This is a genomic window from Paenibacillus sp. OV219 (genome assembly GCF_900110075.1).
In the GTDB taxonomy this organism is placed as follows: Bacteria; Bacillota; Bacilli; order Paenibacillales; family Paenibacillaceae; genus Paenibacillus_Z.
Genome location: NZ_FOCJ01000011.1, coordinates 114,221 through 171,891, shown reverse-complemented (window position 1 = coordinate 171,891; position 57,671 = coordinate 114,221). Strand labels below are relative to the sequence as shown.

Annotated in this window: 47 protein-coding genes, 2 pseudogenes and 1 riboswitch (2 of these 50 running past the window's edge); of the genes and pseudogenes, 22 read left to right on the top strand and 27 right to left on the bottom strand. The window is 54.0% G+C overall.

The annotated features are described in order from the left end of the window. Positions 1-1,375 carry the 5' portion of a CTP synthase gene (locus BMY11_RS23710; RefSeq protein WP_090582027.1) on the bottom strand. Its footprint begins 230 nt before the window's first position, so the window shows 1,375 of its 1,605 coding nt (coding positions 1-1,375); the start codon lies at positions 1,373-1,375; its stop codon lies beyond the left edge, outside the window. A 216-nt stretch (positions 1,376-1,591) separates the two neighbouring features. Further along, positions 1,592-2,167 carry a DNA-directed RNA polymerase subunit delta gene (gene rpoE, locus BMY11_RS23705; protein ID WP_090582025.1) on the bottom strand — a complete coding sequence of 192 codons (576 nt, stop codon included), beginning with the start codon at positions 2,165-2,167 and terminating at the stop codon, positions 1,592-1,594. A gap of 420 nt (positions 2,168-2,587) precedes the next feature. Here rpoE and BMY11_RS23700 point away from each other — a divergent pair, with 420 nt between their 5' ends. Continuing rightward, positions 2,588-3,712, top strand: a complete 1,125-nt coding sequence (locus tag BMY11_RS23700) for a S8 family peptidase (RefSeq protein WP_256217740.1) — start codon at positions 2,588-2,590, stop codon at positions 3,710-3,712. A gap of 118 nt (positions 3,713-3,830) precedes the next feature. On the opposite strand, the gene argS (BMY11_RS23695) is transcribed toward BMY11_RS23700, so the two are convergent. The 7 genes from argS (BMY11_RS23695) to speE all read right to left on the bottom strand — a co-directional run bounded on the left by argS (BMY11_RS23695) (position 3,831) and on the right by speE (position 11,257). Continuing rightward, a complete protein-coding gene (gene argS / locus BMY11_RS23695; RefSeq protein ID WP_090582021.1) occupies positions 3,831-5,510 on the bottom strand; it encodes an arginine--tRNA ligase in 1,680 nt (559 codons plus the stop codon). A 49-nt stretch (positions 5,511-5,559) separates the two neighbouring features. Further along, positions 5,560-6,048, bottom strand: a complete 489-nt coding sequence (locus BMY11_RS23690; protein WP_090582019.1) for a YwiB family protein — start codon at positions 6,046-6,048, stop codon at positions 5,560-5,562. A gap of 100 nt (positions 6,049-6,148) precedes the next feature. After that, complete coding sequence (argS, locus tag BMY11_RS23685) at positions 6,149-7,873, bottom strand: arginine--tRNA ligase (RefSeq protein WP_371262928.1); 1,725 nt, start codon at positions 7,871-7,873, stop codon at positions 6,149-6,151. A 405-nt stretch (positions 7,874-8,278) separates the two neighbouring features. Further along, positions 8,279-8,782: a DNA-deoxyinosine glycosylase gene (locus BMY11_RS23680; protein WP_090582015.1), complete on the bottom strand. Its 504-nt coding sequence runs from the start codon at positions 8,780-8,782 to the stop codon at positions 8,279-8,281. Positions 8,783-8,853: 71 nt separating this feature from the next. Continuing rightward, positions 8,854-9,105, bottom strand: a complete 252-nt coding sequence (locus tag BMY11_RS23675; RefSeq protein ID WP_177182795.1) for a DUF7667 family protein — start codon at positions 9,103-9,105, stop codon at positions 8,854-8,856. Between the two features lie 435 nt (positions 9,106-9,540). After that, entirely contained in the window at positions 9,541-10,410 is an 870-nt protein-coding gene (gene speB, locus BMY11_RS23670) for an agmatinase (RefSeq protein ID WP_090582013.1), read from the bottom strand. Between the two features lie 19 nt (positions 10,411-10,429). Next, complete coding sequence (speE, locus tag BMY11_RS23665; RefSeq protein WP_090582011.1) at positions 10,430-11,257, bottom strand: polyamine aminopropyltransferase; 828 nt, start codon at positions 11,255-11,257, stop codon at positions 10,430-10,432. 256 nt (positions 11,258-11,513) lie between these two features. Here speE and BMY11_RS23660 point away from each other — a divergent pair, with 256 nt between their 5' ends. After that, entirely contained in the window at positions 11,514-13,628 is a 2,115-nt protein-coding gene (locus tag BMY11_RS23660; protein ID WP_090582009.1) for a transglycosylase domain-containing protein, read from the top strand. A 377-nt stretch (positions 13,629-14,005) separates the two neighbouring features. On the opposite strand, the gene BMY11_RS23655 is transcribed toward BMY11_RS23660, so the two are convergent. After that, a complete protein-coding gene (locus BMY11_RS23655) occupies positions 14,006-14,839 on the bottom strand; it encodes a sugar phosphate isomerase/epimerase family protein (protein WP_090582007.1) in 834 nt (277 codons plus the stop codon). Positions 14,840-14,965: 126 nt separating this feature from the next. On the opposite strand from BMY11_RS23655, the gene BMY11_RS23650 reads away from it, so the two are divergent. The 3 genes from BMY11_RS23650 to BMY11_RS23640 are packed head-to-tail and all read left to right on the top strand — an operon-like array spanning position 14,966 to position 16,460. Then, positions 14,966-15,256, top strand: coding sequence for an AraC family ligand binding domain-containing protein (locus BMY11_RS23650; protein ID WP_143069335.1), 291 nt, complete (start codon positions 14,966-14,968; stop codon positions 15,254-15,256). A gap of 34 nt (positions 15,257-15,290) precedes the next feature. Continuing rightward, on the top strand, positions 15,291-15,743 hold the full coding sequence (locus BMY11_RS23645) for a VOC family protein (protein ID WP_090582005.1): 453 nt from the start codon (positions 15,291-15,293) through the stop codon (positions 15,741-15,743). Positions 15,744-15,758: 15 nt separating this feature from the next. Beyond that, positions 15,759-16,460: an SDR family oxidoreductase gene (locus BMY11_RS23640; protein ID WP_371262924.1), complete on the top strand. Its 702-nt coding sequence runs from the start codon at positions 15,759-15,761 to the stop codon at positions 16,458-16,460. Between the two features lie 325 nt (positions 16,461-16,785). Here BMY11_RS23640 and BMY11_RS23635 read toward each other — a convergent pair whose 3' ends face one another. From BMY11_RS23635 to BMY11_RS23625, 3 genes are all read right to left on the bottom strand, one after another. After that, positions 16,786-18,582: an ABC transporter ATP-binding protein gene (locus tag BMY11_RS23635; RefSeq protein ID WP_090582002.1), complete on the bottom strand. Its 1,797-nt coding sequence runs from the start codon at positions 18,580-18,582 to the stop codon at positions 16,786-16,788. Continuing rightward, positions 18,579-20,345: an ABC transporter ATP-binding protein gene (locus BMY11_RS23630; protein WP_256217739.1), complete on the bottom strand. Its 1,767-nt coding sequence runs from the start codon at positions 20,343-20,345 to the stop codon at positions 18,579-18,581. Before BMY11_RS23630 ends, BMY11_RS23635 begins: the two co-directional genes overlap by 4 nt. A gap of 84 nt (positions 20,346-20,429) precedes the next feature. Then, positions 20,430-20,954 (bottom strand): YwhD family protein, encoded by a 525-nt coding sequence (locus BMY11_RS23625; protein WP_090582000.1) that lies wholly within the window; start codon positions 20,952-20,954, stop codon positions 20,430-20,432. Positions 20,955-21,127: 173 nt separating this feature from the next. On the opposite strand from BMY11_RS23625, the gene BMY11_RS23620 reads away from it, so the two are divergent. From BMY11_RS23620 to BMY11_RS23610, 3 genes are all read left to right on the top strand, one after another. Further along, on the top strand, positions 21,128-23,128 hold the full coding sequence (locus BMY11_RS23620) for a M1 family metallopeptidase (RefSeq protein WP_090581999.1): 2,001 nt from the start codon (positions 21,128-21,130) through the stop codon (positions 23,126-23,128). A 28-nt stretch (positions 23,129-23,156) separates the two neighbouring features. After that, positions 23,157-23,975: a hypothetical protein gene (locus BMY11_RS23615; RefSeq protein WP_090581997.1), complete on the top strand. Its 819-nt coding sequence runs from the start codon at positions 23,157-23,159 to the stop codon at positions 23,973-23,975. A 306-nt stretch (positions 23,976-24,281) separates the two neighbouring features. Beyond that, positions 24,282-24,447: riboswitch (cyclic di-AMP (ydaO/yuaA leader) on the top strand. A gap of 4 nt (positions 24,448-24,451) precedes the next feature. After that, a complete protein-coding gene (locus BMY11_RS23610; RefSeq protein ID WP_256217738.1) occupies positions 24,452-24,949 on the top strand; it encodes a C40 family peptidase in 498 nt (165 codons plus the stop codon). 198 nt (positions 24,950-25,147) lie between these two features. Here the strand turns inward: BMY11_RS23610 and BMY11_RS23605 are convergent, their stop codons facing one another. Beyond that, on the bottom strand, positions 25,148-25,567 hold the full coding sequence (locus BMY11_RS23605; protein ID WP_090581995.1) for a hypothetical protein: 420 nt from the start codon (positions 25,565-25,567) through the stop codon (positions 25,148-25,150). A gap of 361 nt (positions 25,568-25,928) precedes the next feature. Between BMY11_RS23605 and BMY11_RS23600 the strand changes: the two genes are divergently transcribed. From BMY11_RS23600 to BMY11_RS23585, 4 genes are all read left to right on the top strand, one after another. Beyond that, positions 25,929-30,644: a DEAD/DEAH box helicase gene (locus BMY11_RS23600; protein WP_090581993.1), complete on the top strand. Its 4,716-nt coding sequence runs from the start codon at positions 25,929-25,931 to the stop codon at positions 30,642-30,644. 394 nt (positions 30,645-31,038) lie between these two features. After that, positions 31,039-32,283, top strand: a complete 1,245-nt coding sequence (locus BMY11_RS23595; protein ID WP_090581991.1) for an MFS transporter — start codon at positions 31,039-31,041, stop codon at positions 32,281-32,283. A gap of 22 nt (positions 32,284-32,305) precedes the next feature. Continuing rightward, positions 32,306-33,280, top strand: coding sequence for an acetylxylan esterase (locus BMY11_RS23590; protein ID WP_090581989.1), 975 nt, complete (start codon positions 32,306-32,308; stop codon positions 33,278-33,280). A gap of 189 nt (positions 33,281-33,469) precedes the next feature. Continuing rightward, entirely contained in the window at positions 33,470-33,967 is a 498-nt protein-coding gene (locus BMY11_RS23585; protein ID WP_090581987.1) for a DUF5946 family protein, read from the top strand. Between the two features lie 24 nt (positions 33,968-33,991). Here the strand turns inward: BMY11_RS23585 and BMY11_RS23580 are convergent, their stop codons facing one another. Continuing rightward, entirely contained in the window at positions 33,992-35,143 is a 1,152-nt protein-coding gene (locus BMY11_RS23580) for a cation:proton antiporter (protein ID WP_090581985.1), read from the bottom strand. A gap of 47 nt (positions 35,144-35,190) precedes the next feature. On the opposite strand from BMY11_RS23580, the gene BMY11_RS23575 reads away from it, so the two are divergent. Next, the gene (locus tag BMY11_RS23575; RefSeq protein ID WP_090581983.1) at positions 35,191-36,033 is read left to right on the top strand and encodes a nucleotidyltransferase domain-containing protein; all 843 of its coding nucleotides are present in this window, start codon (positions 35,191-35,193) and stop codon (positions 36,031-36,033) included. An 88-nt stretch (positions 36,034-36,121) separates the two neighbouring features. Then, positions 36,122-37,702 (top strand): methyl-accepting chemotaxis protein, encoded by a 1,581-nt coding sequence (locus tag BMY11_RS23570; protein ID WP_090581981.1) that lies wholly within the window; start codon positions 36,122-36,124, stop codon positions 37,700-37,702. 49 nt (positions 37,703-37,751) lie between these two features. Here the strand turns inward: BMY11_RS23570 and BMY11_RS23565 are convergent, their stop codons facing one another. Continuing rightward, positions 37,752-38,663, bottom strand: coding sequence for a polysaccharide deacetylase family protein (locus BMY11_RS23565; RefSeq protein ID WP_090581979.1), 912 nt, complete (start codon positions 38,661-38,663; stop codon positions 37,752-37,754). A gap of 14 nt (positions 38,664-38,677) precedes the next feature. Then, complete coding sequence (locus BMY11_RS23560; RefSeq protein WP_090581977.1) at positions 38,678-39,661, bottom strand: MBL fold metallo-hydrolase; 984 nt, start codon at positions 39,659-39,661, stop codon at positions 38,678-38,680. 154 nt (positions 39,662-39,815) lie between these two features. Between BMY11_RS23560 and BMY11_RS23555 the strand changes: the two genes are divergently transcribed. Next, positions 39,816-40,589, top strand: coding sequence for an exodeoxyribonuclease III (locus BMY11_RS23555; RefSeq protein WP_090581976.1), 774 nt, complete (start codon positions 39,816-39,818; stop codon positions 40,587-40,589). An 82-nt stretch (positions 40,590-40,671) separates the two neighbouring features. On the opposite strand, the gene BMY11_RS23550 is transcribed toward BMY11_RS23555, so the two are convergent. Beyond that, complete coding sequence (locus BMY11_RS23550) at positions 40,672-41,394, bottom strand: HD domain-containing protein (protein ID WP_090581974.1); 723 nt, start codon at positions 41,392-41,394, stop codon at positions 40,672-40,674. Beyond that, positions 41,394-41,900 (bottom strand): CYTH domain-containing protein, encoded by a 507-nt coding sequence (locus BMY11_RS23545; protein ID WP_090581972.1) that lies wholly within the window; start codon positions 41,898-41,900, stop codon positions 41,394-41,396. The genes BMY11_RS23550 and BMY11_RS23545 overlap by 1 nt, the downstream gene beginning before the upstream one ends. A gap of 133 nt (positions 41,901-42,033) precedes the next feature. On the opposite strand from BMY11_RS23545, the gene BMY11_RS23540 reads away from it, so the two are divergent. Then, complete coding sequence (locus BMY11_RS23540) at positions 42,034-42,729, top strand: metal-dependent hydrolase (RefSeq protein WP_090581970.1); 696 nt, start codon at positions 42,034-42,036, stop codon at positions 42,727-42,729. Between the two features lie 98 nt (positions 42,730-42,827). On the opposite strand, the gene BMY11_RS23535 is transcribed toward BMY11_RS23540, so the two are convergent. The 3 genes from BMY11_RS23535 to BMY11_RS29500 all read right to left on the bottom strand — a co-directional run bounded on the left by BMY11_RS23535 (position 42,828) and on the right by BMY11_RS29500 (position 45,223). After that, positions 42,828-44,402, bottom strand: a complete 1,575-nt coding sequence (locus BMY11_RS23535) for a stalk domain-containing protein (protein WP_090581968.1) — start codon at positions 44,400-44,402, stop codon at positions 42,828-42,830. Positions 44,403-44,579: 177 nt separating this feature from the next. After that, positions 44,580-44,933: a hypothetical protein gene (locus tag BMY11_RS29505; protein WP_256217735.1), complete on the bottom strand. Its 354-nt coding sequence runs from the start codon at positions 44,931-44,933 to the stop codon at positions 44,580-44,582. Continuing rightward, a complete protein-coding gene (locus BMY11_RS29500) occupies positions 44,906-45,223 on the bottom strand; it encodes a hypothetical protein (protein ID WP_256217734.1) in 318 nt (105 codons plus the stop codon). Before BMY11_RS29500 ends, BMY11_RS29505 begins: the two co-directional genes overlap by 28 nt. A 110-nt stretch (positions 45,224-45,333) precedes the next feature. Between BMY11_RS29500 and BMY11_RS29495 the strand changes: the two genes are divergently transcribed. Both BMY11_RS29495 and BMY11_RS23525 read left to right on the top strand, forming a co-directional pair. Then, positions 45,334-46,554 carry a hypothetical protein gene (locus BMY11_RS29495; protein ID WP_256217732.1) on the top strand — a complete coding sequence of 407 codons (1,221 nt, stop codon included), beginning with the start codon at positions 45,334-45,336 and terminating at the stop codon, positions 46,552-46,554. Positions 46,555-46,732: 178 nt separating this feature from the next. Then, positions 46,733-48,178, top strand: coding sequence for a Calx-beta domain-containing protein (locus BMY11_RS23525; RefSeq protein ID WP_090581966.1), 1,446 nt, complete (start codon positions 46,733-46,735; stop codon positions 48,176-48,178). Between the two features lie 70 nt (positions 48,179-48,248). Here the strand turns inward: BMY11_RS23525 and BMY11_RS23520 are convergent, their stop codons facing one another. After that, positions 48,249-49,373 carry a tyrosine-protein phosphatase gene (locus tag BMY11_RS23520; RefSeq protein ID WP_256217731.1) on the bottom strand — a complete coding sequence of 375 codons (1,125 nt, stop codon included), beginning with the start codon at positions 49,371-49,373 and terminating at the stop codon, positions 48,249-48,251. Between the two features lie 188 nt (positions 49,374-49,561). Beyond that, entirely contained in the window at positions 49,562-50,518 is a 957-nt protein-coding gene (locus tag BMY11_RS23515) for a DMT family transporter (protein WP_090581962.1), read from the bottom strand. 175 nt (positions 50,519-50,693) lie between these two features. On the opposite strand from BMY11_RS23515, the gene BMY11_RS23510 reads away from it, so the two are divergent. Together BMY11_RS23510 and BMY11_RS23505 are read left to right on the top strand one after the other, a co-directional pair. After that, entirely contained in the window at positions 50,694-51,191 is a 498-nt protein-coding gene (locus BMY11_RS23510) for a HugZ family pyridoxamine 5'-phosphate oxidase (protein WP_090581960.1), read from the top strand. Positions 51,192-51,261: 70 nt separating this feature from the next. Next, positions 51,262-51,702: pseudogene (locus BMY11_RS23505) on the top strand (DinB family protein); the annotation flags it as partial. A 76-nt stretch (positions 51,703-51,778) separates the two neighbouring features. Here BMY11_RS23505 and BMY11_RS23500 read toward each other — a convergent pair. The 3 genes from BMY11_RS23500 to BMY11_RS23490 form a co-directional block, all read right to left on the bottom strand. Then, on the bottom strand, positions 51,779-52,672 hold the full coding sequence (locus BMY11_RS23500; protein ID WP_143069334.1) for a peptidoglycan-binding domain-containing protein: 894 nt from the start codon (positions 52,670-52,672) through the stop codon (positions 51,779-51,781). A gap of 422 nt (positions 52,673-53,094) precedes the next feature. Further along, a complete protein-coding gene (locus BMY11_RS23495) occupies positions 53,095-53,883 on the bottom strand; it encodes an alpha/beta fold hydrolase (protein WP_090581956.1) in 789 nt (262 codons plus the stop codon). Between the two features lie 60 nt (positions 53,884-53,943). Next, positions 53,944-56,145 carry a trypsin-like peptidase domain-containing protein gene (locus tag BMY11_RS23490; RefSeq protein WP_090581954.1) on the bottom strand — a complete coding sequence of 734 codons (2,202 nt, stop codon included), beginning with the start codon at positions 56,143-56,145 and terminating at the stop codon, positions 53,944-53,946. A 205-nt stretch (positions 56,146-56,350) separates the two neighbouring features. Between BMY11_RS23490 and BMY11_RS23485 the strand changes: the two are divergent. Both BMY11_RS23485 and BMY11_RS23480 read left to right on the top strand, forming a co-directional pair. Further along, a pseudogene (locus BMY11_RS23485) lies at positions 56,351-57,082 on the top strand (suppressor of fused domain protein). Between the two features lie 93 nt (positions 57,083-57,175). Then, positions 57,176-57,671, top strand: partial view of a siderophore-interacting protein gene (locus BMY11_RS23480; RefSeq protein WP_090581952.1) — the 5' portion only. It continues 35 nt past the right edge of the window; only the first 496 of its 531 coding nucleotides appear in the window; it begins with the start codon at positions 57,176-57,178; its stop codon lies beyond the right edge, outside the window.

The following is a 57,671-nucleotide window of genomic DNA, read 5'->3' as shown; positions in this document are numbered from 1 at the left end:
GACGCTCATATACGAGCTCATCGTTGTACATACGTTCAGCAAGCGAGCCTGACTTCAGCTTGCAAGGGTACAGACCAAGACGCATCGTGCCGCCCATGTCCTCAATATCCTTCTGGTCTGGCAGCAGGTCGATAACCGGATACGGTGTAAGCGGGTTAATCTCCGAGCTGTTCGCATCTTTAAGGCCCGTTACGTGACGAGCATATTCGATAACTGCTACTTGCATACCGAGGCAAATACCGAAGAACGGAACGTTGTTCTCACGCGCATAGCGAATCGCCTGTACTTTTCCTTCAATACCGCGATCGCCGAAGCCGCCCGGTACGAGAATACCATTAACGCCTTGCAGAATATCCGCAACGTTATCATGTGTCAGGTCCTCTGCATTAACCCAGCGCAGCTTCACATCAGCGTCAGCATCAAAGCCAGCGTGGCTGAGCGATTCAACAATACTGAGGTAAGCATCGTGCAGAGCAACGTATTTACCAACGATCGCGATCTCTGTCGTACGGCTAAGCTGCTGCACGCGGCGAACAAGATCTTCCCACTCCGTCATGTCCGGAGGGCCAACTGTCAGCTTCAGGTGGTTGACGACGATTTCGTCCAAGCCTTGCTCACGCAGGTTCAGAGGAACTTCATACAATGTCGATGCATCACGGCATTCGACAACTGCGCTTGCATCAATGTCGCAGAACAGCGCCATCTTGCGCTTCAGATCATCAGCGAGCTCGTACTCCGTACGGCACACGATGACATTCGGCTGGATGCCAATGCTTCTTAGTTCTTTCACACTGTGCTGCGTCGGTTTCGTCTTCACTTCGCCAGCCGCTTTAATATAAGGAATGAGCGTAACATGAATGTACATGACATTGTCACGGCCGATATCACTCTTAATTTGACGGATCGCCTCAAGGAATGGAAGACTCTCGATGTCGCCGACCGTGCCGCCGATTTCTGTAATAACGACGTCTGCACCCGTTTCTTTGCCTGCGCGGAATACGCGGTCCTTAATTTCATTCGTAATGTGGGGGATAACTTGAACCGTACCGCCCAAATACTCACCGCGGCGCTCTTTGGAAATAACGGTCGAATAGATCTTGCCCGTTGTCACATTGCTGTTCTTCGACAGGTTGATGTCAATGAAACGCTCGTAGTGGCCAAGGTCAAGGTCCGTCTCAGCGCCATCGTCCGTGACGAATACTTCGCCGTGCTGATACGGGCTCATCGTTCCTGGGTCAACGTTAATATAGGGATCGAATTTCTGGATTGTCACTTTCAATCCGCGATTCTTGAGCAAACGCCCGAGCGATGCTGCCGTGATACCTTTACCGAGCGACGATACGACACCGCCTGTTACAAAAATGTACTTAGTCACTGATGATACCCTCCACAGAATGTATGGTTAAAGAATAGTTTCCCCCATTTTCCGAAGAAAAATGGTTAAAAAAAAGAAAAAAGTGACACCCGTATAAACGGGGCACTTTCTGAATTTGTCTATTGCTTACATTGTCCGTACTTGAAGCCCAAACAATAGTTTACTCGCACGGTATCCCCATGTCAAGCGGACACAGGGATACCAGCACAAGCGATTTTATTTGTCGTCTTCTTCGTCTTCTTCGTCGAAGTCTTCCTCAGCATCCTCTTCGTCGTCAGCATCTTCTACACCGACGCCTTCGACTTCAATGCCCTCTTCTTCGATCTCTTCGTCGTCGATAACCACTTCTTCATCGGCTTCGGCGTCTTCCTCGGTTTCTTCGAAGTTCTCTTGATCCTCATCGTAAGAATCGAAATCGTCCTCGGTTGCGTAAGTATCCTCTTCCTCGTCGGCGTAAAGATCTTCGTCTTCCTCTTCATCGTTGATAATGCGTGAACGCTTCGCATTTCCAACCGGATCTTCATTACGCTCAACTGGGTACCAGCGCTTCAGTCCCCACATGTTGCTGCCGACGCACGCGAAACGACCGTCGATATTAATTTCTGTATATACTTGCGCAATGACATTGTTGATTTGATCTTGGGACAAGCCCCGAACTTTTGCAATTTCCATCATTAGATCGCGATAGTAGAACGGCTGGTTCGCCGCTTTCAGCAATTCAAATGCGAGGTCGACCATGGGCATTTCTTTCACGCGCTCTGGATCGATCTTCAAGACAATCTCGCTGCTCATTTCGGACACTTCCTCTCATGTACAACTGCCGGGACTGGCACAAACCATTTCACCTGAAATCCAAGCAATCCATTATCAACCTATAGTAAAACCTATTTCTTTCGAAAAAGCAAGCTCCCCTATATATGGCTAATGCCCAAAAGAAAAAGCGAAGGAGAACCCTTCGCTTTGACTGTATCCTTCCGGATAAAGCGCTGCCGCCTATTCCGGTAATAAGAGCCCGTAAATGACTCTTGGTTTATACTATGTGCCCGTACGGCGAATGACACGGTTTGCAGCCTAATTATGTGAAAAAAGGCAAGTTGCTCATACAGCTTGTTACGCTCGTTCATACAATACTGCAGCAAACGTTGTAACTGCTCACTTCCGATTCATTGCAGCTCAGTTAACAACAACGTCGCCATGGAGGGGAAGCCAAATTTGGACAAAACGACAATTCTCCGCCTGTTATACAGCGCGTTATCACTTGGGGCCACTAACGTTAAGCGGCGGATCGTCCGTTTCCGGCAGTTTGCCGATTACGAGCAGTTCCACAGCGAATGGTCGAAATTCGACAACAGCGCGAAGCTGGTCCGCCATCTCCCATCCATTCATGGCTTCTCCCTGCCGATCGCTCAAGATCTGCTCTCTTCCGCTGCCTGCTCCGACATCCGGGTCGAGAACGACCCCCTTCTGACGGTTCATTCTACCGCATTCAAATCCGTATCCCGCGAAAAAGGAATTCCGTGGGGCGTACAAGAGATTAAAGCGCCACTCGCCTGGAGCATGACGACAGGCCACCGCGTCAAAGTCGGCGTCATTGACACCGGCGTTGACTTCAGCCATCCCGACTTGAAGCATTCGCTCGGTCGGGGCATCAATCTGCTTAGCCGCGGCACGCTACCGCATGATGATAATGGACACGGCACCCACATCGCCGGTACGATCGCCGCCGCTAACCAGCTGCACGGCATGATCGGCGTAGCGCCACGCGCCACCGTCTATCCTGTGAAAGCATTCGATCAGAACGGGAGCGCCTTCGTCTCTGATATTGTACTCGGCATTGACTGGTGCGTGCGCAACAAGATGGACATTGTCAACATGAGCTTTGGTATGAAAACGCGAAGTAAATCGCTGCTGACCGCTGTCACGAATGCGTACAACGCCGGCGTTATTATTGTCGCTTCGTCCGGCAACGACGGCAAACGCAAAGCGATTGACTACCCAGCCCGTTATCCGCAGACCATTGCCGTCGGCGCGACGAACAGGCTGCGCCGCATTGCGCCGTTCAGCAATCGCGGCACTTATATTGATGTTTACGCGCCAGGTGACAAAATTCTGTCCTCATGGCTGCGCGGCAAATATCACGAAATGAGCGGCACCTCGATGGCCACCTCGCATGTCAGCGGCGCCATCGCTCTACTGCTTGCTCATCGACCGGGACTGTCGCCAGCTGATATTAAAACGGTCGTGAAACGATCAATGTTGCCTCTAAGAGGCACAAAAGCCCCCCGAATAGCCGGGGAGCTTGATGTGATGCGTATGCTGCAGACCGGGGACCGATGAACAGCGTCCGCGGTTTGTTTTGCTTTTGGGTTGGTGCAGGGGCGCTAGGCGCTAAGTGCGCGAAGGCCGCTAGTGCTAGGCTCGAGGCGCTAAGCGCGAAGGCCGTTAGCCGCGGATGTTACATGCGCTCGGGCGCCGATACGCCGACGAGGCGCAGCACGTTCGCGATCGCCGTACGCGTCGCGCCAAGCAGCGCGAAGCGCGCCTGGGTTTGAGCCGCGTCTTCGGTAATGACGCGGTCGGCTCTGTAGTAGCTGTGGAACAGCGACGCGAGCTCGTATACATAGCGGATGAGACGATGCGGCGCGTATTGCGATGCAGCTTCCGCGATTTCTTGCGGCAGCTCGCCGATTCTGCGAAGCAGATCGAATTCGTGCTCGGTTGTCAGCTTGCCCAGATCTACATCAGCAAGCGGCAATACCGCAATGCCCTGCTCCTCCGCTTGGCGGAAGATGCTGCAAATCCGCGCGTGCGCGTACTGCACATAGAACACCGGATTCTCATTGGATGTGGAAATCGCCAGATCCATATCGAAATCCAGGTGTGAATCCATGCTGCGCATCGTGAAGAAATAGCGAATGGCATCGATGCCGACCTCGTCCATCAAGTCTACCATCGTGACGGCTTTGCCCGTACGCTTCGACATTTTCACTTTCTCGCCGTTCTGGAACAAGCTCACCATCTGAGCAATCAATACGACCAGTTTCTTCGAATCGTTGCCGAGTGCATCCATCGCGGCTTTCACACGCGGGATATAACCGTGGTGGTCAGCGCCCCAAATGTTAATCATCTGGTCGAATCCGCGCGCATATTTGTCACGGTGGTATGCGATATCCGGCGTCAAATAGGTGTACGAGCCGTCATTTTTCACAAGTACACGGTTCTTGTCGTCACCGTACTCCATCGTGTTCAGCCAAGTCGCGCCTTCTTCTTCGAACACTTGGCCGCGTTCACGAAGCGCTTCAAGCGCCTGCTCCACTTGGCCGGTATTGTACAGCGAAGTCTCGCTGTACCATACATCAAACGCTACGCGGAAATTGCCGAGATCGCGCTTGATCTTGCCCAGCTCGCGCTCAAGTCCGTAGTCGCGGAAGAAAGTGAAGCGCTCCTCATCCGGCAGCGACAGCAGGCGATCTCCTTCATTCGCAGCAAGCTCTTTCGCGAAGCCGCTAATATCTTCGCCGTGGTAGCCGTCCTCTGGCATTTCAGCCTCTTGGCCGAGCTCTTGCTTGTAGCGCGCTTCAATGGAGTAAGCAAGATTCGCAACCTGCTTGCCCGCATCGTTAATATAATACTCTCTCGATACATCATAGCCGGCAAAATCAAGCACGTTGCAAAGCGCATCGCCTACCGCCGCGCCGCGAGCATGGCCAAGGTGTAGGCTGCCCGTCGGGTTCGCGCTGACGAACTCGACTTGTACGCGCTGGCCTCCGCCAGCATCAATGCGGCCATAATCAGCGCCTTGTTCTGACACCTGAGCTACGACTGGATAGAGATAGCTGCGGTCCATGCGGAAGTTAATGAAGCCCGGTCCGGCAATCTCAGCACTCTGGATGGAAGCTTTCTTCGTATCAAGTCCGGCAATAATCGCTTCAGCGATTTGGCGCGGGTTCTTCTTCGCGAGCTTCGTCAGCTGCATCGCTGCGTTCGTTGCCAGGTCGCCGTGCGCCTTATCCTTCGGCACCTCCAACACGAATACAGGCAGCTCTTCACGAGCTGCAAGTCCCGCGTTCACGACTGCATCCGCAATCGCTTCTTTCAGCTGATCGTGCAGTTGTTCAATAACATTCGTTCTCATAAAAAATCCAATCCCCCTGGTTCGTAGATGTGAAAACCTAGTAGCAAGCTTACGAAACTTCTTCTTCGGCCCTCAGCCGAATCCGAAACTCACCGGTTGGCTCGTCGTTAATGACCAGCGTGTAATGCCATTCCAGCAACATCGGCAGCGTCGGCACGATCTGGTCAGCGGCCTCTGCAGCCGTCTGCTGTTCCTGCTCCCCGGAGAAATCACCGAACTGCATCCAGAGCAGCTTCGTCTCTGTTTCCATATGGAAATTAGCATGCGCCGATGTATAATGGCCGGTGCGGCGAACGCCTGCAACAAATACTTGCTGCGATTCCACAGCGCCATGACGCGACAAACTCAGCTCGCCGCCACGATAGCGAATCATCGTGCGCACCTCCGCACTCGCGCCTGAAGCGCCCTCTACCGTCTCTTCATAGCGGATGAACACTGTACTACCCTTGCGAAACCATTCACCACTGAATGTGTTATGCTCGCGCTCCCCATCGACATCGCTTGTAAGCGTAATGGTTACTTTTGCTCTATCCGTCATGTATCACGGTCTCCCGTCGCCTAATACTCCTGTCCTCACTATATACAGGAGCATCGTCAATTTCAATGCCCGCCGCATATGCCGCAGCAGCAGGCGGTGCTTAAATCTGTGTCGGCGTCTTGAGACCGAGCAGTGTTAGCCCGGAGCGCAAGAGACTGGCAACCGCTGCGGCTAGAAGTAGCTTCGCGGAGGTCTCCTCCTCGTTCTCCGTCAGGATACGCTCCTGATGGTAGAAGCGGTTGAAGCGCTTCGCTGCATCGAGCAGGAAGCGCGCGAGCACGGAAGGCTCGTGCTGGCGAATCGCCTCCGCAATCGCTTCCGGGTAAGCCACCAGTGCCTTCAAGCATTCCCATGCAGCCGCTCCGGTCAGATGCTGCCCGTAACGTCCTTCTGTTGCAATAGCACCGGACTGGCTCAGCGTCTCCGCTCCCTCTAGCGATAGGCCACCTTTTTCCAGCAGCTTGAACGCTCTTGCCGCTGTATATTGCACATACGGGCCAGTCTCCCCTTCGAAGCGCAGTGCTTCATCGAGCGAGAAGTCGACCTCCAGCATGCGGTGATGCTTCAGATCACCGAAGACGATCGCACCGATTCCGACCGCTTCCGCTACGTCCTGCGCGCCCTCAAGCTCCGGATTCTTCTCCGTGATGATTGCCGACGCCTTTGCTACCGCTTCATCGAGCACTTCATCGAGGAAGATAACCTGCCCTTTACGCGTGGACATTTTGCGACCGTCGAACTTCATGAGCCCGAATGGTAGATGGAGACAGTCGTCTGCTACCTCTTCCCCCATGCGTTTCAATACCGCGAACACTTGGGTAAAATGCAGCTTCTGCTCCGCGCCGACCACATACAGCAGCAGATCTCCGCCCATCTCTTTCTTGCGGTAGAGCGCCGTAGCCAGGTCACGCGTCGGGTAGATTGTCGTACCATCTGTCTTCAGAATGAGACATGGCGGCAGCCCTTCTTCTTCAAGGCGTACGACCTGCGCGCCATTGCTCTCTTCCAGCAGCTGCAGCTCCGTCAGTCGTTCAACGACAGCGCCCATCTTATCGTTATAGAAGCTCTCCCCGAGCGTATGATCGAACTTCACGCCGAGACGCGCGTAGACGCGGTCGAACTCCTCCATGCTGAAGGAGACAAAATACTGCCAAAGACGATGCGCTTCCTCATCGCCGTTCTCAAGCTTCCAGAACCAGCGGCGGGCTTCGTCTTCCAGCGTCGCATCGTTCTCTACTTCCTCGTGAAAACGAACGTACAAGCTGAGGCTCTCTTTTATCGGCGCTTCCTTCAGCTTCGCTTCATCGCCCCAACGGCGGTACGCCTCCATCAACTTACCGAACTGCGTACCCCAGTCCCCGATATGATTTACCGTGACGACCTCATAACCAGACGCGCGGTACATCTGAGCGAGTGCGTTGCCAATCATCGTTGAGCGCAAATGGCCGACGCCGAACGGCTTCGCTATATTCGGAGAAGACAAATCAATGATGACGCGCTGCCTTGCACCCGCCTGTGACTGGCCGAAATCACTTGCAAGCAGCGGCGCAAGCAGCTTTGGCGCCCATTCCTCGCGCTGCAGGAACAGGTTGAGGTAAGGCCCTGTTGCCTCTGCACGAACGGGCTTTCCATCTCCATTGATGCGCCCCGCAAGCTCTCCCGCGATTACCGCCGGCGCAAGCTTTAACGAACGAGAAAGCGCAAAGCACGGGAACGCGACATCACCAAGATCTGGATTCGGCGGCAGCTCCAGCAGCCGAACGATCTCCTCATGCTCCAAAGTGACATACGACTGCAGCTGTACGGCTGCCCACTGCAATAACAGGCTCATCCAAAGTTTCCTCCCCATTGTGATGTTCAAGAACATAAAAAAACCCCGTCTCAATAAAGAGACGGAGGTTGAAATTCCGCGGTACCACTCTTCTAGCCTTCCTTCCCGGATGCCGTAGCAACGCGAGGAAAGAAGCCTCTCAAGGCACGATAACGGGGTGACCGGATGCGCCTACGGACGCCTCTTGTTCAAGCAGAAATCTGCCGCCAAGTCGCGTTTCGGTTCATCTACTCCTGGGTCCGCTTCCCTTACGTCGCTGCACCGGCTTCCACTGCCCCGGCTCGCTGCTAGCACCGAACTGCAAGGTACTGTCCCAATCATCGTATATAGCTGTTATTTCCCCTATTATATGCAACCTCGCTGAAAATGCAAGCGTCAATTGTTACTCCTACTTTGCTTCTATTTCAAGAACGGTAGAATTACCCGCCATGCTTCAATTCGATCAGCCGTATTACGCATATGCTTGGTTGGAATCGGGCTCGTTGACGGCAGCTTCAGCCTAGCCATGCCATCGAAGATTGGATCGTCGCGAAAATACTTCTTAAACGTATCATGCGATTTCGTTCCGTTAAACGCCAAGCAGCGTAAGCTCGGGTGCATCTTCGCAAGACCGGGCAAGTCATTCGGCACCTCCGCTCGAATGTTGGCATCAAGGCTGCCTTCGCGTTCACATGACGCGATGACATCCCACATGGCAATACCGTGTGAGGCTGCAAAAGCAAGCCTGTCCTCATATCCCTCATCCGGCTCGCGCCCGAACAAGCCATACAGCACCCGCCACATATGATTGCGCGGATTGCCATAGTATTCGTTCATCGCAATCGAAGCTTCACCGGGCATGCTGCCAAGTATAAGCACTGTCGCGCCATCGTTCATAATCGGCGGAAAAGAGTGAACGCGCATCGCCTTCTGCCACCTCCTTCTCCTCCGAGCTTAACCTGATGCGACTAGCTGATGCAAGCGAATGAACAAGCTTATGGCTGCGGCGAACCCGGCGGCTGACCGCTCAGCTTCTCCAGACGCTGACAAATTTCATGCTGCCATTCGACGTCCTGCACCATGGAGGCGGCAAGCGACAAATTGTGCAGATTGGCCAACTGCCTAATATGCATCGCATTGACGGCAAGGCAATGCTCGAAGTCAGCGTGCTCGTCCCCCGACAGCTGACGACGAATACGAATTGTCCACAACTCGGCGAGCCGTTCATGAATCGGTAAAATGTTCACGTGCGCCATCCCTCCTATTGATCACTCAAACTACACTAGTAACCATTATGACCAGAAAAGAGAGAATCCAAGCGTGAAACCCATTCAAAAAATCAGCCTAAATGGCACCCACTTCTCCGTCGAATGTTCTTCCGATCCTGTGCAACTCCGTGATAGGGTTCAACCATTCGGCGGTTTCCCTACTGAAAGAGCATGTTGGTTCCTCAACGTTTGCCACTTGGGGCTGCTGAGAGCCCGGAGAGTCGGAAAACACACTACTTCCCGTCCACAAACAGCAATATTTCTGCTCCGAGAGATGGGAAACCCGACTCTCAGCGCCTAAGCCTCGCCGAAACGATGGGTCTCAACCCTGCATTTTTGGGCGGCGCCGCCCAGCGCCTTGCCCAACAACAAAAAAAAGCTGAGAGTGCTTGTCGCAACTCTCAGCTTCGTTTATTACTTGATGAAACCTAGCAGCATTTCGCGGATGACTTTCGCCGCGACGATCTGTGTTTGTTCCGTTGGGTCATAAGCTGGCGCTACTTCCACGAGATCGCAGCCAACGATGTTGATGCCTGCTTTTGCAATCGCATGAACCGCGTCGATCAGCTCCTTCGATGTGATGCCGCCAGCTTCCGCTGTACCTGTACCAGGCGCTGCGGAAGGGTCGAGCACGTCGATGTCGATCGTCAGGTAAACGGGACGACCAGCAAGCTCAGGCAGCACTTTTTTCAAAGGCTCGAGCACTTCGAACGGGTGGAAATTGATGTTCTCGCGAGCGAACTGCCATTCTTCACGGGAACCGGAACGAATACCGAATTGGTAGATGTTCTTGCCGCCGATGAGGCCAGCTGCTTTGCGAAGCGGCGTGGAGTGCGAAAGCGGTTCGCCTTCATAATTCTCACGCAGGTCGGCATGAGCGTCAAAGTGGATGATCGCCATGTCCGGGTACTTCTTGTACACCTCTTGGAATATCGGCCACGAGCACAGGTGCTCACCGCCAAGACCGACTGGCATTTTGCCGTCTTCAAGTACGCCTGCAACGAATTCGCTGATAATATCGAGCGAGCGAGCCGCATTACCGAAAGGCAGCAACAGGTCACCAGCATCGAAATATTCGATGTCTTCCAGGCTGCGGTCGAGGTACGGGCTGTACTCTTCAAGACCGATCGACACTTCGCGGATGCGCGGAGGGCCGAATCGGGAGCCTGGGCGGAACGATACGGTAAAGTCCATCGGCATGCCGTAGATAACAGCCTTGGACGTATTATAGTCTTCCGAGCTTAGAATAAAGACGTTGCCGGAATATTTTTGATCGAGTTTCATAGGTCGCAGTAGTCTCCTCTTACTTTACCAGATCTTCTACAAACTTCGGCAGAACGAAAGCCGCTTTGTGCAGACGAGGGGAGTAGTATTTTGTATCGATCTCAGGAATGCTGGACTCGTCCACTTCAAGTGGATCGTACTTTTTGCTGCCCATTGTGAATGTCCACAGACCGCTTGGGTACGTCGGAACGTTAGCCCAGAATACGCGCACGATCGGGAACACTTCTTTCACGTCACGGTTAACGTTCGTGATCAGTTCAGGCGTGAACCAAGGGTTGTCCGTTTGAGCAACGAAGATGCCGTCTTCCTTCAGTGCATCGTAGATGCCTTGATAGAAGCCCCGTGTGAACAGGTTTACCGCAGGGCCAACCGGCTCTGTGGAGTCAACCATAACAACGTCATATTCATTCTTGTGGTCATGGATATGCATGAAGCCGTCGTTCACATGCACTTCAACGCGCGGATCGTCCAAACCGCAAGCGATTTGCGGAAGGTATTTCTTCGAGTATTCGATAACTTTGCCGTCGATATCAACAAGGACAGCCTTCTCAACGCTCGGGTGCTTCAGAATCTCGCGGATAACGCCGCCGTCGCCGCCGCCGACTACGAGAACTTTTTTCGGATTCGGGTGCGTGTACAGAACCGGGTGAGCGACCATTTCGTGATATACCCACTCGTCCTTGTCCGTTGTCATAACCATACCGTCGAGCACGAGCATCGTGCCGAATTCTTCCGTCTCGATCATATCAAGCTGTTGGAAGTCCGTTTGCTCGCTAACATAAGTTTCTTTTACTTTCATCGTAATGCCGTACGTTGGCGTTTGCTTCTCGGTGTACCACAATTCCATCGTGTAATCCCTGCTTTCTTGTATGTAATGGTGCAATTGATCATAAGGTCAATGTTTCAATCTGTATTATAAGTTAACGAGGGGAAAAAGCAACCTTTTGCCACTCGTGCACAAAAATTTAACATCCCCATTCCTTTTTACGAATAGTGCGCTCCAATGTTTTCCATACTAGTGGGAATAGCGTAAACAGCTGGAACCGTCCTCTAGCGGCAAAAGCTAACATTAGATTGGACTAACAGGTTAGGAGTTAAAACAGATGAAACGATTCGTGTTCAGGCATGGCGGCAAAAACAGCGGCAGGAAGCTTCGAATACCGATCACCATATTATTAGAACGCTGGCTGCCTCTCTTGAAAAGACTGCAGCGGTGGCTGCTTTATACGGGAGCGGCATTGCTGCTCTTGTTCGTAGCGGCTTTCTGCTTCCTTTATTATTTGCGGGTGCAGGCGCTGCCTGCTTCAGCAATTAGCCAAACGTCGCAGATGTTGGATGCACAGGGCCATGTCATAGACACCTTCCATGCTGGCGAGAACCGGCAGTCGGTTCCATTGAAGGAGATTTCGCCCTATCTCCTTGAGTCGACGCTGGCGATAGAGGATCAGCGCTTTTACGATCATTTGGGCTTCGATTTGAAAGGTATGGCACGGGCCGCCTTTGTGAATGTGGAACATCTATCGCGGAAGCAAGGGGCGAGCACGCTGACGCAGCAGCTTGCCCGCAATCTATACCTGACACATGAGCGTACATGGTCTCGGAAGCTGAAGGAAGCGATGTATACCATTCAATTGGAGATGCACTACTCCAAGGATGAAATTCTGGCGCTGTACTTGAATGAAATCTACTATGGCCACGGCGCCTATGGCGCGGAGGCAGCATCGGAGCTGTACTACGGCAAGCACGCTTCGGAGCTGACTTTGGCTGAGAGTGCAATGCTTGCAGGTATCCCGAAAGGGCCAAAGTATTACTCGCCGTATATGGATATGAAGAACGCGAAGGACCGCCAGCGGACGATCCTTCAGACGATGGCCGATCAGGGCATTATTCAGCAGACGGATGCGAAGACAGCAGGTGCGGAGCTCCTCAAATTCATCCCGCTTGGTACGAGCAAATCGAGCGGATCTGCGCCTTACTTCCGCGATTACGTGCGCTACATCGCTGTCGACAAACTCGGCATTGATGAGCGGAAGCTGAGCGAAGGCGGAATCCGGATCTTCACGACGCTGGATCCTGCCGCGCAGCACGCCGCAGAGGAAGCCGTTGCGAATGGCATTCCCGAGGATTCGCAGCAGCAGGCCGCTCTCGTCTCCGTTGACCCGCGCACCGGCTATATTAAAGCGATGGTCGGCGGACGCGAATACAAGACGAATCAATATAACCGCGTCTTCGCTAAGACGCGGCAGCCGGGCTCGTCTTTTAAGCCGATTCTCTATTTGACCGCCTTGCAGCAAGGCGTGCTGACACCTGTGTCGAAGTTCAAGAGCGCACCGACCATCTTCACCTATGATGAAGGGCGCAAAACCTACTCGCCAAGCAACTACAACAGCAAGTATGTCGGCGATTATATTGATTTGCGGCAGGCGATTGCGAGCTCTGACAACATCTATGCAGTGAACTCGATTATGGCCGTCGGACCGGAAAAGGTGATCGATATGGCGCGGAGGCTCGGCATCGAGAGCCCGATGAAGCCGGTGCCGTCGCTGGCACTCGGCACGTTCCCGATCAGCCCGATGGAGATGGCGTCCGCCTTCGGCACGCTCGCCAATGGCGGCGTTCGGATAGAACCGACGGCGATTCTGCGCATCGAGGACAGCAAAGGCGAAGTGCTCTATGAAGCGAAGCCTGCTTCCTATACAGTCGTCGATGCAGCGCATGCATATGTGCTGACGAGCCTGATGGAGAGCGTGTTCGATACCGGCGGCACAGCAGGCCGCGTATCGGCAATGATTAAGCGGCCGGTCGCCGGCAAGACCGGCACGACCGCGACCGACGCGTGGCTCGTCGGCTACACGCCTGAGCTTGCAACAGCGGTCTGGGTCGGCTACGACAAGGACCGCAAGCTGTCGCAGACGGAAGCGCGGCGGGCGGCGCCGATCTTCGCTTCCTATACGGAAGCGGCGCTTTCGGCGATTCCGCCGAAGATCTTCCCGCTGCCAGACGGCGTCGTGTCCGTCTACATTGACCCAAGCAGCGGCAAGCTCGCCGGCAAGACGTGCCAGAACCGGCGGCTCGAGACGTTCGTTAGCGGCACGCAGCCGACCGAGGTATGCGGCGTTCACGGCGATATCCCGGTATCGCCGGATGGCAGCGCCGACGCGAAGTCGGAGCAGACAAAAGCATGGTGGAAAGTGTTCAAGCGCTGGTGGGCGAACTAATGCACTGACGCGGGAAGGCCCCTATACGGCGGCAGGCTGTGAAGTTGCCGGTATAGGGGCCTTTTTTGTGTCTGTGCGGGAAAGTCGGCGCGGCATGAATGCGCTGGCTGTCGATGGTCGATGCCTGCCGATGACATGCCTACGTGCCTACTCGAGGCTGCTCCGCTCATTTTAACGACCTCAGCTGCGCTTATTCGCCGCGAAATAGATAGCTGTTTTCGGAGCGCTAACGAATCATAGACACGTTATTCCCTCATTTACTTGCCGAGTTGAGCTTTTTGATGCCAAATAACGCCGTTGGGGTTCGTTAGCGCTTGTAAGGAGTGACTTCCGGGCAAATAAGGATGCTGAGATTCGTTAGCCGTTCTCTGCTACTTTTACAACGAAATATGCAATTCCGCTGCAACGCCGCGAATATAATCCGCTGCTTGCTGGTATTCCTCATTGGTGCGCAGATGCTCAATCATGAGCGGGGTATCGGGATGCAGCTTGTGCAGCTCCGTCAAGAAGGCCTTGTAATCAAGCATCCCCTGACCTGGAATAACCTCGTCGAGGTGAACGGTTAAGTGGCTGCGCAGCAGAATGTCCTTGGCGTGACAATTTCGAATATAGGGTCCGAGCTTGCTGAAGAAGTCTCGAATGATATCACCGGTCCGGTAGTACGTCCTCGGGCTGCTGATAATATTCACGGGATCGAAGTGAACGCCGAAGCCTTGGCGGTCGACCGCCTTGATTAACTCAAGATAGGTATCGGCTGAGTCCGGGAAAACCCACGGCATCATCTCGAGCGCAAATACCGTCCGCTGCGGCTTCACCGCATCAATAATGTCCCGCACGGTCTCTACAATTAGCTCAAAGGTATCCTCGTTGAAATTGTCCGGGTGCGGTCCATCCCATTGCTCACCACGCGATCCTGCAATCGTGACGCATACGCCTGCTCCTATGCGCTCCGCGAGCTCCAGCCTCCTTCGGCAATAGGCAATGGCTTCCCGTCTAGTCTGCTCGTTCGGGCTGATCGGATTGCTCCAAGCTCCCACTTCGGAGATGACAATATCCTGCTCTCTTGCTGCCTTCATATAGAGGTCGAGCTCGGACAGTTGGTCTTCTCGATCAATTGGGCACGTCGCCGCTCGGAAGCCAGCCTGCTTATGCGCCTTCGCCCAGCTCTCCGGATTTTTCTCCTGTAGAAAAACTTGTCCGCCTAGCCGCATCGCTCATCCCATCCTTTGAGACCCATAGTTATTAGCGCCAGTATATCATAATGGAGTTGTTGTTATTTCCTTTATTTGGTCCACAAGGATAACTAAACTAGATGACGAATAAGAGCTAGATGACGTATAAGGAGGTGGCCGGAGCTCCGTTATTGGATCCAAGGCCGCTGGCATTATGAAGGCCGCTCGTGGACGGCTGTTCCGGGGGCGTTCATTTTCGAACCACCAGGCGACATCCATACATTGATTTCGGAGGATGAAGAAGTGGTGGCCTTATTTATTCTAAGCGGCTCGCTGCAGTATTTTGACGAGGAGAATCAGATTGTGGGGCAGGACGATGTCTACACGGTATTGGAGAAGTATCAAAAATATTGCCTCCAGCATGGAATTCCAGCTAGAGATGACCTGATCTACTAATAATGAGATGGATTATGAGAGGATGGTTTCCCTAATGGCAGGATTACTCGGCAACAACATCATCACGCAAATCGGCATTCTCGTACATGATATTGAAAAAGTAAGCCAAACTTACGCCGACTTCTTCGGCATCGACAAGCCGCCAATCATCATCACCGACACAGCAGATAAGGCACAGACCCAGTTCAACGGCGAACCAAGCGAAGCGCGTGCGAAGCTGGCATTCTTCAACATGGGCTCGCTCCAATTGGAGCTGATTGAGCCGGATGAGCATCCTAGCACTTGGCGGAATTATTTGAATGAACATGGCGAGGGACCGCATCATATTGCTTTTGTCATTGAGGGGATGAAGGAAAAGGTCGCACTGCTCGAGAGTCGAGGCTTCCCGCTGGAGCAAAAGGGTGAATATACCGGTGGGCGTTACGCGTACATGAACACGATTCCTCAGTTGAAGGTGCTTGTCGAACTGCTCGAAAACGACAAATAAGGAGGTTACTCGTCGATGTCGATGAACGTACTTATTACAGGCGCAAGCCGTGGACTTGGCTACGAAATGGCAGCAGAGGCGCTGAAGCGAGGGCATTCCGTTATCGCAGGTGTGCGAGATGTGGACGTGCCAGGCAAGCTGGCGGAGCTCCGTTTAGAATATGGAAAGCGAATTATGATCGCTCGGTTGGACGTAACTGACGAAGCGAGCATCACTGCTCTTGCGGACCTTTTGAAGCAGGAAGGGCGGACGCTTGGCGCCATCGTCAACAACGCTGCCATTCTGAATGCGCGCGACACGCATATTGAAGAGCTCGATATGAGCGATGTGATTGAGTCCTTCGATGTGAATGTGTACGGGCCGATGCGGGTCGTGAAGCATTTTCTGCCTTTATTGACGGAGGAGAATGCGGCACTCATTAACGTATCGTCGGAAGCAGGCAGCCTGACCAACGCTTATCCCGGCGACTACCCGTACGCGATCTCGAAGACGGCGCTCAACATGTTCACGCTGCAGCTGCACAGCTACTTGAAAGGTCGCGGCGTGCTTGTGCTCAGCATCCACCCCGGCTGGATGTTCACCGACATGGGCGGCAAGCAAGCGCCAACCGACCCGCGCGACAGCGCGCATGGCATCTTCGATCTAATCGAGCGGCGCATCGAAACGGACAGCCAGTGGCAGTTCGTTGATTATAGGGGCCAGACGATGTTGATATGAGAAAAAGCCTCGCAATCCGCTGGTTTCGGCGGAATGCGGGGCTTTTGTTGTTTGGTGGCGGCAGGGGGTGGTTGGTTGTCCCTACGTCAATTTCGAAGTTGAGAGAGCATACATGATCTCTCGGAAACGAAAGCAGGCTGTCGGTCTGTGAGCCAATGTGCCGTTAGACGGTGATTCCGTGGTTCAGCGAGCCAGTTTGCCGTGAATCAGTAGGTCAATGAGCCAGTGAGCCTTGAACCAGTCTGCAGGTTATTCTGTGGTTCAGCGAGCCATGAGCCAGTGTGCCGCGGTTCGGTGAGTCAGTGACCGGGAGCAGCTGTCCAATCTAACCCTTCGCACGCTCATCCCCGCTCCAGAGCTCCTGGAATGTGGCGTTTGAGAGCAGCAGCTGCTCGGCGGTGCCCTCCGCTTCGATACGGCCATCCTTCATGACGATAATATGATCGGCATGCGTCAATGCCGCTCGGCGGTGCGAGACGACGAGGCAGGTCGCGTCGCCCCTGCTCTTGAACAGCCGCTCCCACAGCTTCTGCTCCGTCTCGACATCGAGCGCGCTCGACAGATCGTCGAACACATACAGCTGCGCATCGCGCACGAGCATGCGCGCTGCCGCCGTCCGCTGCATCTGGCCACCGGATAGCTTCACGCCGCGTGGGCCGATCATCGTCTCCAGCCCATGCTGGAGATGCTCGATATCGTACTCCATCACTGCAGCGTGGATCGCTTGCTCAAGAGAGCCATTCTCTTCCCGCTGCCCGAGCAAAATATTGTTGCGCAGCGTGTCGCTATACATCCGCGGAATTTGCGCGGAGTACGCGCTCTGCGCCGGCGTGAAGAACGTAGCCGGGTCTTCGACAACCCGGCCGTTCCACTTGATCGTCCCCTCATCCTTCGGCAGCAGGCCGAGCAGCGTACGGACGAGCGTCGTCTTGCCGGAGCCGATCGTGCCCGTCACAACCGTGAACGAGCCGCCCTTCAGCTGCAGCCGTACATCTTCGATGCCCCGGCCCGTCTCCGGGAACCGGTAAGACAAGCCGGTCACTTCCAAAGCACGAAGCGGCGGAGCATCATTAGCTGCAGGTGCAGCTGCGGAAGCAGACGAGCCACGCCCCACAGAGGACTCCCTCCCTTCGATCAAATACAGCGTATCCTTCAGCGTCAGCAGCTTCGCCGGCGCGCCTTGCAGCAGCGCCATCAGCCGGTCCAGCGCAACACCCATCTGCTTGAAGTGCGTAATAAACGTACCGACATTCGTAATAATGCTCGTAATGAACGTCAAATAGTAGACGAATAGCGAGAAGTCGCCAATCGTAAACGAGCCGGACTGCATCTTCTGGCCTGCGACCAGCAGAATAAGTCCCGTCCCCAAATTGACCGTGTTCGTAAAGATGGCATCGAGCACCTGGCCCATCATCTTATCCTTTAGCATCGTGCGGCGGCGGTCGTCATTGAACTTCCTGAAGCGCTCAATAACACGCTCTTCCGCGCCTGCCACTTGAATCGCCTGCACATTGCTGAACATCTCGCTAATTGCGCCGGTTACACGCGAGGTTGACTCTCGGCTGGCAGCCCGATACTTCTGCAGACGCGAAGTCGACAGCTGCGCAACCGTCACCACAACGACAAGCGGCAGGAACACAAGCAGCGTCATCTGCAAATCAATGCCGACAAGAATATAGCTCGACACTGCCGCGAAGCAGGTTAAGCCGAACACGTCGACAGACCAGCTTGCCGCCTCCTCCGACTGGTCGACATCGTCGCGGAAGTGGCTGATCGCCTCGCCTGGGGAAACAGGAATGGAACGAGCGCCAGGCTGCTTCAGAATATGCTGCAGCAGATTACGGCGCAGCATCATTCCCATACGGAAGCGGAAATTCACGTCGGTAATGAAGCCGACGAAGAGCACCATTACGCGCGCGGCCGATGCGCCTAGCAACAGCGCAATAATGCCCCAAGTGCCAAGTTTCAGCGAATCGCTGCCGGTGAGCGAGTCGAAAAACTCTTTTGTAATAAGACCCGGCACGATCGGCACCAAATAAATAATCGTCCAAGCTAGCGCGTTAAACACATAAAGCGTTGTCCGGTATGTAATAAGCCGGATTAAGTATTGAAAAGTCGTCATACGAGCACCTCCTCAAGCCCTGTCGCTAGCATCGTGCTGAACCGCGACGTAGGATCGGTGGCGAGCGCCGTCCGGCTGCCATATTCGATGACGCGACCATTTTCCAAAATGAGGATCTTATCCGCACGCTGCACGGTTGCGAGGCGGTGCGCGATAATGATGCAGGAACGATTCGCGAGCAGCTTGCTAATGGCTTCTTCAATTCGCTGCTCCGTTAGCGGATCGAGCCGTGATGAAGCTTCATCCATAATAACGAGCCCTGGATCGGTTAAGAACACCCTTGCAAAAGCAAGCAGCTGCGCCTCGCCTGCTGACAAAGAACCGCCGCCCGAAGCGAGCCGCGTTTCAAGCCCTTCAGGCATCGACGCATACCAGCTCGATAGACCAAGCTGCTCGAGTACTTCCACAATCCTCTCATCGCGAATGGATTCATCGTAGAACGTCAAGTTATCCCTTATGGTTCCTTCAATAATCTCGATGTTCTGCGTGACGAGCGTCACTCGCTTGCGCAGCTGACTCAGCTTTAACTTCCGAATGTCCGTATCCCCTAGCGAAATCGCGCCTTCCTGCGGATCATAGAACCGAAGCAGCAGCCGAGCCAGCGTCGACTTCCCGCTGCCCGTCCGCCCGAGCAGCCCGAGCACTTCGCCCGGTTGGAGCTGAAGCGCCAAGCTGTCCAGCGTCGGTTCCCCATCGCCATCCTCATAGCGGAACGTGACATCGTCAAACTTCACGGCAAGAGATCCTGCCGGTAGTGTCGCACCGGGACCGTCCACAATCGCGGAACGTGTCTCGAACAAGGCACGAATACGGGTAATACTCGCATCGGCTTTTTGCAGATCCTCCATTTGAGTTCGGATCTTCTCAATTGGTTTGGCCAGCAGCTCTGTATAATAGAAGATCAAATAAACGGTACCAATTGTAATTGAGCCCTGCCTCCACAAATACGCGCTAATCGCGAACGCCATCGCATTGCCGAATGCAAACACGACAATCGTCGTGCTCCACATGGAGGCAAAGCCGAGGAACGCTTTAATCCGCAGCGGCAGCATGACGCGCAGCATCGCATAGAAACGGCCCATCACATAGCCTGAAGCGCCATTCGCACGGATATCCTCCGTCCCTTCCAGCTGCTCGCCGATAAAGCCGTACAGCTCCGCATTCGCCTGCCGCCACTTCGTCCAGAGCGGCGATGCGAGCCCCCGGATACGCTGAATGACGAATATCGCAGCTATCACGAATAAGGTCATCCCCGTCCCGATCAGCCAGCTTTCCCGAAATAGCAGCACGAGAATGCCGATCATGAGCAGCGCATTCCCGAGAAGGTTAATAATCATGCTTGAGAAGAAATTCGCCAGTGCGTTCACATCACCGTCGACCCGCTCGATAATGGCACCGGATGTTTGGGACTTGTGAAAGGGCATATCCAGAGACAAGCAGTGTGCGGCCAGATCGCCGCGAAGCACATTCGTCGTCTTCCACCCGACATTCTCGCTGAAATACGTCGCAACCACCGACACAATTCCTTGAATCACCGAGAAGCCGATAAACAAGCAAGCGGCCAGGAGCAGCGGCTGGAGGTCAGCCTCCGACTGTGCCTTATCAATGAAGAAGCGAATGATTTGCGGATTGACGAGCTGCAGCGCAGTCGAGAGAATCAGCAGCACGGTAAGTCCAATAAGCGTTCGTTTCTGCGGCAGCAGATAGCGCCTGAGCAGCTCGCCGTAATGCCCCCGCGAGACTGTGCGCTTCTCACTAGTCAATTGAAGCCCTCCTTTTTAATAGAACAAAGGCCGCCCCATCCTTCTCCTTAAAGAGACGATGAAGCGGCCTTATCATCATGACAGCTATACGCCGAGAGCTTCCTTCAGCTTATCCGGCGAGCGGTCCCACCACTCCGGATTGTTCGAGACAAGCAGGTTCTTAAGTGCCTGCTTCTCTTCCACGCCAAGCTCATCGAGTACAAAACGGCGTTTGATCGCATAGTCGAGATTGTTCACATGCTGCGCAAGAATCTTCCATCCTCTGCGCGCCTCGGTATCGATCAGCATCGGACATGCTGTCGCCCCTGCGTAGCTTGCGCCCTCCTCGGTACGATCAACAGCTACCCAAACGATCCAGCACAAGCGGCCGTTCGGCACATCTTCCTTGTTCGCGCTGAACTTGATGCCACGTTCCACTTTGCTTTTGGCATGCATCGCACCTACATCAATGTACGCCTCGCCGTTATCAATAATGACACAGGACACCGCACTCAGGTCGATTGTCCCCGCTCCAAATCCTTTATGTTCCTTGTTGCTCACCACGTTCAAGGCAAGAGATTTCTTCTCTTTCTTCTCCGGCGGCTGCTGCGTATTATCTTGTTCGCTCACGACACTTCTCAACTCCCCTTCAAGCCTGCCCTTACTTACTCACAAGCCCCTTAATTCCACGTCCGGCGCGGCTTCACGCGCCTGTCCGCACATTAATTCCATTTTAGCTAATAATCTCGGAAAAGCAAACATATACATGCCTTAGATGCTTGTCAACGGGAGGGAATGTTTCAATGAATCTGGGTCGCGCCAAACGATTTCTACTCTTTGCCCTCGCCGCCGTGCTGATTGGGTTAACGGTACAGCAAGGGTCCGGGGATGCTTGGGTCTCGCAGTATATATACGCCTCCGCTCCTGCTAAAAAAGAACCGCCACCAAAGCCGGTAGCTCCGCCAGCTGTGCAAGAGCCCGATATTGTGATGCAGCCGAAGCCGGTTGCGCTGAGTAAACGGGTAACGGAATATCACATTGATGTGAATCTCCAGGAAGATGCGCATATGCTCACCGGCGAGCAGACCGTCACTTGGACAAACCCTGGCCGGCTGCAGGTGTCCGAGCTGTACTTCCACTTGTATCCGAATGCCTTCCGCTCCAAAGACACGACGTTCATGCGGGAGTCCGGCGGCCAGCTTCGTAACGATAAAGCGACTGTGGACAGTGTCGGCTACATGAACCTGCTGTCGCTCGAAACAACCGAAGGGTATAGCCTGCTGCCGCGCCTCCACTATATCCAGCCCGATGACGGCAATACGAATGACTTAACACTGGCCAAGCTTCGCTTGCCCGCTGCGGTCGCTCCCGGCAAAAGCGTGACGCTGCGAATGAAGTTCGAGGTGAAGCTGCCTGAAGTGTTCGCACGCATGGGGTATGCGGGCAACTTCGTGATGGCGGGGCAGTGGTTCCCCAAGCTTGCCGTATACGAAACAGCAGGCACACGCGGACGAGCCGCAGATGGATGGAATATTCACCAGTATCACGGAAACTCGGAGTTTTATAGTGATTTTGGTATCTACAGTGTCAAAATCAACGTGCCGAGCAGCTACAAGGTAGCGGCCACCGGCTTCCAGACCAAAGCATCCGTCGTCGCAGACGGACGCAAGACGTACCAGTTCTACGCCGATGACGTGCATGACTTCGGCTGGTCGGCATCGCCGGACTTCGTGTATGCCGAAGAGCCATTCTCGACGGAGGGCGTGCCTGGCGTACGCATTAAGCTATACCTTGATCCGCAGCATGCGAAATTCAAAGACCGCTACATGCACGCGGCGAAGTCCGCGCTCGCCAAGTACGCGCAGTGGTACGGCGCTTACCCGTACTCCACGCTCTCGATCGTCGTACCGCCGAAGGGCGGCAACGGTGCAGGCGGCATGGAATATCCGACGCTGATCACCGCTTTCGCTGCGGAGAACGACAATCCAGGCTATGATTTGGAGCGGACCGTCGTCCACGAGATTGGGCATCAATACTGGTATGGCATGGTCGCCTCCAACGAGTTCGAGGAAGCTTGGCTCGACGAAGGGTTCACGTCCTATGCAGAGGACAAAGTGATGGAGAGCGAGTACGGCGTGGAGCCGAACTTGCCGGTGGAATCGAGCTATATGACTGATCCTGCGCCGCTGAAGCAGCTATCGTGGTCGTATCACAGCAACAATCACTATGCCGAAAATGTGTACATGCGCGCCAAACTCGTCCTCTATGGAATCGAGAAACAGGTTGGTGCTCAGACGATGCGCAAAATCATGCGCACCTACTTCCAGAAATATAAATTCAAGCATCCGTCGACCGCCGACTTCCAGAAGGTCGTCGAGACGGTTACGAAGAAAAAGTGGAACGATTACTTCAGCCACTTCGTCTACGGCAGCGATATGTCCGACTACGCCGTCGCTTCCATTCATGTACGTCCCGTCAAGCAGGATGGCAAGACGCTGTACGAATCGGTTGTACTCATCAAGAAGACAGGCGGCAGCTTTGGCCCTGTGACGGTGGTGTTCCAGTTTGCCGACGGTACCATCATGCCGAAAGTATGGGATGGTCAAGAGGACCACATCCAGTACAAACTGGTTCATTCCGCGAAGCTCGTCTGGGCGGCGGTGGACCCGCAGCATGACAACGTGCTCGACAATAAGCATATCAATAACTTTATGAAAGCCGATCTGACCGAGAAGACCCGCACCCGTTGGAGCGTCGGAATCACCAAGCTGCTCGAGACGATATTCGCCGCACTCGCTTGGTAACGCCTTACTATGAAGGAGGTGAGCAGGAGTGAAAGCACATATAAAGCAAGGCTGGCGCCTAGCAATCAAGCACTTCTATATTATTATTATGCTGTTTCTGTACGAGCTGATCTGGGGCTTCTTCCTCTACCGCACCATCGAAGGAATTGTGGTGCCTGTCCTAAAGCGGTTCCCCGATACGTACAGCAGCGGCAGCCACGCCGTCCAGCTGTTCATGACCGAGGCTCAGTTTCAGCTGCTCAAGACGGATCTCATCCAGCCATACGCCTGGCTGTTCTGCGGACTGCTGGCCGGGCGGATGATCATCACCCCATTCCTCAACGCCGGCCTGTTCCATTCGCTGCATCATATGACTGATGAGGCCGGAACGAAGTTTCTAAGCGGCATTCGAAAAGTGTGGAAGCCAGTCGCCCTGCTCTATCTCATCGAAACCGCGCTTACCCTTCTCCCTGCCATCTGGCTGCTGCCGCGCGCACTAACGAAGCTGCTCGCTAGCAATTCGCTGCTCGAATTCGCCCAGCAAGCAGGTCCGTGGGCGGCCGGTTGGCTGGCATGGGCGGTGCTCATCCACCTTCTCTTCCTCACCATGCAGTTCGGCGCCGCCAGCGGCACCGGTACACTCCGCTCGCTATGGGGCGGAATCGTAAACTTCCTGCCTTTTGCAGGTATCTCGCTGCTTATGTGGGGTATCGGCGCCCTGCTTAGCATGACGGTCGCTTCGGTATCCATGATGTGGGCGGGACTGTTCGCACTCGTCCTCCACCAAGGCTATCAGATGATGCGCACCATTATGAAGGTGTGGACGGTAGCCGCCCAGTACGATGTGTGGCAATCGAAGCAAGCTTGAGGCATAGCGGGTAATCAATATGGAGTAAGGGGCTGCGACCTATTGTCGCGGTCCCTTTTTTTGCATGTCACTGAAAGCGTTTGAACCGACACCTGTGTCGCCGCCCTCATATTTTTCTACAAGACAGTTCTCGCCATAAATTTCTCTAATTCGTTGCAGGAGGAATATATGCCTATTAACCGCTCAATCGCAGGCCCACCAACGAATTAGACGTCAAAAAGGTTGCATTCTAATAATTTTAATTTGTGAACAACTTGTGAACTTGGAAGGAGAACCGAGAAAATGATCGAATACTTTTTCCTCGAAAAGAAAATTTTGCCGAATTCCCTTTCATGGGAAACGGGGGAACCATTCTGGGTGAATTGATCCCGACATTCGCAAGGGCTTAGCAAGACGCGAATGCCAGAGGTGATCATAGGGAGCCTTCAACCGAACCCCACAGCTAACCTCGCAGGCACCGGAAGGAGTTTCCTGTTTTGAAAAAAATTTCCGCACTACTGATCGCTCTCGCGATGCTGCTATTATTCCAAGTTGGAAGCGTTTTTGCAGAATCCAAAATGGAAGGTGTCATCAATGATGTGATCGGCACCCCGTATTCCTACACGGGAACAACGACGAAAGGGTTCGACTGCTCCGGATTTACCATGTATGTGTACGGTAAACTGGGCGTCAGCATACCACATGCATCCCGTTCGCAAGCACAGCTCGGCAAGAAAATCGCGAAAGCAGATTTGATTGCGGGCGATCTCGTATTTTTCAATACGACTGGCAAAGGAATCTCGCATGTCGGCATCTACGTTGGAGATGGCAAGTTTGCACACGCATCTTCGAGCAAAGGTGTTACGATTAGTGCACTAGGTGATTCCTACTATTCAAAACGCTATGTAACTGCACGCCGCGTTATGAGCCCGCAAACGTATGAGAAATACGCTGACGAGCCGTCAGATGAACCAGGCGATGGAGACTCCGATTAATTTAGTACCTGCTAGCAAAAAACGAGTTCACCTCAGTTGAGGCGAGCTCGTTTTTTGTTTATGCTGTCGCTTGCTGACCGCTGACTGAGCGCTGACGACTACTTGCCAACTGGCCCACGCAGGGCTAACGGACCGGAGAAGAAATAACGCAATTGGGTTCCGTTAGCAGCTCAGCGTTTAACGTCTTGCAGGTTCTAGTTAGCGGCGTTTATAGCGGACCCACCAGAACGTGCGGCCGACCTGGACATCGAGCGCGATGCCAATCGGAGCGAAGAGATCATACAGCTCCACAGGTGTCGCGCAGCCCTCACTACGGCGATCAGCCATCACAACCGTTGCGCCGGTCGCAAGCCTCGAGTGCCAGTTCTGAAGGAACTGCGCCCGTTGCTGCGGCGATAGTTCCCCTAGGCAGAAACAAGCAAGTCCAGCGTCGAATGTCTCCGCGACAGCAGCTAGCTCTTCTTGCCGGATCGCCTTCGATACCGGCGTCGTGAGCCTTGGCGAACGCGGTCCCGCAACCCGTAGCACCCGCCTGCCCGCAAGCGTATCCGTCATTGCATACTCCAGCTTCCTCCACTCTACTCTGCGCTTCTCTAAGCTGTCTCGCCATCCTGACATAGGGCAGATACCTCCCGATCTTATTTGGCTGATGGCTACTTTTATAAATTCTATGTCGAATGATCCAGAAACTGACCGGATATTTTTTAGGCGCAGCGGCTTCAAAGCCGACTAAAGAGGAATCAATTGACAAAAGATGAATAGTAGGATGATAGAATGGGAGAAACAGGATTAGAACAAGTGATTTAGAACAAGTGATTAAGAACAAGTGATTAAGAACAAGTGATTAAGAACAAGTGATTAAGAACAAGTGATTAAGAACAAGTGATTAAGAACAAGTGATTAAGAACAAGTGATTAAGAACAAGTGATTAAGAACAAGTGATTAAGAACAAGTGATTAAACGGCAAAGGAGCTTCGCGATGCTACCTCCCTTCGCTTCGGCAGGGTTTCACCATACATTAGCCGGCTGGTTCTCGCACAGCTTCGGCGAGCCTACCCCCGTTCAGCTGGACGCATGGGCTTCGATTATGCAAGACCAGCATACGCTGATTGCTGCGCCGACAGGTTCTGGTAAGACGCTTGCGGCGCTGTTACCGTGCATCAATCGGATTGCACTGGCGAAGGAAGATGCTGCTGCGCGCAGTGTCAGTCTAGCGCCAGGCGTACGAGTGCTCTATATTACGCCGCTTAAAGCGCTGAACAATGATATTCATCACCATCTCGTCGGTTTCATGGATGAGATTGAGCGCTTTGCTGGTGAGCAGGGCCGGGATTGGCCCTCCATCCGCTCCGCTGTTCGTACGGGCGACACTCCGCCCGGTGAACGGGTGCGCATGGCGAAGAGACCGCCGGACGTCCTAGTGACGACGCCGGAGTCGCTCTATTTGCTGCTGACCTCGGACAAAGGACGAGGGATGCTCGGCACGGTCGAGACGGTAATTGTCGACGAGATACATAGCCTTGCCAGCGACAAGCGCGGCGCGCATCTATCGCTGTCGCTTGAGCGGCTGACCGCGCTCGCGGCGAGGCCGGTGCAGCGCATCGGTGTATCGGCGACGCAAAAACCGCTGTCGCGCGTAGCCCGGTTCTTGGGCGGCTGGGAGCCGCGGGGATTAGGCGCGGCTCGAGCGGCGACGCCGCTACGAGTGGAGCCCGGTGGAGCATCGGGCTCCGAAGCACTGGGCACGGTGATCGGCGATGCGGTGCCGGGCGGGCGTGAAGAGCGGCTTGCGCATCCACTGAGTTATGCGCAACGGCCTGTCGTCATCGTCGAGAGCGCGATGACGAAGCAGATGCAGGTCCGCGTTACGATGCCGGACCTGAGCCGCCCTGCGCGCACACGCGACGGTGTGTGGCAGCCCATCATCGAGAGGATGATGGCGCTGATGGACGGCGCGCGCTCCGCGCTCCTGTTCGTGAACAGCCGCCGCATGTGCGAGCGGCTCGTGCTGCGGCTGAACGAGCACGCCGGCTATGAGATGGCGCGCGCCCATCACGGCAGTCTCGCGCGCGAGCGGCGGCTTGAAGTCGAGCGGATGCTGAAGGCGGGCGAGCTGCGCTGCCTCGTCGCTACCTCCTCGCTCGAGCTCGGTATTGACGTTGGCCACGTCGACCTCGTTATTCAAGTCGACTCGCCAAAAGCCGCAGCAGCCGGCATTCAGCGCATCGGGCGCGCAGGCCATTCTGTCGGCGACGTCAGCCGCGGCTTTATCGTTGCAAGGCAGCGAAGCGAACTGCCAGAAGCGGCAGTGATCTGCCGCGACATTGCACGGCGCGACATTGAAGCGATTGTCCTGCCGCATGAGCCGCTCGATGTGCTGTCGCAGCATATGACCTCGATGGTCGCTGCCGCAGATATGTCGGTGGGCGAATTGCATAAGCTCATCGCTGGCAGCGAATGCTACCGGACTTTTCCGCGCGAGCGGTTGGAAGCAGCGCTGAAGGTGCTGACGGGATTTTACCCTTTTGCCCGCCCGCTCATGGATTGGGACCGCAGCGCAGATCGGCTGCATAAACGCGCCAATACGGCAATGGCTGCCATAACAGGCGCAGGCACAATACCGTCAACCTCCGCCTATCCGGTTCATCATCTGGACAGCCGCAGCCTGCTGGGTGAACTCGATGAAGAATATATTTCAGAAAGCCGCGTCGGCGACGTCTTCCAGCTCGGCACTAGCTCGTGGATGATCAGTCGCATCGACAATGACCGTGTATATGTCAAAGAAGCACCGAACCGCTTCAGTGAAATTCCGTTCTGGAACGCGGAGGCGAGCAGCCGAAGTTATGAGATCGGCATCCAGCTCGGCGAGTTTCTGGAGGAACTGTCGACGGTACGGCTTGCGCTCCAATTGGATGATGAGCAACAAGCTTGGGAACGTGAGCAGGCTACAATGGCTTGGCTCGATACGGAATATGGGCTTGACTCCTATGCTGCTTCTGAGCTGATTGATCTCATTCGCGCACAGCACCGGGCGCTTGGTATCCCGACATCTCGGCGCATCATTATTGAACACTACCGGGATCTCATGAATCAGACCCGGATCATTATTCATAATCCGTATGGGCGGCGTCTGAACCGGACTTGGCTGTTGGCTATTCAGCGGCATTTTGAGCGCCTACTCCCCTATGGTGTCTACGGCAACGCCAAAGACAACGGCATTGAGCTGGTTGTGCCGGAATGGAACGCTTCATGGCTCCAGACGCTGTGGCAGATCACCGCGGGCAGCCTAGAATCGCTGCTTACAGAGGCGATTACGGGTTCTCCGTTGCTCGCGATAGCTTTTCGCCGGATTGCAGAGACGTCGCTGCTGCTCTCGCGCAGCTTTACACGGACACCGATGTGGCAAAAGCGGTTTCGCTGCGAGGAGCTGCTGAAGCAGTCGCTCCCTTACGCGGATCAATTCCCCTACTTGCAGGAAGCGATGCGGGAATGTTTGCATGAGTACCTCGATACGAAGGGCCTCAAGCAGATGCTCGAAGGAATTGCTTCTGGAGATATTGAGGTTATGGTTAAGGAATCGCAGGCACCTTCGCCTTTTGCCGTACAGTTTCTGGCCGACTATGCCAACTCCTTGCTGTATGAGGGCGACGGGCTTAGCGAGGCGACCCAGTTGCAGCTGCTTAGCGTCAGCAAATCACTCGCGGGTGAGTTGTTCGGCGAGGATGCCGTTCAGCGGGCGGTCGATCCTGAAATTGCACGGGCGGAGCAGGACCGGCTCGAAGCCGGCCAGCTCATTCCAGCGAACGCCGATGAGCTGTACACGCTGCTGAAGCGGCGTGGCGACATGAGCGTGGACGAGCTTATTGCTATCGCGGGCGGCGGCGAGGTCGATGAGTGGTTACGACTGCTGGCGGCGAGTGATCGTGTTGCGCTGCTGCCACTGGCCGATGGCGTAGAGCGCTGGATTTGTGCCGAGGAACGCGAGCTGTACGCCGAGTTCCCTCAGAGCGAGCGGGCCATCGCCTTCGTGGCCGGGCGCTTCGCGGAGAATCGGATTTCGTTCACCGAAGCGGAGCTGCGGGAACGGTATCCGCGTTTGTCTGTGAGCGACGCGGCGCATGTCGCCGACGTGCTGCTCGCGCTTGACCGGACTGAGATAGCGCCGTTCGCCGAGAGCGGTGAGGAGCGGATATGGACGAGCCGTCAAGTGGCGAAGCGGCTCATTCGATTAACACTAGAGCAGGCGCGCAAGCAGGCAGAACCGGTTGACCCCATCCGCTGGTGCGCGCATATGTCCTCGCTCCAGCATGCCTTATCCGGCACGCAGCTTAGCGGCATTGACGGCTTGCGTATCGTCATTGAACGGCTGCAGGGCTTCTTCCTCCCTGCCTCGCACTGGGAAGCGCTCATCTTTCCAGCCCGCGTAACTGGCTACCGGAAAGAGGATCTGGATCTGCTATGCGCATCAGGCGAAGTGATCTGGCTCGGACGCAAGGAAGAATCGGAGAAAGAAGGCAAAATCGCCTTCTTCCTTACCGAGTCGAAGCCGCTGTATGCGCCGATCATTGCGCAATCCGGCGCAGCTTGGATTGCGTCAGGCACGAAGCACCCGCAGCTGCTTGGGCTGCTACAGAATGGCGGCGCCAGCTTCCTGACGCGGCTTAGTCGCGACTATGGCAAAGTACCTTCCGAGCTGCTGGAGGAACTGCTCGAGCTCGTCTGGGAAGGCGCGGTCTCCAACGACCAGTTCGCACCGCTGCGCCTGCAGCTGCTCACGAAGGGCAAACAGCTCGCACGGACCGGATCTGGCCTTGGGCGCTGGTACTCGACCGGCTCACTCGCCGATCCATCAGGCGACGATGCAGCAATGGGCGGCAGCGCCCACCGCCCGACCACAGCCGGCAGTACGCCGCGCAGTGCCGCTGAGGCGTCCGTCCACCTAGTCAGCGAGGCTCACGCTAACGAAAACTCTGGCAACATTGCCGCCCAGACGCTAGGCGCCGCCGAGCTGCGCGCTGTTACGTCCGACCTGTCGGAGTCGGCGCTGCACTGGACGCAGCATCTGCTGGACAGCTTCGGCATCGTGTCCAAAGAGCTTGTGCAGCAGCTGTCCCCTTTCAGCTGGGATGAGCTGCTCCAAGTGCTCAAGCAGCTTGAGCAATGGGGTGTCGTCACGCGCGGCTTGCTCGTGCAGGGCGTGCAGACGCTGCAATTTGCAAGGCGTGAGCATATTGACGCGGTCCGCCAGCCGATGATCAACCTGGAGAGCGACACGATTACGGTGCTTTCCTCGACCGATCCCGCCAATCCATTCGGCCTCGCCTCCGGTTGGCCTTCCGCTGGCAAAGCTACTAGCTTCGCTCGCAAAAGCGGCAACTTCCTCGTTCTCCAACATGGACGCTGGCGCTACTGGTTGGAGAACAACGGACGAAACATAGTGGAGCTTCCTCAGGCTAGCAGCGGCGATAGCTCCAACAGCGGAGATTCAGATTGGCCCGCAGCAGAAGCAGACCATGCAGCTCCGCTGAAGGATATCTTCCGCACGCTGCTTCGCCAACAGAAGCTGAGTAAGATTAGGATCGAACGTTGGAACGGTGAGCCCATCATCGAATCCGCAGCCGCAGAGACATTGCGGGCGTTGGGTGCCGAGCGCGACAATCGCTCGCTCGTCTTGTGGCCGAGTAATCTGCGATAAATGAGAAGAACCCGCGCTGCGAAGTGCGGGTTCTTTTTTTCACCGTACGCCATCGCTAACGGAACTCGATAGCCTTATTTGGTCCGAAATACAGACTGAATTTCTGTAACGGACCCTAGAAGCGTTATTCAGCACAAAAGTGCTTCTGCTCGATTTCTCGCCCAATAAGCGCTTTACGTTCCGTTACAGGTGGAGGTGGTTGTGGGCGCATACTGTTTGGCGGTGGGCGGAGAACAGGCGGGGATTGGCGGGGACTGGTCGGCGGTTGTCGAGGACCGGTCGACGGTGGGCAGCACCTCAATAACTCTCTTTCCCTATCGTCCCCCATTCCCAATTATGGTATGGTGGAGACAGTCTGTTACGCATTCCAGTAACCCCAGTGAGGAGAAATAAAATGTTACGGCTTGTCATCTTAGGCTGCATCGCCTATCTGATTACCGGGCTCGGCCAGCTTGTCATCGGCTCAGTCATGGAACCAATGGTCCATGCTTACGGCATTGAATACAGCGACGGCGGTCAGCTCGTTATGCACCAATTCCTGGGCGGCATGGTGGGCATTCTGTTCGCGCCATGGCTCATTGACAAACGCGGTAAAAAGTTCGTGCTGCTGCTTTCCATCGCCTTTATCATCATTCCTGAATTTCTGTACTCTCTGCTCCCGCCATGGGGCATCATGCTGACAATCGCTCCTTTTGCCGGAATAGGCCTTGGCATGACGGAAGCGGTCGTCGGCTCGCTCATCATCGGCTACTCGGGGGCGAAAGCCAACACGGCAATGAGCCGCGTCGAAACGTTCTTCGGCGTTGGTGCGCTGCTCATTCCTTTCGCTGGCGCAGCGCTGATTCAAGCAGGGCTTTGGAAGCTATCTTTCAGCTTCGTCGGCATCCTCTCTGCCATAACATTCGTACTATGGCTGATCTGGTGGCCAAAGCTGCTCGACCGTCCAGCTGCAGAAACAACGGCAGCGGCAGAAACAGCTGCCGCTGCTAGTCACGACATGCAAGCGTCCGCGGGCAACAAGAAGACCTCGAAAGCACAGATGCGCATCATTCTCGCCTCCTGCGCGCTGTTCTTCTTCGTCTACGTCGGGCTGGAGATGAGCTATATCAACTACCTGCCTTCACTGCTAGTGAACACGAACGGCTTGCCCGAATCGTCGGCGACACTCGCCATCAGCTTGTTCTGGGGCGCTATGGTCATTGGGCGGCTAATCTCCGGCCAAATTGCGGACCGAATCGGCGGTTCGATGTACCTGATCGTCACCTGCTTCGTCTCTGCGATTCTGTTCGTGCTGATGACCGTATTTACAGGTGTATTATCTGCGTTCTTGCTTGCTTTTGCCGTCGGCTTCATGATGTCTGGCATGTTCGCGATAGCGCTCGTCTTCGCCAATCGGGCGACGCCCGGCATGACTGAAAGGACGACCAGCCTGCTCATGGCATGCGGCGGTATTGGCGGCGGGCTGCTGCCAAAAGGGGCCGGCTGGTTTCTTGATCAGCACGGACCTGATTCGGTGCGTTGGTTGTTCGCCGGCACAGCGCTGCTCTTGCTGGCAGTCATTCTATGGGCGTCTGCTTCTGCTCGCAACCATGCTTCCACAGCAAGTAACACACAATCAATCGCTCAAACCTTTCACTAAAAAACCAGGAGGCCCACATACGATGACGATTAATCATGCCATTACACGCCGCGGACGCGAGCTTCAGCAATACACGGCTGAGCTTACAATTGACCCTGCACAGCTTGATGCCTTCTGGGAAAGAGCGCTGCAAGCTTACGAGAACAAGCCGCTCGCCATTCAGCGCGAGCGGCAGGAGTCTCCTTTTCCCCATATAACAATCGATAAATTAACGTATAAAGGCTATGACGAGACGCCGATTCACGGCTGGTTCATGGTACCGCACACACCTGATGCCGAGAGCACATCAGCGTACCCGACCATTGTCACTTTCCCAGGCTACACCGACGATAAAGGCTACCCCGAGCGCTACGCGCAGTGGCTGCTGCTCGGCTATGCGGTGTTTGCTGTAGACGTGCGCGGTCAAGGAGGCGAGACAGGCAACTATATGCCAGAGGAGAGCGGCTCCATCAAAGGCTGGGTGTCTAGCAACCTGCTCGTGCCAGAGGGCTCCTACTATCATGCCCTTACGATCGACGTCGTGCGCGCAGTCGATGCGGCAGCGGCGCAGCCAGAAGTCGACATCACAAGGCTCGCTACTGTCGGCGGCAGCCAAGGCGGTGGTCTTGCGCTTATCTCAGCCGCGCTTAATCCGAAGGTAACTGCCATTATCGCGGACATTCCGAATATGTGCAACATGGACCATGGCGTGCTCCATTCAAGCAGCTCGCTGGCGGAGATCGCCCAGCACCTGAAGCGTTACCCAGAGCGGACTGAAGCAGTGCTGCACACGCTCGCCCACTACGATATGCTGAACCTGGCTTCGCGCATCAACGTACCAGTGCTCATGTCGGTCGGTTGGAAGGATAGCGTCTGTCTGCCAGAGACGATCTACGCCGTCTATAACCGGATCACGTCGGAGAAGCTCATCTACGACTACCCGTTCAGCGGGCATGAGGTAAGCGAATATCACAATAGGGAACGGATTACTTTTCTTCAGAAACACTTTACACTTTAGCTCATTTTTACCAAAGTAATTCGTGCATAACCTGCCTCCATCCGCTATAATCGAGATAAAATAAGTTTCATAGATCGGTTATGAGAATCAATAAGAACCTCCGTTATTCGCTGCATGAAAACTGCCGGAAACTGAGGTTCTTTTGTTCTATTTGGCATAATAGACTCACTTTAGGGAGGCGGTATGTCCATGAAACAATCGATCGTCAAATGTCCAGGGTGCGGCTTGCTGCTCCCTAACCAGTACTTCGCCGAACCGGCGCGCTTCCATGCCTCAGGCGAGTGCAATGAGCTCTACAATCAACTATCTTTCTACACGACGTCGCACGGCAATCCGGAGTTTATCCATCAGCTCGCGCTAGACTGCTACGGCGCACAGCATTCCGGCGGTTTCACAAAGTCAATTACGACCGCATTCTCGCTCATTGGACTTTACTTGGTAGAAGAGCACGGTTTCACCGGCAAGCAGGTGCAGCAGGTACACATGACGCTTGGCCGAAGTCAATCCTCCTGGCCGGAGCTTGCCCCGCCCAAAACGAGCGCTCCGATTACGGTACAGGATGTGCTGAATGCAGAAGCGGGTGAAGCGCGAGACGCTATGATTCGCACATGGGTAAGCGCAGTATGGGCCAGCTGGGCGCACGCCCACGACTGGGTTAAGGAAGCTGCGAAGCCATTCATTCAATAACAGAAGGTCACTTACAGGCAGCGCTTAGCTGTCCGCAAGTGACCTCTTTTCTTCCTTGAAGAACAACTTCATCATCGGCGGCGTCACAATGGTCGTTATGAGCACCACCACGACAATAACGGCGAACATGCTCTTCGAAATAAGCGCCTCTTCTAGGCCGATCGACGCGATGATGAGCGCCACTTCGCCGCGCGATACCATCGCTGCGCCAATGCCGAGCGCCGGCCTCCACCCGAATCCCGACAGCTTAGCGCCCACCGCTGCGCCAGCTAGCTTCGAGATAATCGCAATGAGGCTAAGCACGATAATAAGAACATAGCTGCTGCCTGTCAGGCCGTGAAATTCGACCGCCACGCCAATGGATGTGAAGAAAACCGGCACAAAGATCGAATAGCTGATGCTCTCTACCTTTTCGAAGATTTCATGCTTGTAATCGGTCACGCTAATTGCAACACCTGCGATATAAGCGCCGATAATATCCGCAACACCGGTATACTCGGCAAAATAAGCATAGCTAAAGCACAGGACAAGCCCCGCGGAGATGACCGTTTCCGTGACCCGCAGAGACGAGAACCGTCTCAGAAACCAAGGTACGGCAAGCCAGCTGAACAGCAGGGCGACCGCAAAGAATAGCCCTTTCTTCACGATAATTAGACCGAGATTGACATCGCCCCCGGTGAAGCTCATGACGAAGGCGAGCGCAATAATAACGACAACATCATCAATGACCGCCGCGCCTAGAATGGTCGATCCTTCCGGTGACTTTAGCTTGCCCATCTCCTTCAGCGCCTGCACGGAAATGCTGACGCTCGTAGCGGAGAGCAGCAGACCGAGGAAGATCGCTTCAGGGTTGGACATATCGAGCACGACACCGGCCGCATAGCCAAGCCCAAACGGTACAATAATGCCCGAGAGACCGACGTAGGCTGCAGACTTGCCAGTACGCTTGAACTCTGCCAAATCCGTCTCGAGGCCCGCTATAAACATCAGCAGGATGACGCCGATTTTGCTAATTTCTTTCAGCACTTCCGTCTCATGAATAAGGCCAAGCACAGTCGGTCCGAGCACAATACCGATCAGCAGCTTACCGAGCACGGAAGGCTGGCCAAGCCTGACGCTGAGATGGCCCGCCAGCTTAGAAGCGATTAGAATAATAACAAGTTGATAAATGAGCATGCCTTATATTCAATCCCTTCCCAAACAGATACAGGAGGTTGCGCAAAATGGACTCCGAACAAATCATCGCTATGATCGCCGAGAAGCTTCGGAAGGTGCAGGGCATCGAAGCCGTCGTCCTCGGTGGCTCAAGAGCCAGAGGCACGCACACGCCTTCTTCAGATATTGATATTGGTATTTATTATAGCAATTCGGAAGCGATTGACCTAATTGCCTTGCGTGCGGTTGCATCGGAGATTCATGATGACGGGAATGCTGTCTTGACCGATATCGGCGGCTGGGGGCCATGGGTGAACGGTGGTGGCTGGCTGACGGTACAAGGCTGCGCGGTTGATTTTATATACCGGGACTTGCAGCGGGTAGCCCATGTTATGAACCAGTGCTTAACGGGCCAAGTGACGATCGACTACCATCCGGGACATCCGCATGGCTATACGAATGCGCTCTATGTGAGCGAGGCAGCGGTCTGCCATATTCTATGGGATGCGACAGGCACACTCACCGATCTGAAGGCACGCACATCACCTTTTTCGCCGATTCTGAAGCAAGCGCTGGTGGATAAGTTTCTATGGGAAGCAGACTTCTCCTGCTCAATTGCCAAGAAGGGCATTGCTCGCCTGGACGTATCCTACATTGCAGGCTGCTGCTACCGCGCTGTCTCCTGTCTCAATCAGACACTGTTTGCGCTGAACGAGACGTATTGGATGAACGAGAAAGGCGCTGTTCTTCTATTAGATGATTTTCTACGGAAGCCACATGACTACAGAAATCGTGTGGATGTAGTGTTCTCCGGACTATCAGCGGATGCTGCCAAGCTCGAAGCATCGCTGCTGCAGCTTCACGCAATCATTCAAGAGACGCAGCAGCTGACAGAAGCAAACACATTTTAAACAATTATCACCACACTTCCTAAACACCTTTTGCCTATAATTTGATTCAAAGAGATCGGATCAATGCTAAACAAAGGGGCTGCTTTCGATGTGGTTGTTAAACAATGTTTCAATAAAGAAAAAGCTTAGCGGTTTGCTTCTTATCCCGCTGGTGCTGTTTATAATCATCTGCCTTTATTTGATTCAAAGAAACAATACGAATTTGAATGACATGAAAACTTCGATGTATGACGTTACTGACCAGTCGACGTCGCTCATCCTGAATGCGGACCGTGACATGTATCAAGCGCTCGTCGCTTATCAGTCGATCGGCACCGGCCAGCTGACGGATGAGGGATTGAAGCAGCAACAGCAGGATCTTAGCGATAATATCGCACAAGCGGCCGAGCGTGTTGGCAAGGCTGGCCAAATTCTGTCGGACAACAACCTGTTGGCTCGCGAGCATCCGGAGTCACACACCACCGTACAGCAGAACCTGGACCGGTTCTCGGAAAATTTCACAGCTTGGTCGGGCAGCGCAGCAGACCAGAAGAGCGATATTGCAAAGTTTGACGCGGCCCGGGAGAGCTTGAATGAGCTTGGCGAGTACTTAGATAATTATGCAATCTCGCAAGCAGAGCTCATCCAGAAAGCAAACAAGACATCGAATCAGTTCATCTCTATTCTCATCGCCTTGCTCGTGCTTGCCATTGGGGTTATCGGCTTCGGCGTCATTCGGCGCATTACGAGATCGGTTGATACGATATTGAACCGGACGAAGCGCTTCGCCGAAGGCGAGCTGCAAGCAGGCACACAGACGGTTCATGACAAGGACGAGCTCGGAAGCATCGCGCAAGCCATCGAGACGATGGCGGACGGGCTGCGCCAGCTCATCAGCCAGGTCATGTCCGCGGCGGAACGCGTAACGAATGCCGCAGCGGAGATTTCCGCCACGACGGATGAAGTGGCGCGCGGCAATATGTATCAGGCAGAATCGGCTCAGACCGCTGCCGAAGTCGTTACGCAGCTATCGCAAGGCGTGCAGCAGGCGCAGCAGCGTGCGCAGGAAGCGACCAAACTGACCGTGGGCACGAACCAAGATGCGATCAACTGCAGCAAGACGGTCAGCGAGTCGCTCGCCAGCATGAACAATCTGGCGCAGCGCATGAACGCGCTTGAACAGGACTCGAGCCAGATCGGCAGCATTATCGAGGTCATCGACGATATCGCCGAGCAGACGAACCTGCTTGCGCTGAACGCAGCGATTGAGGCGGCGCGTGCCGGCGAGCAAGGACGCGGCTTCGCCGTCGTCGCTGATGAAGTACGTAAGCTCGCGGAACGCAGCGGAGACGCGACAAAACAAATCTCGTCCATCATTACCGGCATGCAGCGCAGCACCCAGGAGAGCGTAAAGGCCATGTCGACGACCGAAACGCTGTACCGGCAAGCGGGGGGCGCGCTTGAGAGCATTGTGCATCGCGTCGGCGAAGTCACGCAGCAGACGAAGGAAATCGCCGCTTCGAGCGTTACGCAAGCCGCGCAGTCGGAAGAAGTGATGAAGCAGATTGAAGCCATTGCTTCCATCAGCCAAGAAGCAGCAGCCTCCGCCCAGGAGACGGCAAGCTCTTCCCAGACGCTCGGTACGTTGGCGAATCAACTCACCGCTGTCGTACGGAAATTCCGCATATAAGCTTGAAAGGCCGGACCCTATTCGCTTTAGAATAGGGTCCGGCCTTTCTTTATGATCTTCGCAGCAGCTCGGCTGCAAGCCGCCGCACCGCACGGAAGCGCGATTCTCGGCCATGCGCCGCAATATAGCTGTAATCCACCAGCTTCACACCGGCATCCTTCATAGCAACGTGCATATCGTCATCAAGCATAAGCCGGTACTCCCATACCCGCTTCTCCCAATGCGGAATGGAAGCAACCATCGCCGGATCATCAATCCCCGGATGAATGTAGGTCTCGCTTATCCCTTCAGGCAACTGATACAGCTTCGCTATAATCTCCTGCTTGAAGGAATCGTAGGTCTCCTCTTCAACGATCTCGAACGGATGCGACAGCAAGTAATCCGGTAGCGCTACGCCGAGCGTTCCCGCAAGCGCGGACGCTTTGCTCGCCGCCCGCTCCACGCCGTCAATTGTCGCGAGCACGTCATCCGCATGAACACGGCGAAATATCCGGAAGGGCACCTTCCATCTCGCGCATCTCATCAGCACTTGCGGAATATGCGTCCGCCCGGCAGCAATGCCGTATAAACTGCCCATGTGGTTGTCTGCATGGGTTATCTTAATGCTATGTCCCCGGACAAGCTCATACTGCGCGTCCAGCTCCTTCATGACCGATTTCGTATTCGCGCCGCGCTCGAACTCCAGCACCGTTTTATACATATAACCGTGCTCATCATGCAGCGATGCATCACCGGTCAGACTCTTCCACCGAAGCGCGTCGAATTCACTCGTCAGCGTGAGATGCAGTCCGATATTGGACTGCCCGCGCTTCCTGCACCACGCCGCCGCCTCTTCGAAGCCAGGCGCAGGCGCCATCAGCGTAGCGGAAGATACTCGGCGCTCCTCGAGCAAATGCATAATCGCTGCGTTCATTGCCGGACTTTGGCCAAAATCATCGCAGTTGATTACCAGGTACTTCATGACGCACCTCCCCCTTATCCCCGCCACCACGGCGCAGCCGGATACACGCCGCTCCCAGCCACGACCGTCTCCCCGATGTGTGGCGCAGCTAGGGTAACGCCTCGTTCCTTCGCCGCCTTCATCGCCCGCTCAATCGGATCGTACCAATCATGGAATGCGAGCGTAAACGCGCCCCAATGAACCGGGATGAGCAAGCGCCCCTGCACGTCCAGATGGGCTTGCACCGTCTCCTCCGGCATCATATGAATCGCGGCCCATCGCTCGTCATACTGCCCGCACTCCATGAGCGTCAGGTCAAACGGACCGTACCGTTCGCCAATTTCTTTGAAATGCGGCCCATAACCGCTGTCTCCGCTGTAAAACACCTTATGGCGCTCACCGGCAATGACCCATGAACTCCATAATGTCGAATTGCGGTCGAGCAAGCCTCTGCCCGAGAAATGCCGCGCTGGCGTACATGTGAGCTTCAGCTGAAACAGCTCCAGCTCCTCCCACCAATCATGCTCCGTAATTTGAGCCGGATCAATGCCCCAGCTGCGAAGTCTGCTGCCTACGCCGAGCGGCACGATGAAGCGGTTCGTCTTCTGTCTTAGCTTCAGAATGGAGCCTTTATGCAGGTGATCGTAATGGTCATGAGATAGAATAATAGCGTCTAGTTGCGGAAAATCCTCCGGTTCGAGCGGCAGCGAGCCGCTATAGCGTTTGCCTCCGAAGATCGGAACAGGCGATGGCGACTTCGCAAACATCGGATCGAACAACAGCCTCCGCCCTTCAAGCTCAAGCAGGAATGCGGAATGTCCGAACCAGGTTACCTGAGGTTGGTCAGCCTCTGTCCTTGCAGTGAATGCGGCCTGCTTGAACGGAATCGGCTGCGCCGGATTGCGCTTCGGATTGCCTCGCACCGTATCACGCAGCATGCTGACGATTGATGTAAAGCCCATTTCCATATTCGTCGGAATGCTATTGATGTACTTGCCCCGCTCTTTCTTCGATGCCATGCGTACTCGTTCCCTTCGCCGCTCATGTAATGGTCATGATTTTATCCCATTATAGTACAATTCAGCTCTTCATAATAATGCGTCCGCCCTGCAAGGGACGCAGGTATGCTACACTTAAAGACAAACAAGCTGCAACAAGGAGAATCGACTACAGATGAAACTCGTATCATGGAATGTAAATGGGCTGCGCGCCTGTGTGACAAAAGGATTTTATGATTATTTTGCCGAGGTAGATGCGGATGTGTTCTGCTTGCAGGAGACGAAGCTGCAGGAAGGCCAGATTGAGATGGAGCTTGGGGAAGCGTACAAGACCTATTGGAACTATGCCGAGAAGAAGGGCTACTCGGGTACGGCCGTCTTCACCCGCGTGGAGCCGCTATCTGTGCGCTATGGCATGGAAGAGGATTACGAGCCGGAAGGCCGCCTGCTCACGCTCGAGTTCGAGGGCTTCTACCTCGTTAACGTCTACACGCCGAACGCCAAGCGCGATCTATCGCGGCTGGATTACCGGCTGGAATGGGAAGATCGATTCCGCCGCTATCTGGTGGAGCTAGACGCGAAGAAGCCTGTCATCCTATGCGGCGACCTGAACGTCGCGCATGAGGAAATCGATTTGAAGCATCCGAAGCCGAATCTCGGCAACTCCGGCTTTACTTTGGAGGAACGCGAGAAGATGACGCTGCTGCTCGGCGCCGGCTTCACCGACTCATTCCGCCATTTCTACCCGGAGCGGCCGGATGTTTATTCATGGTGGTCGTACATGCCGAAGGTGCGCGAGCGGAATGTTGGGTGGCGGATTGACTATTTTGTCGTCTCCTCCAAACTCGAGCCCGCACTTGTCGACTCGCAGATCGACTGTCACGTCATGGGCAGCGATCATTGTCCGGTTGTACTCACCTTAAATGAGGAAGCGTTATATTCAAAATAATTATAGGCCTTTAGCAAAAAAGCCGGGAGTCCTCTGTCACCTAACATTGACGAGGATGTTCCTGGCTTTTTGGCATACAGCGTTAGCTGTCAGTGCCTTCCCATTCCTGCATGAACCGCGTAAGATATGCCTCCATATACTTGTGACGCTCCTCCGCTATTTGCTTCGCAGCTGGCGTATTGATACGATTCTTCAGCTTCAACAGCTTCTCGTAGAAATGATTAATCGCCGTATTTCTTCCCTCGCGGTACTCCTTCGGCGTCATTTCATCACGTGGGGCAAGCGAGGGATCATACATAGAGTCACCCTTCCAGCCGGCATAAGTGAAGGTCCGCGCTACGGCAATCGCTCCGATCGCATCGAGCCGGTCCGCATCCTGTACTACTTGGCCTTCAATCGTCCGCATCGGCGGGTTTTTGCCGGCATTGTAGGACATGGTCGAGATAATCTCCATCACATGCGCATTGTCCTCTTCGGTCAGCGGCTGTCCGTTCAGCCAGCTGCTCACTTTAAGAAGTCCCGCCTCCTTCGACGGATTCAGCTTTTCATCCGCAACGTCATGGAGCAGCGCGGCGAGCACGCATAGAAACACATTCGCGCCTTCCTGCTTCGCGAGCCGCTCCGCCATCCGCGCGACACGGTGGACATGCCACCAATCATGGCCTGACGTATCGCCGCCAAGCTCAGCGCGAGCCAGCTGCTCCGCCGCTTCGAGAATGTGCTGCTCGGAATCGGAATTATTGGTGTTGGAATTGGAATTGGTGTTGGAGTTCGAGTTCGAATTCGAGTTGGAGTTGTGCTCCATCAGCTCTGCCCCCTTGTCTGCAAATCGCGCCACACTTTCTTATTGCTATACTCCTTAGCCGAGCTTATATCAGGCCCGAACCAGTCCGGCGACGTAAACGCCAGCGCTTCCACTTCGGACTCGAATTCAACCTCCAGCACCGTCAGCTGAATCTGGTCGTAAATGTCGATTTCGACCGTCGTCGTATCGTTCCAGCGCGCCGTAATGCGGTTCTTCGTCAGCGGAATGGCCTGAAGGGCCTGCATCACTTGCTCATAGAGACCTTGCGATATGTCGTATTCAATCTCTTCCCGAACGAGGCCGCCTCCGGATTTAAACGTGTGTGTGAAATGTACGTTGTTCGTCGCCAGATCAACAATTCGGCGCACTCGCAGCTCCTGACCATCCGCAATGGCAAGATAGGTCTGTTCAATACGCTGCTCTAACAGAATGACAAGCTCGCCTGATTGAACATGCGCCTCCGGGTAGGCAGGCAGCAGAAATTTGCGTTCGACTTCAAGTGCCATCTTCATCTCTCCTCTTTCGATACTCGATACTCTTAGTCCAGTGGAATATAGCTATTATAGCCCAAATTGATTCCCACTCCATATTCTGGCACACTAAAGAGGTGTCCAATTCTCCCTAAGGAGTCGATCGCTTGTGAAAATCACTTATCATGGTCATGCATGTATTCAAATTCATACCGGGGACAAATCGCTGATTATTGATCCCTTCTTGACTGGCAATCCAGCCGCTGTACTTACGGCAGATTCGATTAAGACCGACGCTATCCTGCTGACGCACGCGCATGGTGACCATATCGGCGATGCCGCGCCAATTGCAAGTGCAAACAATGCTCCCGTCGTTGCTATTGTCGAGCTTGCCACGTATATGTCCTGGCAAGGCGCGCAGACAATCGGCATGAACATGGGCGGAACCGTCGATCTCGGATTTGCTAAAGCGAAGATGGTCCAAGCCTTCCACAGCTCGGGCATCGTCGATGAGGCAAACAAGCAGATTTTGTACGCAGGCATGCCGGCAGGCTTCCTCGTATTTGCGGAAGGGCTTACCATTCTCCATGCCGGCGACACGTCGCTCTTTGGCGATATGAAGCTGATTGGCGACCGCCACAAGATTGATGTCGCCTTCGTTCCAATCGGGGACCATTATACAATGGGGCCGGAGGATGCGCTTCAAGCGGCAGAGTGGTACAACGCGAAGCTGGTCGTGCCGATCCATCACAGCACATTCCCGCCCATTAAGCAGGATGCCGAGCAATTCGTCAGCCAGCTCGAAGCACGCGGCCTACAAGGGAAAGTAATGGCTCCTGGCGATGAGCTTCACGTAGAAGGATAACAAACAAATACAAATACAATCACAAATACAAGAAACGTCCGTTCCGGCTGCCAATTCGGCTTTCGAAACGGACGTTTCTTGTGTACTCCTACCTGTATCTATGCCAATCCGCCGTTTGTCTGATAATCGGTAATGCCATACATTGCTCTAAACTGCTCCATAGTCAGACTAAGCTTACCGTCCTTGTTCAGCGGTAACTTAACATCAAGCGTCAAGAAGTTGCGAATCATCTGGTAGTTCTCATCAAGCAGATATAAGTACACATACCCGACGACGAATCCATTCACAACTTCACCGCTAACCGCCGCACGCTCTCTCCGCATGTCCCCACCGATCATTCCGTAATGGTCGATTACGTAGCTATAGCGCTCCGGCTTCGTCGACATTTGGAAACTCGTATTCGTATGGAAAATCGCTGCTGTCCTGAGCAGATCATCGTTCCACGCCGAGATCGAATGACCGTCATCATCCACGTACGATGCGCTGTTCTTCGAAGTCGAATTGTATAACTGATAATTCGGGAAGTCCCCTTCGACCGTAAACGAAGTGCTGCCCAGCATCGAGAACGGGAACATCATGATACCGTTAATCGCCTGTACAGTTGGCGTATCGCCGCGCATGGGACCATGCTCCTGACCGTCATCATCTATCAATACATTGCTGCCAGCACTCATATACATCGCAGAATAAGGCTCCTCTTTCTTGCTGAGCTTGAACTTCTTCCCTACGACAACTTCCTCCACGTTGAATCCGAGCTTCTTCAGCCCTTCCATAGCCGGCACCATCAGGTTGCCGTCCTTATAAACCGGCTTCTTGTCAAAAGAGATCGTCTTCCCATTCAGCGCAATCGAATACGACTGACTCTTGTACATCTGCATCGCTTTGCTAATGCTGAAATCAACCTTGCCGTTTTTGTATGGCAGATTAAGCGCCATCTTGTCCGTCTGCAGCTCATAGCTGCCACTCTTACGATTACGGATGGAAATATCGTAATAGCCTCGGATGTAATCCTTGTGCGCATCGCCGTAGTATTTGACGCGAATGTCCTTCATCATGCCCTTCTCGACTATGGTCTGGTCGATCACATTCAGGTAGGAGGGGTACTCAGCTTCAATGGTGTAGGTGCTAAGCTTCTCATCATGCCAGATGACCTCCGTTTGCGAAGCTTTCTTAACCTCGGCGTCCGTCAGCAGCTTCCCCTTCAAGTTCGTTTGATACTTCTGCTCCTTCACCTGCTTGTAGGTATTGAAAATATAGTCATGGGTCTGCGAATCTGTAAGCGAAGTGGCAGGAACAATCATTTGGAAAGCGCTGATGTCGAGATAGACAACGCCATTGATAAGCTGTACCGGTTCTGCGAGCGTCAACGTATGCGTCAGCATCGTGTACGACTTGCTGCCCACCTTGAAGGTGCCGGCATGGTTCGCATCCTTCAGCACTTTATAGGTATTGTTCTTTACTTTCTCCATGACCTGAGCTCCGCCAGCTTGGAACATCTCGCCTAACGGGACAAGCACTGTCTCGCCCTTCACTATCGGTTCGTGCTTGAAGACGACCCGTTTGTTGTCGATCATAATAATCGGCTTGCTCTTCGCTTCCTTCGCAAACGTCATCGCCGGCATTACCAGCAGAAACACCATTACCGCTAACCCTAACTGCCACCATTTTCTCATCGTGCTGCCTCCGCTGTTCGTATAATTAATGTACACACATCTGTTCATTATAACGGAAACCTGCCCCAACGAAAGGAAAAATTATGTAAATGTTGGTAACCCTCTTTTGTTATACTACTATTACAAAATGACCTGCACATGACTAGGAGAGACATCGCCGATGCCGGATTGGTCTTATCAAACGTTGTTCCGCCCCCTCTTGTTTCGCCTGCCAGGGCGGATGGCACGCGCGCTTACACTTGGCGCGATCGGCACACTCAGCCGCTTGCCGCTAGGCTCCTTCGTCATCCGTACGCTCGGACATATGGAGCCATCTCCCCTGCTGCGCAGCAGCATTGGCGGGGTAGAGCTGCCCACGCCCGTCGGTCTCGCGGGCAGTGTCGATCCCGCCGGAATTGCGCACCGGGCGATGGCGCAGCTCGGCTTCGGCTTTATCGAGCTCGGCCCGATTATGGCCGAGCCTGCTGCCCCGGCTGCCGGCAGGGCGAGCGCTGCTGCGCCGATCATGCTCGATGCCGCACGCGAGCGCATCGTTTATCCGGCGTACGCGGAGAACGCCGGCGCTGCCGCCGCCGCCGCCGCCCGCCTTGCGAAGCCGGGGCACGCGCTTGCGCAGCTCGTGCGGCTGACTCCGCTGCCGGGAAGCACGCCGGAGCACGCGCTCTCGCAGCTGCTGCCAATGATGCGCCTGCTGCGATAAGCAGGCGCAGCAGGCTTCTTCGTTGATGCGCTGCAGCAGCCGCTTGATCCGCAAGGGACCGTATGGCTGCTAGAGCAGCTTCGCGCCTCTGCGCGTGCGGATGACGATCTTCAAGGAGCACTTCTGTTTCTATATATTCCTCATGATGCGGAGGAAGCTCGTCTTGTCGAGATACTTAAGGCTACCGAGTTAGTCTTATGGACAGGCGCGGTTATCGGCGAATCGCGAACGGTGGATTCAGGGGAGCTTGTGCTCGACCTGAATGACCGGCAAACCAGCCTTGCGAAGCTGAAGCTCCTCCGGGAGCTGGCGCGTCCTTACGCTGACGACTTTACACTAATCTCTGCGGCCGGTCTCTATGAGCCGCAGGATGCGCTTGACGCAATAGCTGCAGGCGCTTCCTATGTCATACTCCATGCTGGGCTTGTCTTTGCCGGACCGGGATTGCCGAAGCGCGTCAATGAAGCGATTGTGCATGAGAAGACGAGGCTGCTTCCCGCTCCGGAGCCCGTATCCTTCTGGCGGCATTGGGGCTGGATGTGCCTGCTCGGAATCGGCATGATCTTCGGCGGGCTGCTCGCATGGATGATCGCCGCCACCTCCGTGCTGCTTCCTTATGATGAGGCATTCCTCGGCCTGAAGCGTAGTGCGATCCATCATATCAACCACCGCTTGCTGCATTTCATGTCGCATGACCGGATTACGCTGGCTGGAACGATGATCTCGATCGGCGTCATCTATTATCAACTGGGCCGTTACGGGCTGCGGCACAGCTTGCATTGGGCGCGCATGGCGCTGCTAGTCTCGGGCACAGTCGGTTTCTTAAGCTTCTTCCTCTATCTCGGCTATGGCTACTTCGACCCTCTGCATGCCGTGGTCGCACTACTGCTTTTGCCCCTGTTTCTGCTCAGCATGCGCCGGAATCCCGACCAGCCGTTCCGGGGACCGGTGAATGTCAGAAATGACGCTGTTTGGCGGCGTGCCATGTGGGGGCAGTGCTGTATGGTCGTGCTCGGCTTTGCGCTCGTCATAGGCAGCATTACGATTTCGGGGTACGGTATTACGACTGTATTCGTACCGCAGGACCTGGCTTATATGGACACGACCGCCGCTCAGCTGCAGGCGCTAAACCCGCATCTTGTGCCGCTCATTGCCCATGATCGGGCCGGCTTCGGAGGCGCGCTGTTCTCCGATGCGCTCGTACTACTGATGATGGCTTTATGGGGGCTCCAGCAAGGTCAGCGATGGTTATGGTGGACCTATCTGCTCGGCGGCGCGCCGGCTTTCATCGCCGCTTTCTCGGTTCATATGCATATTGGCTATACCGACTTCGTCCATCTGTCGCCAGCCGTCTTCGCTCTCGTGCTCTACATGGGCGGGCTTGTGCTGCTTTATCCTTATTTGATGCCAAGCAGGCCATCGATGCCATGCGCCAGCGACGGTCGATCGTGAACGGTTTTTCGAGCATTATTTTACAATAGCTTGCCGCTCATCGCTGCTTGGGGCGCTCCATAACGGAGCGCATTTTCGTGTCGAGAAATGAAAAAACTCCCCATTGACACTATACAAAACGTATCATATCATTAATTATGATACAATTTGTATATATGGATAGAGGAGGGACAGACAAGTGAGCCTGAATATGAAACGAAGCGCGTATGTTGGACTAGCTGTCTTATTCATGTTGATGATGCTGCTGCCGCAGCTTGTTTCGGCAGAGAGTCTGCTGACACCCGGACAACTTCATCTTGAGCATGACACGTACACAGTGAACGAGGGTGAAGGTGCATTAGTTGTTAAAGTGCTGCGAACCGGCGGCAGCGACGGTGTTGTCACAGTCGACTTCTGCAACTGTGGCAATTCCGCCACCCCAGGCGTGGACTATAACCACGTGAACGGTACGCTGACGTTCGGTGATGGTGTCACAGAGCAGCTCATAGAAGTTCCCATTGTGGATGACTCGATCGTTGAAAGCCTAGAGATGTTCAAGGTGTTCTTGAAAAACCCGACCGGCGGCGCTACCATTATCCAGCCAGAATTGGCGTGGGCATCCATTATTGACAACGACTCGAATAGTGTAGCGAATGGCTCCGTTACAGGAACGGTCATCAATGCCGTTACACATGGCAATCTGTCCGGTGCGGCTATCCAAGTCTTCAACAGCGCGAATGTGTCAGTCCGCACAGCTGTATCCGCCGCTAACGGAGGTTACTCCTTCTCGCTACCTCCTGGCCATTACAAAATTACAGCCTCGCGCGCCGGATACCACTCCAGCTTTACTTTCGTCGACGTGACAAGCGGTGTTGCAACATTCAGCCCGGCAATCGCGCTCGTACCGGTAACTCAGCAAAGCGACGGCACCGTTGAAGGTACCATTACGAATGCCCTCACCGGCAATCCCGTGCCAAATGTGCTGCTGGAATTCCGCAGTGGCTCTAACGTTGTCGATGGACCCGTAGTCGGCTCGGCGACGACGAGCGATTCCGGCAGCTACTCTGCCTTCCTGCCAGTAGGCAACTATACAGCAACCATCACGGGCACAGGCTATGTAACTGGGCAACTGCTAGCTGTCTCCATCGGCGGCGTGACAACAGGCAACCAGAATGGAACCGTTACACCAATACTCGCGACCGATGAGATTCGTGTCGTCTTGACTTGGGGCGAGACCCCGACTGACCTTGACTCCCATGTTACAGGACCAAGCGGAGCCGCAGACAGATTCCATATCTACTATCCTGCGTCCTACAAACATTTTGCTGATGCAATATCCAGCGTCGTTCTCGATGTCGACGACACAACCAGCTACGGACCGGAAACGGTTACGATAACAAATATTCAAGGCGGCTCCTATCACTACTCCGTGCATGATTACACCAACAGATTCTCCGGCGATAGTGCTGCAATGTCCAGTTCAGGGGCCAAAGTAACGGTGTACAAAGGCTCGAATGTCCTGAACACCTTCTTCGTTCCAACCAATACAGAAGGAACACTCTGGCATGTATTTGATTTCGTAGACGGCGTCGTTGTTCCTGTGAACACGATGTCCTTCCAGGTCGACCCTTTCACCGTTCAGTAACGAGCGGCATGAAGAAGCCCCGCCTTCATCGAGAAGGCGGGGCTTCTTGTCTATTCATAGGTGCCCTGATCTACTCCAGGTACATCGCTTTCAGCTTCGCACGCTCTTCCTTCGTTACGCCTAGACCTTTCTCGATGAACGCGTCGATGGAGCCGTATTTCGCTTTCATTTCATCGAGTGCAGCTTGCAGAAATTCTTTCTGAACGCCCATCAGAGCTGACATCGCTTTAATCACGTTCTCGTCTGGAATTTGCTTCTTCAGCGCTTCAATTGTCGCTTTGTTCGCATCTGCACGGTAGAAGTTGGAGAGCAGGTAATCGTTCATAACGGTTTGCTCATCTACACCAAGTGTCAACAGGATGATTGCAGAGCCAAGACCCGTACGGTCTTTACCCGCTGTACAATGTTGAATGAGCGCCATGTTGCTCGGATCATTCAACAGCTCCATCAGCTGCACATAGAACTTCGGCGCATTAACCATTTGCTTGTTGAAGCCTGCAAGCATTTGAACGGCAGAAGCCTCGTCCTTCAATACGCCGGACTTGATCATCGTGTTAAGATCAGCCGTGCTGCCTGGGTTGCCTTCGTCTGTACGAACATACTTCATGCCAGCGACTACAGGATCCTTCATTGCGTTTACTTCCGCATCCGTACGGTAGTCAACGTCGGTCTTAATATTCATACGCTTCACATACTCAAGGTCCTGCGCAGTCAGATGGCCAAGCTCTTCACCACGATACAGCTTGCCCCACTTCACTGTCTTGCCGTCTGTCGTCTTATAGCCGCCAAGATCGCGGAAGTTGAATGCGCCTTGCAGATTTACTTTACGCTCTGCTGCTGTAATAACCGCGCCATTCCCGCCTTTTACAGCGAAGTAAACACGGTAGCCCGGCTTTGGATCCGGTGTTACGAAGCCGCCGAAGCTTGTATATGTTTGCGCCAATAGTTTGCCGTTCTTCTCGATGTTGTCAGGCGATGTGCTCCAGTAGATTTTTGCTGCGCCAAGGTTAGCGTCAGTCTTCCAGTTAATAACTATGCTGCCTTTCGCATTGCGCTCTACGCTTGCAGATACGAATTGACCCGCTTTCTTCGAAAGTACAGGTGCGGCTGCTGCTGCGGAAACGGAAGATGTGATGACGGACAATGCAAGTACTGCACCTAGCACCGCAGTTGTAGCTTTGAATCCTTTGGACACGGGTATTCCTCCTAGTAATGTATAATCAACAACTTGCTTGTCCTAACAATACGGTGCGGTTGTTAAGCAAGCGCTAACGCTTCGTGAAGATATCGAAAATGGTGCAACCTTTGCAAAAAAGCCCCTTCTCGCAGCCCATGAGCGGGCAGCAAAAAGAGGCCTTGTCTGTCCTAAAGTCTTCCGTGTGCTTAGAGCTGCGCGCTTCCTTCCGCTTCCGTTTCCGCCTTTGCCCTGCCGACGTTTAATCGTTGGCCGAGCCGCTGGATCGGCACGCCGGATAGAATCAGCAGCGCTGCGAAGCCGTCGATGGCGCTAAGCTGCTCACCAAGCAGCAGCATAATAAAGAGCAGCGTAATGAACGGCGTGAAGAAGGTAAAGCTGGCAACGAGTGATGCCGTGGAATAGCGCAACGCTTGAATGTAGAGGAAGAATCCAAGCACAATATTGCACATGCTGAGCCAGAACACGCCTGCGAAGTCTGTTAAGTGAGGCAGCGCCGGCTCCGAGAGGACGAACATGCCGAATGCGGACAGCACGAAGGAGATGACCGTCATGTATAACGTACTCAGGAGCATATCCTGCTTATTGATTTTTACCAGATTCGTGAATAGCCCCCAACTGATTGCGGCCAGCACCGCTAGCAGATCGCCCGTCAAATTCGTGAGCCGGAGCGCGGTGAAATCGCCTTTGGTCGTCAGCAGCACCGTCCCCATAAAGCCCATTAGAACGGCAATCAGCTTGTAGCGGTTCATCCGCTCTTTATGAAATGGAATCGCGAAGAGAACAATGAAGATCGGGAACAGGTAATTCAGCATGGACGCCTCCACAGCCGGGACACGGGTAAGTGCCTCCAGATATAGAAAGTCATAAAGAAACACGAATAGGCCGCATGCCGTCAGGAGCAGCAGCTGCTTGCTCCTCCATACCGATAACGCCTTCAGCTTCCCTCGGCGGAACAGGGCGATCACGAGGAAAGACAGCACACCGACGCCATTCATATAAAATAACAGCTGGTAGCTGTCTAGCTGCCCCAGCACCAGCTTGCTAATTGCAGCGACCGAGCCCCAGAGCAGCAGGAGAATCGGCATCAATACGTATGGATTCTGTGAAGCGCGCAGCTTCGGAGTAGGTTGTCGTTCGCTCATCGTTACCTCACATTATTAGGCATGTAATTCTCCCATTGTAATGGAAGGCTGATGAGCCGTCTATGGGCTCTAAATAACCCTTGTGTTCCCGAAATCGGTAGGTTATGATGATAAAGTTGACTTAATTGATAATGATTATCAATATTAATTAGATTGATCCGAGGGGGAACCATCTTTGAAACAACCGAATATGGAGGAGCTCAAAGAGCGGTACGTCGCGTTCGTGAACAGTCGCAAGTCGCTTGTGATCAGTTCGCAGGATGAACAAGGCGTACCATTCATCAGCTACGCGCCGTATGTCCAGTTGGGCGGCAAGCTGTACATCTATATTAGCCGCATTTCGGACCATTACCGTTATGTCGAGAACAATGCACATATTCATGTCATGCTCATCAACGATGAATCAGCTTCGCCGAATGTGTTCGCCCGTGAGCGTGTGCGCTGGGTGTGCGAGTCGCAGAATCTTGGCAACGAAAGATACGAAGAGATTTTCACCCTATTCGATGAACGTTTCGGTGACAAAATGATGGGTATGCTGCGTGGACTCGACTTCTCGCTGTTCGAGCTTACGCCTTCAAGCGGCCGCTACGTCGTTGGATTCGGCCAAGCGTTCGATGTCGATCTGTCCGGCGAGCGATTCGAGCACGTCGTCGTTGACCGCAAAGATAAATAATACATAAGGGAGTGTATCTACGATGAGTTATGAAGCTGTACTGCCGATCTAGCGGGTTGTCCGCGATCGGTTTCAGAAAATGGTGGAAACTTTGAAGGAAGATGAGCAACACATGGCGATGTCACCGGAATCGGCTACAATTGCACATATGATCCGCCATAATGCGGAGGTGGAGTATATGTTCGCCGATTGGTTCTTCGGCCGCAGCGTGCCCGAAGGTATTACATTCATGGCAAGCGGCAAGACCGATTCCCATGATCCTGAGGCATTCCGACTCGAAGCGCTGATCGCCTTCTCCGCAGCTGCCGATGCACATCTCACGGAAACGATGAGCGAGCTTCCGAGCGACCTATGGGATGTCGAGATCACTTCGAAGATCGGGCCGTCAACACCGCGAGAAGCGCTTGGACGCACCATTTATCATACCGGTATCCATGCAGGCCAAATTGCACTCATCCGTAAACATGCGCCGCAAGCCGCGGCAGCAGTAAAACAGTCGATCATTCAGTAAGCGGAGGATTTATCCTTCTACAAACGGAGAACCAGGCCATTAATGGCCTGGTTCTCGCGCTTTTCATATGGCTACCCTAGCGTCCTCTGCCTTCTGCATTGTCCTGCGGTGCAGGCGCGTTCTCCTGCGGAGCTGGCGCGTTATTGCCTCCTCCATTACCGCTGCCATTACCGCTGCTGTTGCCGCCTTGCTGTCCGCCTTTCTCTTGGCCGCCTTTTCCGCCGCCTTGGTTGTCTTCTACGCCGCCACCTTGGCCGCCGCCTTTATTACCTTCAAAGCCTCCGCCTTGGTTGCCTTCTGTTCCACCGCCTTGGCCTCCGCCTTGACCGCCTTCTGTTCCGCCGCCTTGGCCTCCACCTTGACCGCCTCCCGCTCCGCCGCCTTGGCCTCCACCTTGACCGCCTCCCGCTCTGCCGCCTTGGCCTCCACCTTGACCGCCTCCTGCTCCGCCGCCTTGACCTGCGCCTTGACCGCCTCCTGCTCCGCCGCCTTGACCTGCGCCTTGACCGCCTCCTGCTCCGCCGCCTTGACCTGCGCCTTTACCGGCACCGCGGCCTCCGCCAGCGCCTTTACCTCGGCCGAGACCCTTCGCTTGCCCTCTGCTCTTCGCGCGCATTTGCGCTTTGGCACCAGATTTCTTGCTCTCATAGGCGTAAACCATCGACTTCATCGTGCGCTTGTCGACGTTGCCCGTCACTGGTAAACCGTGCGTCTTCTGATAATATTTGACGCCGCGGACTGTCGTTGCATTGTAGTGCCCGTTAATCGGCCCAGCGTAACTGCCAAGCGACTTCAACATCCCTTGGATGACGTACACATCTGGCCCACGTGCGCCTTTGCCAATCGCTGAACCAATATCCGGCATGCTCACCATAACGGTTAGCGCAAGCACTACGATTCCTAGCCATTTGCCAGCTGATGCAAGCGGATTTCTTCTTCTCGGCCCTTGAGTGCGGTAATTCTCCTCCATACAGTAAGCACCTTCCTTGATTGGATATAAAGCGTCATTTGCTACCGCCATTACTATACCCAACAATGAATTTCCATTATGCTCACTGCAAGTGATTACCCACCACTCTAAATTATTCCATTTTCAACCTTCTCAACAGGTCGATTAATTGAGGGGGCTCCATCTGTTCCTGCCCTTGCTCCCTATCCTCCACAGCTTCAGCTGTATCACCTAGATCCGCATTCTCTATGTGGGATATGTAAATTTGATAAAGCAGCCCCATGCTAATGCATTCTCCCTTCCTGTACGAAGCACATCGCGAACTGTCGCCCGAAATACTTACATACCTCTCAAAATGCCGAATACGCTTTAACGACAAAAGCTGCAGGCTCCCTTGTCGAGAACCTGCAGCCTTTGTGATCTTACTCGTGGTAATCGCATCGTCACTGCTCGCCAATAAATTTGATCAGCAGCTGGTTCAGCCTGTCATGCTCCTCTACAAAAGCACCATGTCCGCTAAATTCGAATGGTACGAACTGTGAATTCGGAATCATGCTATGCGTCTTCTCCCCTTGGCTGAAGGGTACGATTTTGTCATGAGTACCATGGATGATAAGTGTCGGAACATGGATTGCACTTAGATCGCTTCCTACATTCTCATCCCGCAGCATCGCCATAATCGCCGCCGTCGAATAACCTGCCGCAACAAGTCCGAGCTGGGAGAACCATTCCGTCATCGGACTAGTCTGGTATTGGAAGAAGAACATATCGGTGACCTCACGAAGCATGTTCGGGCGATCGTTCAGCGAATCGGTAATGAACTTGTTCGCCACTTCCTTCGGCACACTGTCCGGCGAAGCAGCGTCGATAAGCACGAGCTTGCATACGCCGTGGCCTTGATGCCGCGCCATATACCGGATGGCGATTGCGCCTCCTGTGGAGTGCCCAACAAGCACGACATCTTTCAGCTGTAGCGCATCAACAACTGCCCGGACATCATCTGCCAGCCGGTCGAAATGATAGCCGTTGTACGGTCGATCCGATTCGCCGAATCCCCGCCAGTCCAAGCCGACGCACCGAAAGCCAACGCCCGGAAGCACATTGTATTGGTACTCGTACTGATTATGGTTCAGCGGCCAGCCATGAATGAACAGAATCGTTTTCTCGCCTTCTGGGTTAATGTCTTCTACGTATATGTTTACATTCTTCTCTGCTTTTACGAAAAATCCCATGTCCGTATCTCCTTCGCAAGTGGTATCACACTAGGATACTCGCCTATACGCCCAGAGGTGCTATTCGCTCAAATTCATAATCTCTATCGCATACTGCTGTGCTGCGAAGCCGCGCACTGTCACTTTGGTCAACGCGATTAAACGCTTATTCGCCTCGCTTAGCTCCACAATGGTGCCGTTCGTATTGTACGCCTTGCGTTTGCCCAGCGTCGCACTGTCATATTGACGGACCGTGCTCAGCTTGCTCGTCAGAAACGATTCCGGATGCGCAGGATCGGTCGCCATTGCATCGAAGGGTTCGATTTTGCCCAAGAAAGTCATATTCGTCGCTTTGGAGCCAGTCGCCGCGAAGATGCCCCCGTAGCCGTTCAGAATATACCGCCCGTCGGGCGTTATCCCCATTACTGTCGTCAGCGGATAGTCTCCGTGATAAGGAGAATCATAGGTTTCGCCAAAAACACCGCCGCCGATCATAAACACCCTGAAGTCTATTGGCGATCCGGTCGTATAGATCGCATAAATTTTGTCTTCCAATGGATGAAGCGCAATGCGGCTCATATCCGAAATACCGGTCGATGACAGCTCTTCATGTGTGACCCGGTCGTAGCTGATCAAATACGTATGTTGCCCGGAGCCTGATGTGACATAGATATGGTTGTTCTTATCGACCACGATGTCATACGGATCGATTCTCGTTCTCCACTTGTCCTTCACCTTGAGCGTCGTCGGATCCAGGACGGCTATCGTTCCACCTTGGTCCACATCAAACCGGAAATGACTGAATGCCGCATCGCTCATAATAACGATGAGCTCGCCTCTGGCATACACCATCTTCTGAATCGGCCGCTCAAGCCGGGTGGACACGGCCACTTCCTGCTCCGTCTCATAATTATAAGCAACAACTTGCTGCGAAGCGTCGTCCGCCAAATAGACGATCGGCTGCATCGGATGCGGCTCTTCCGAGGAGATAACCCGTTTCAGAACATGAACGTTCTTCGCCGGAACGGCAATCGGATTATCCGGTTCAGGAGTCGGCTCTTCCTCCGGCGGCGCTTGACCGCTCTCGAACTGGCTCTGCTTCAGCAGCGAAATATAGCCGAACGCAGTTAGTTTCGCATTGTGCACCCATGATAGTGCATCGTCAATTGGGACAGCAAAGTTCAAGCTTCCGTTATCCTCGATTCCCATCGACGTAATGCCCACAACTTCGCCTTTCATATTGAGCAGCGGACCGCCGGAGCTTCCGCTTGTGATCGGCGCCGTCATTTGAATGGCCGGCGAATCCCCATCCAATCGAATGCCGCTGATAATGCCGGTCGACAGCGTGTTCTGGAATCCGTCCGGGTTACCGATGGTCCAGATCGACTGGCCTTTGACCAAACTCTTGTACGTGCCCAGATGCAGAGGCGGCACGTTCGTTCTCAGCTTCGTCTTCACAAGCGCAAGATCACGCTTCTTATCCGCAGCAATCACACCAGCTACATCGTAATAGCGGTCTTGCTCCGTAACGATTTGGTAGCTGCTCGCATGATCAATCACATGGTAGTTCGTCAGAAACAAGCCGGGGCCGACTGCAAAAGCACTGCCGAAGCCAGTAGAATTGCCCGCATGATCAAATGACTCCAGCACAACGACGCTTTGGTCCATGACGCCCAGCTTCTCAATCGTTTGGGTTCGCCCGTTGTACGGATCCTTCTCGAAAGGCTTCAGCGTCTCGATCAAGTAATTGATCATATCTTTATCGCGAAGCGGATTCAGGTTTATAGCATCGTTAATGACAATAACCCCGCGGTCAAAAAACACCTGCTTGCCGAACGCCTCGCTGACTGCGCGCAGCGGGACGTAAACTCTTCCTTTCAGATTTTGCATCGGCACATCCAGCTTCTTCACAGCTCCGCCCACGCTCATCTGAGTACTGCCAAGCTTCAGCTTCACTGTCAGCGACTTGCCCTGTATCGCAACTGTGGAGTCCGACATATTCCAGCTCACAAGCGCTCCGAGGCTCTCTCCGATAAAGCGAAGCGGTACCAGTGTACGTCCATGACTCGCCAGCGGTGTAACGTCATAATTGCTCTCGTCAATCACCTTGTCACTCAAATCGACGATAGCGTTCGGACTGCCTTGGTAGAGAATAATTGCTTTCTTAAACAACACTTGAAAATCTAGCTGTTCGTTCGCATAGCTCGCGCCAGCTGGTATAAGGCCCCAGATCATAGCGGCCGCGAGAATAATAATGATTCTTTTGACGTGATGAATGTGCATGTAAGAGTACTCCTGTATGTAATAAGATAGAGTACAATCGTATTCAGAAATGCACTGCCATGTATACTAGTAAATCCTGCATACAGTAGAGTAGACTTCCCTAGCAGCGCCAATCAGGTATAATAGCGATAAGCATCACCTAAATATAGGAAATGCTTATTCTTCGCCCACGGCTTCGGCCGCGAATACTTCTGGGAGGTTTACCATGAGCAATCAAGAGTTATCCCCTTCGGGGCAGCCGATCTACCGTCACGAAGCAAGGGAACGTTCACTTGTTCCCGCATACGGAAATGATGAAACGATAGACCGAATTACCGAGCATGTCGAGAAATATATCGGCCCCGTTCAAACCGTGTTTCATGAGCTGGCCTCCGACTTGGTCCATATTGATATTCTCATTGTCGCGCCAACAAAAGAACGCAATTTCTACACACTCATTACATGCGGTATGAGCGACGAACCAATGACCGTTCCAGCCGGTGCCGAGGCATATCGTTATGCCGAGCTGATGATTTGCCTCCCTCCTGATTGAGATGTGTCTGAGGAAGGATTTCGCAAAGAAGAAAACTACTGGCCTGTGCGCGCTTTGAAGACTCTAGCGCGTCTGCCGCATGCGTACCATACCTGGCTATACGCAGTGCACACGATTCCAAACGGCAATCCGGCTGAGCGATATGCCGCGAGCACAAAGCTTACTGGGATGATGCTCAATGTTCCTGCAACGATCAAAGCAATAAACGAATTTTTCACGCTCCCCTTCTCACCCGAGAAAGAGATTCATTTCTTTAATTTGATCCCGTTGTATACAGAGGAAATGGACTTTAAGCTGAAGCATGGCGCCGATGCATTGCTCGATAAGCTCTCGAAAGCAGGCGTTACGGATATTATTAACATAGATCGCAAGAACAGCTGTAAGAAACGGTTTGGTCTATTCTAATCTAATCTATTCAAATCTATTGCAGCCTCCCAGGGCCGGAGCACCTTTACTCGTAAAGGAAGCTTCCGGCTCTTTTTCGGATTTTTCGGAAATATGGCTAAGCGATTCTCACATGAAGCTGTTGTCGTGCAAAAGAAGCAAATTGCCGAGCATACGTATCTGATCTCGATGCAGCTGAAGGATACGAAGGAATTCTCAAACACGCCAGGCGAGTTTCTGCGCGTCCTCGTCGGCCTCGATCAAGACGCCAAATTTATGGATATGATCCGAGCCTACTCGGTCTGGAACTATGATGCCAAGACGCGGACTATCGATATGGCTGTCAGCACATTCTCTGCCGGGGCTGGAGCTAGCTGGGCGGAGCGCGTGAACGTTGGAGACGCGGTCTTCTACTCTGGTCCGAAGGGTAAATTCACCGTAAGTGACGGTGATAAAAGCGATTATTACATCCTGATCGGCGATATATCGGCACTGGCGCATCTGTACGAAATTCGGCGGCATCTGCCAGCGCAGAAGCAGGTGCACAGCTTCATCTACGCGGATAGCGATAAGGGCTTCTTCGCTGATTTGGACGGCAGCACGCCGCTCG

What these genes read in the sequence shown, in the direction of transcription:
- BMY11_RS23575 (WP_090581983.1), top strand. Translation starts at nt 35,191, where the DNA reads ATGGACTCCGAACAAATCATCGCTATGATCGCCGAGAAGCTTCGGAAG.
- BMY11_RS23565 (WP_090581979.1), bottom strand. Translation starts at nt 38,663, where the DNA reads ATGAAGTACCTGGTAATCAACTGCGATGATTTTGGCCAAAGTCCGGCA.
- speE (WP_090582011.1), bottom strand. Translation starts at nt 11,257, where the DNA reads ATGGAATTGTGGTACACCGAGAAGCAAACGCCAACGTACGGCATTACG.
- BMY11_RS23585 (WP_090581987.1), top strand. Translation starts at nt 33,470, where the DNA reads ATGAAACAATCGATCGTCAAATGTCCAGGGTGCGGCTTGCTGCTCCCT.
- BMY11_RS23690 (WP_090582019.1), bottom strand. Translation starts at nt 6,048, where the DNA reads ATGACGGATAGAGCAAAAGTAACCATTACGCTTACAAGCGATGTCGAT.
- BMY11_RS23490 (WP_090581954.1), bottom strand. Translation starts at nt 56,145, where the DNA reads ATGCACATTCATCACGTCAAAAGAATCATTATTATTCTCGCGGCCGCT.
- BMY11_RS23590 (WP_090581989.1), top strand. Translation starts at nt 32,306, where the DNA reads ATGACGATTAATCATGCCATTACACGCCGCGGACGCGAGCTTCAGCAA.
- BMY11_RS23600 (WP_090581993.1), top strand. Translation starts at nt 25,929, where the DNA reads ATGCTACCTCCCTTCGCTTCGGCAGGGTTTCACCATACATTAGCCGGC.
- BMY11_RS23570 (WP_090581981.1), top strand. Translation starts at nt 36,122, where the DNA reads ATGTGGTTGTTAAACAATGTTTCAATAAAGAAAAAGCTTAGCGGTTTG.
- BMY11_RS23635 (WP_090582002.1), bottom strand. Translation starts at nt 18,582, where the DNA reads ATGACGACTTTTCAATACTTAATCCGGCTTATTACATACCGGACAACG.
- BMY11_RS23495 (WP_090581956.1), bottom strand. Translation starts at nt 53,883, where the DNA reads ATGGGATTTTTCGTAAAAGCAGAGAAGAATGTAAACATATACGTAGAA.
- BMY11_RS23555 (WP_090581976.1), top strand. Translation starts at nt 39,816, where the DNA reads ATGAAACTCGTATCATGGAATGTAAATGGGCTGCGCGCCTGTGTGACA.
- BMY11_RS23680 (WP_090582015.1), bottom strand. Translation starts at nt 8,782, where the DNA reads ATGCGCGTTCACTCTTTTCCGCCGATTATGAACGATGGCGCGACAGTG.
- BMY11_RS23580 (WP_090581985.1), bottom strand. Translation starts at nt 35,143, where the DNA reads ATGCTCATTTATCAACTTGTTATTATTCTAATCGCTTCTAAGCTGGCG.
- BMY11_RS23560 (WP_090581977.1), bottom strand. Translation starts at nt 39,661, where the DNA reads ATGGCATCGAAGAAAGAGCGGGGCAAGTACATCAATAGCATTCCGACG.
- BMY11_RS23515 (WP_090581962.1), bottom strand. Translation starts at nt 50,518, where the DNA reads ATGAGCGAACGACAACCTACTCCGAAGCTGCGCGCTTCACAGAATCCA.
- BMY11_RS23620 (WP_090581999.1), top strand. Translation starts at nt 21,128, where the DNA reads ATGAATCTGGGTCGCGCCAAACGATTTCTACTCTTTGCCCTCGCCGCC.
- BMY11_RS23545 (WP_090581972.1), bottom strand. Translation starts at nt 41,900, where the DNA reads ATGGCACTTGAAGTCGAACGCAAATTTCTGCTGCCTGCCTACCCGGAG.
- BMY11_RS23660 (WP_090582009.1), top strand. Translation starts at nt 11,514, where the DNA reads ATGAAACGATTCGTGTTCAGGCATGGCGGCAAAAACAGCGGCAGGAAG.
- BMY11_RS23640 (WP_371262924.1), top strand. Translation starts at nt 15,759, where the DNA reads ATGTCGATGAACGTACTTATTACAGGCGCAAGCCGTGGACTTGGCTAC.
- BMY11_RS23645 (WP_090582005.1), top strand. Translation starts at nt 15,291, where the DNA reads ATGGCAGGATTACTCGGCAACAACATCATCACGCAAATCGGCATTCTC.
- BMY11_RS23605 (WP_090581995.1), bottom strand. Translation starts at nt 25,567, where the DNA reads ATGTCAGGATGGCGAGACAGCTTAGAGAAGCGCAGAGTAGAGTGGAGG.
- BMY11_RS23535 (WP_090581968.1), bottom strand. Translation starts at nt 44,402, where the DNA reads ATGAGAAAATGGTGGCAGTTAGGGTTAGCGGTAATGGTGTTTCTGCTG.
- BMY11_RS23595 (WP_090581991.1), top strand. Translation starts at nt 31,039, where the DNA reads ATGTTACGGCTTGTCATCTTAGGCTGCATCGCCTATCTGATTACCGGG.
- BMY11_RS23550 (WP_090581974.1), bottom strand. Translation starts at nt 41,394, where the DNA reads ATGGAGCACAACTCCAACTCGAATTCGAACTCGAACTCCAACACCAAT.
- rpoE (WP_090582025.1), bottom strand. Translation starts at nt 2,167, where the DNA reads ATGAGCAGCGAGATTGTCTTGAAGATCGATCCAGAGCGCGTGAAAGAA.
- BMY11_RS23500 (WP_143069334.1), bottom strand. Translation starts at nt 52,672, where the DNA reads ATGGAGGAGAATTACCGCACTCAAGGGCCGAGAAGAAGAAATCCGCTT.
- argS (WP_090582021.1), bottom strand. Translation starts at nt 5,510, where the DNA reads ATGAGAACGAATGTTATTGAACAACTGCACGATCAGCTGAAAGAAGCG.
- BMY11_RS23655 (WP_090582007.1), bottom strand. Translation starts at nt 14,839, where the DNA reads ATGCGGCTAGGCGGACAAGTTTTTCTACAGGAGAAAAATCCGGAGAGC.
- BMY11_RS29505 (WP_256217735.1), bottom strand. Translation starts at nt 44,933, where the DNA reads ATGCGCTCGCGTGCGGCATCGAGCATGATCGGCGCAGCAGCGCTCGCC.
- speB (WP_090582013.1), bottom strand. Translation starts at nt 10,410, where the DNA reads ATGAAACTCGATCAAAAATATTCCGGCAACGTCTTTATTCTAAGCTCG.